We start from the raw sequence: 56,848 nt of genomic DNA, 5'->3' as shown, positions 1-56,848 counted from the left end.
GCCAGCGGCCTGTCGCGGGGTGCAAACCGCGGCAGGCCATTCCTCATGGAACAGGTCAAAGATAAACGATCGCGCTATTACAAGGGTGGGCAAAGCGAAGCGTGCCCACGACTTCTGTCGCAGTGCTGGATGGATGGTGGGCACGGCGCAAGTGCGCCTTTGCCCACCCTACGACACTTGCTTCGCATTCGCGACGAGCGAGACGCACATTGATGTGCCCTCGCCCCTTGTGGGAGAGGGCAGCGACGCCAGTAGACACAGGCTCGCTTGGGTGAGGGGTCTCTCTCCAAGGTCTCGAGAGGAGAGAGACCCCTCATCCGGCGCTTCGCGCCACCTTCTCCCACAAGGGGAGAAGAGAAAAGAGAAGCCTAGCTCGCCGCTTCTAGCCGCACTTCGGTCAGCAGCCGCATCGCGGCGTCCGCGTCCATCGGCTCGCCGAAGGCAAAGCCTTGCGCGTATTCGCAGCCCATCTGGTAGAGCTCGACCGCGTCGGAATCGGTCTCGGCGCCTTCGGCCACAACGTCCATGCCGAGGTCGTGCGCAAGCGCGATGATCGACTTCAGGATCACCGGCCGTGTGCCGCGGTTGGTGGTGCGCACGAAGGACTGGTCGATCTTGATGGTGTCGAACGGGAAGCGCTGGAGATAGGCCAGTGACGAATGACCGGTGCCGAAATCGTCGAGCGAGAGCCCGGTGCCGAGCTCGCGGATCCGCGTCAGCATCTGCGCTGCGTGCTCCGGATTCTCCATCACCAGCGATTCCGTCAATTCCAGCTTGAGCGTGCCGCGCGCCACCGAGGAGCGCGACAGCACGGTGCGGATGTCGTGGATCAGATCGTGGCGCAGCAACTGCCGCGAGGAGACGTTGACCGAGGCGAAGATCGGCTCGCGCGAGCGCATCGCGCGCTGCCAGATCGAGAGCTGCTTGGCGGTCTGGTCCAGCACGAACATGCCGAGGTCGACGATCAGGCCGGTCTCTTCGGCGATGGTGATGAATTCCGAGGGCGCCATGCGGCCGAGCTTCGGGTGATCCCAGCGCACCAGCGCTTCGAAGCCGGCGACCGAACGATCCTCCAGCCGCACGATCGGCTGGTACAGGATCGTGAGCTCCTGCCGCTCGATGGCGCGGCGCAGCTCGCTCTCCAGCGTCAGGCGATCGGTCTTCCGCGCGCGCATCGCGGACTTGTAGACGTCGATGCGGTCGCCGCCGATGCGCTTGGAGTGATACATCGCAAGCTCGGCGTCCTTGATGATCTCGTCCGTGAGCTGAACCTGCGGATCAGAAAGCGCGAGACCGATCGACGCCGTGAGAAAAATCTCGCGGTCGTTGAAGGCGATCGGCGCCCGGATGGTCTTGCGGATGGTCTCGGCGAAGGCGGTGATGCGGGCGGGGTCCTGCTCCGAGAGCAGGATCAGGCCGAACTGGTCGCCGGCAAGCCGCGCCAGCGTGTCCTGCGGCTTCAGGATGCGGGTGAGGCGGCGGGCCAGCGTCAACAGGATGGAATCGCCGACCGCGATACCGACGGAATCGTTCACCTGCTTGAAGCGGTCGAGGTCGATCACCATCAGCGTCGGCCGCAGCGTCGGCATGGTCTTGGCAAAATGCGCCACCGCACCCAGCCGGTCCATGAACAGTTTTCGATTGGGCAGGCCGGTGAGGTTGTCATGCACGGAATCGTGCAGCAGGCGTTCCTCGGCGTTGCGCAGCTCGGTGACGTCGGTGAGCGTGCCGACCACGCGCGAGACCTCGCCGTCCGAGCCGACCACCGGGCGTGCCTTCAGCGCGAACCACATGAAATGGCCGTCGGGGGTGCGCAGGCGGAAATCCTGCACCAGGCGGCCGCGGCGCTGGTCGAGCACGCTGTCGAGCGCGGCGCGGAAACGGTCCTGGTCCAGCGGGTGCAGCACCTCGAGCCACGAGGCGGCCGGGCCTTCGAGCGTGCCGCGCTTGAGGCCGAGCAGGGCTTCGGTCTCGGGGCTCGTAAAAACCTTGTCGGCGGAAACGTCCCAGTCCCAGATCAGATCGCCGGAGCCGGCCAGCGCCAGGGCGCGCCGCTCGATGTCGGAGACGACGCCGGTGGTGGCGCCGCCGCCGGCAAAGGCGTGCTGCATCACCGTGAAGCCGATCAGCATCACGATCAGCACGAGGCCGCCGAGTAGCGCCGGGCCGACGATGTCGTTGGTCACGGAACCCGCGACCGTCATGCCGGCCGCGACCACCCAGACCACCAGCAGGAACCAGGTCGGGATCAAAAGCACCGCGCGGTCGAAGCCGTGGGTGGAGAGATAGACAATCAGCGCGAAGCCCGCGAAGGCGATCAGCACCAGCGAAATGCGCGCGATGCCGGAGGCCACCGCTGGGTCGAACAGCGCGAGCGCCACCAGCGAGCCCAGGAACGCGAGCCAGCCCACCGTGATGTGCGAATAGCGCACGTGCCATCGGCTGAGATTGAGATAGGCGAACAGAAACACCAAGAGCGTTGCCGCCAGGATCGCTTCACCCGCCGCGCGCCAGATGCGCTCGGCGTTGTTCGACATGTCGAGCACCTTGCCCCAGAAGCCGAAATCGACGCCGATATAGACCAGCACCGCCCAGGCCAGCGCCGCGGCGGCCGGGAACATGATGCTGCCCTTCACCACGAACAGAATGGTCAGCACCAGCGCCAGCAGGCCCGAGATGCCGATCACGATGCCCTGGTACAGCGTGAACGAGTTGACCTTGTCCTTGTAGGCTTCCGGCTCCCACAGATAGAGCTGCGGCAGCTTGTCGGTGCGCAGCTCCGCGACGAAAGTGATGACAGCGCCGGGGTCGAGCGTGACGCGGAAGACGTCGGCGGTCGGGCTTTCCTGCCGCTCCGGCCGGTCGCCGGTCGAGGGCGTAATGGTCGCAATGCGCGACAGGCCGAGGTCGGGCCACAAGAGCCCCGAGGAAACGATACGGTAATGCGGCGCGACGATCAGGCGGTCGAGTTGGTCGTCGGTGTTGTTGGCGAGCGCGAACACCACCCAGTTCTGGCCGCCCTCGCGGGCGCGCACTTCGATGCGGCGGACGATGCCGTCGGTGCCGGGCGCGGTGGAGACCTGGATGCGGTCCGCATCGCTGCGCTGATGCTCGAGGACACCGGTGAGGTCGATCGCGGGCGCGTCACTGCGGACGCTGACGGCGTCGAGCGCGCGCGCGGGATACGCGGCGACAAGAATCATGAGGCCCAGCGCGATGGGCGCGAGGCACCTGATCAGACGCAAGGCCAGTTCTCCGCGTTCGACGCAAACTCTTCAGTGAAGACGATTTCAAACCGAACGGAAGTGGTTCGGTGCGTCGCGATAGATGCCACGAAAGCGAGGAAAATCAAAGGGTTTCCGGCGTCTCCCGTGGGCCGTTGGCCTAGACCTCCAACACAATTTTGCCAATATGTGCGCTCGTTTCCATGCGCCGGTGCGCATCGGCTGCCTTTTCCAGCGGGAAAGTGCTGTCCATCAGCGGTTTGACGCGGCCTTCGCGCAAAAGTGGCATCACTTTCTGCTCGATTGCGGCCACCATCGCGGCCTTGTCCGCATTACTACGGGGGCGCAGGGTCGAGCCGGTATGGGTGAGGCGCTTGACCATCACCTTGGCGATGTTGACGTTGACCTTGGGCCCGTTGAGCGTCGCGATCTGCACGATGCGGCCGTCGATCGCGGCGGCATCATAATTGCGGTCGACATACTCGCCAGCGACCATGTCGAGGATGAGGTTGACGCCTTCCTTGTTGGTCGCTTCCTTGACCACGGCGACGAAGTCCTCGGTCTTGTAGTTGATGGCGCGGTCGGCGCCTAACTTGAGGCAGGCGTCGATCTTGTCCTGCGATCCGACGGTGACGAACACTTTCGCACCGAACGCCTTCGCCAGCTGGATCGCCATGGTGCCGATGCCGGAGGAGCCGCCATGGATCAGCAGCGTCTCGCCTGCCTTCAGGCCACCGCGCTCGAACACGTTGTGCCAGACCGTCATCAGGGTTTCCGGCAGCGCGCCGGCTTCCTTCATGGACAGCGCCGGCGGCACGCTCATCGCCTGGGCGTCCTGGGCGATGCAGTACTGCGCATAGCCGCCGCCGGCGACCAGCGACATCACCTTGTCGCCGATCTTGTGCCGCTTGGCATTGCTGCCGACGGCAACCACTTCGCCCGCGATCTCGAGACCGGGCAGGTCGCTGGCGCCGGGCGGCGGCGGATAGGCTCCCGAGCGCTGCGCAACGTCGGGCCGGTTGACGCCGGCGGCCTCCACCTTGACCAGGATCTCGTCGGGACCGGGCTGCGGAATGCTGCGTTGTTCCGGCACCAGCACTTCCGGTCCGCCGGGCTTGGATATGGCGACCACGGTCATTTGCGCGGGCAGCTTGTCCATGATGTGTCCTTGGGTGAAGGTGCGGGATGAACGAGGCCCTTGCTTAGCCAGCGTGATCCAAGCTGGCAACCGCCTCAGCATTGGGTGCGCGAACTTTGGAGGAACGAGGATGGCGACGGAAGACGACGACCGCCCGCGCAAGAAGATCAGCCATGAAATCGGGCAGGACCTCTCGCTCTTGTCGGTCGAGGAACTGACCGAGCGCGTCACGCTGCTCAAGACCGAGATCGCAAGGCTGGAAGAAGCCGCTACGAAGAAGCGCGCCTCACGCGATGCGGCGAACAGCTTTTTCAAGTCGTAGGATTTTCACGCCTCTCGTGTCCCGGATGCGGTGCGGCACGCAGTGACGCTCCGCAGAGCCGGGACCCACGTCTCGCGCAGCCGCACCTTCGCGTCCATTCCGGGACGGCGCGCAGCGCCGAGCCCGGAATCCATAACCCCAGGACGTCAAAACGGCGGGCAGAGTTTGTTCCACCCCCGCTCGGTCACTGGCCGACATGGCTAACGAACCCTCAAAAAATTCGCTCGTTTACGGTCGATTAAGCTTTCGGGTTTATGACTGGAACTGTCCTCGTTTGGACACCGAGTGGCTCCTGTCCACTCTGTTTGACGCCTCCCTGTTATCAACTTTCAAAGCCGCCGGTCTCCGGCGGCTCTTTTTTTGCGCACGGCGTCTCGAGTGGCGTGGCTACCGCTTCGCGTCAAGAATCCGCATCAAAACAAGAGTCTCCGCCCAGTTGCATTCCGAGGAATGACCCGCGGAAACCATAACCGTGCTTGTCACTGGACTCCGCGTCCCGCCCGCGCAATGATTTGTTCATCATAAGCCGGCGCCAAAGCCGGGCAGTCAAACAGTTGCGTAAGAGGCGTTAACCATGGAACGTTTGCAGGCCGACGGCGCTCTCGTTCAACTCAGCGAGCGGTTCACCAATTCTGCGGCGTTCGGCGTCCTGTTCCGCGAGGGCATGGACCTCGTCGAAGAGACCGCCGCCTATCTCGACGGCGCCGGCCGCACCGAGGCCAAGGCGCTCGACCGTGCCGTCAGCCTCACCTACGCGACCGAGAGCATGCGTCTCACCACCCGCCTGATGCAGCTCGCCTCGTGGCTGCTGCTGCACCGCGCGGTGAAGGAAGGCGAGATGACGTTGAGCCAGGCCAATCGGGAGAAGACCAAGGTCAAGCTCAGCGCTGCCGATCCCGGCCCCACCGACACCATCGAGAAGCTGCCCTCGCAGCTCCAGGACCTGATCCATCGCTCGATGAGCCTGCAGACCCGCGTCCGCCGCCTCGACACCACCATCCACACCCCGCCGGCCGAACACATCGCGATCGGCAATCCGCTGGTGCCGCACCTCAACGCGCTGAAGGCGGCGTTCGAGCGGTAGGGTGCCGTAGTTCACAGGTGCCGTAGGGTGGGCAAAGGCGCGCAGCGCCGTGCCCACCATCTCTCATTTGGGACTACAGCAGGGGTTTGGTGGGCACGCTTCGCTTTGCCCACCCTACGAAATCTCGGCTTTGGTCAGGCCCCTCCTAAAACAAAAACGCCCCCGGCTCTCCGGGGGCGTTTTTCGTCTCCAGCCATTTCGGGCCGGATCAATCCTTTTTGAGAAAGCCCGAAAACTTCTTCTGGAAGCGCGAGACGCGGCCGCCGCGATCCATCAGCTGGGCATTGCCGCCGGTCCAGGCCGGGTGCGACTTCGGGTCGATGTCGAGGTTCAGCGTGTCACCTTCCTTGCCCCAGGTCGAGCGGGTCAGGTACTCGGTTCCGTCGGTCATCACGACCTTAATCGTATGATAGTTCGGGTGAATTTCGGCTTTCATGGCAATTCCTCGGCGCCCCGGCGCCTTCTTGGGTGGCTATCGAATGACGGATTTGGGCGGCTCTATACCTCACGAAACCCGCTAAAACAAGCCACTCCGGGGCGGTGAACCGGGTTTGCCCCTAAGGGACTTCCCGGATTTGCCACTACCCTTGCACCGGCCTATTGGGAGCAAACGAATGCAATGGGTTGGATCTCATGAGCGCAGTGGAACGGCTTGATGACCAGTATGTCGATCGGCCCGGAATGAATGCCGCGGACACCCCGTCGATCGAGGCCGAGCTGATCGAAGAGCCGGCCAAGGGTCGCGCCAAGCTGCGGCCGCTGCTCGCGCTGGCGCCCTATGTCAGCCGCTATCGCGGCCGGGCGGCGCTGGCCTTCGTCGCACTCACGGTCGCGGCGCTGACCACGCTGCTGGTGCCGGTCGCGGAGCGCCGGATGATCGATTTCGGCCTGACGCCCGAGGGCATCGAGCTGATCAACAGCTACTTCTCGGTGATGCTCGCGGTGGTCGGCGTGCTCGCGCTCGCCAGCGCCGCGCGCTACTACCTCGTGATGACGATCGGCGAGCGCATCGTCGCCGATCTCAGGCGCGACGTCTTCGCCCATCTGCTCTCGCTGTCTCCCGCCTTCTTCGATTCCGCACGCAGCGGCGAATTGATCTCGCGGCTCACCGCCGACACCACCCAGCTCAAATCGGCCGTCGGCGCCTCAGTGTCGATCGCGCTGCGCAATTTGATGATGTTCCTGGGCGCCGCGGCGATGATGGTGATCACGAGCCCGAAGCTGTCGGGCTTCGTGCTGCTGGCGATTCCCTTGATCGTGCTGCCGCTGGTCGCCTTCGGGCGCTGGGTGCGGCGTCTGTCGCGCAATGCGCAGGACACGCTTGCCGACGCGTCGGCTTATGCGGGCGAGCTGGTCGGCGCGATCCGCACCGTGCAGGCTTACACCAGCGAGCAATTCGCCGAGAAGCGCTTCGGCGGCGAGGTCGAGCAGGCCTATGAGGCCGCGCGCACCTCGACCCAGGCGCGCGCCGTGCTCACCGCCATCATCATCTTCATCGTGTTCGCAAGCGTGGTCGCGATCCTCTGGATCGGCTCGCATGACGTGCTCACCGGCGCGATTTCGCCGGGCCGGCTCGGTCAGTTCGTGCTTTATGCGGTGTTCGCCGCAGCCGGCCTCGGCCAGCTCAGCGAGGTCTGGGGCGAGGTCTCGGCGGCATCAGGCGCGGCCGAACGGCTGTTCGAGATCCTGCATGTGCAGCCCGACATCAAGGCGCCCGCGTCTCCCCGCGCGCTGCCGGTGCCGGCACGCGGCGAAGTCGGCTTCGACCGGGTCAGCTTCGCCTATCCGGTGCGGCGCGACGTCAATGTGCTCGATGCCGTGTCATTCACGGTGCGCCCCGGCGAGAAGGTCGCGATCGTCGGTCCGTCCGGCGCCGGCAAGAGCACCATCTTTCACCTGTTGCTGCGCTTCTACGATCCACGCAGCGGCGTGATCTCGCTCGACGGCGTGCCGGTCAAGTCCGCAGATCCCCGCGATTTCCGCGCGCGCATCGCACTGGTGCCGCAGGAATCGAACGTGTTCGCCGCCAGCGCCCGCGAGAACATCCGCTTCGGCCGGCCCGATGCAACCGACGCCGAGGTCGAGCGCGCCGCCGAGCTCGCGCATGCCGCCGAATTTATCCGCCGCCTGCCCGAAGGTTTCGACACCCCGCTCGGCGAGCGCGGTGTGACGCTGTCCGGCGGCCAGCGCCAGCGCATCGCAATCGCACGCGCCATTCTGCGCGATGCGCCGCTGCTGCTTCTCGATGAAGCCACCTCCGCGCTCGATGCCGAAAGCGAAACGCTGGTGCAGACCGCTCTGGAGGAGCTGATGCGCCACCGCACCACGCTGGTGATCGCGCATCGCCTCGCCACCGTGCTGTCCTGCGACCGCATCCTGGTGATGGACCAGGGCAAGATCGTCGAGCAGGGCACGCATGCCGAGCTCGTGGCCGCGAACGGGCTCTATGCGCGGCTGGCGAGGTTGCAGTTCGAGGGGGCTTGAGGCCCTCAGGGCCGGTTCGTAAGCTATTGACTTTGCTTGCGCCGTTTACTGTGCATGGGGTTGCTTTCGACGTTTTGTCTTGGGCAGGCGGGTTTACCGGCACTTCGGCGACAGCGCAGGCACGTTTGGCCACTGCCAGTTCTTCCAGCTGCCGTCCTCCCCGACGCAGGCCGAGGCTGAGGCCGACTCTGTCCGTTCGGAGACCTTGGGCGCGGCAAAACGCTGGTCGACATAGGTCGTCGATAAATATCCGGCGACGATGACGCCCAGAAACACCGAGGAACCCTTGGCAAGATCGCGCAGCCGCATCGATCGCCTCCATTCGCTTGTCATCGCTGACACAACGAATAACCGACCTCGCAGGATCCCTGCGTGACAGGCCTCACGCCCGCCAGAATTACGCCCGCCAGGCCATCTTCAGCACCGGCCGGCCCGAGGTCGGGTTCACATCGTCGCCGGCATGCGCAAAGCCGTTGCGCTCGTAGAAGCGGATGGCGCGGGAATTGTCCTTGTTGACGAGCAGCGTGATGCCTGATGGCGACAGGCGCTTGGCCTCTTCCACCAGCAGCCGGGCTGCGTCCGAGCCCCAGTGATCAGGGTCGACCACGAGCTGGTCGAGATAGCCGTCGCCGTCGATGGTGACGAAGCCGGTGAGGGCACCATTCTGCTCGGCGACGACAATGGACGCCTTCGGCACCAGATCCCTCAGCCAGCGCTCGCGCCACCATTCGAGCCGTGCCGCGAAGTCGATCTGCGGATAGGCCTGCTGCCAGGTGCGATGCCAGAGATCGATCGCGGCGGCTTCGTCGGAGGCCGCGTAGGGGCGGAGGTGGATCGCGCTCACTACCGCTCCGTCAGCTTCAGCTCGATGCGGCGGTTGCGCTTGTAGGCCTCTTCCGTGTTGCCGGGATCGAGCGGCTGGAATTCGCCGAAGCCGGCCGCGACGAGGCGCTGGGCGGGTACGCCGAGCGAGACCAGATATTGCACCACCGAGATCGAACGTGCCGCGGACAGATCCCAGTTCGACTTGAAGTTCGGACCGTTGACCGGACGCACATCGGTGTGGCCGTCGACGCGCAGCACCCAGGGGATGTCGCTCGGGATCTTCTTGTCGAGCTCGATCAGCGCGGCTGCCAAGGTGTCGAGCTCGGCGCGGCCCTCGGGCAGAAGCACCGCCTGGCCAGTGTCGAAGAACACCTCGGACTGGAACACGAAGCGGTCGCCGACGATGCGGATGTCGGGCCGGTTGCCGAGGATGGTGCGCAGGCGGCCGAAGAATTCCGAGCGGTAGCGCGACAATTCCTGCACGCGCTGCGCCAGCGCCACGTTGAGGCGGGACCCGAGATCAGCGATGCGGTTCTGCGATTCCTTGTCGCGCTTCTCGCTCGCGTCGAGCGCCTCTTCCAGCGCCGCCAATTGCCGCCTGAGCGCGCTGATCTGCTGGTTCAGCACTTCGATCTGGGCCAATGCCCGCGCCGAGACCGCCTTCTCCGAATCCAGCGCCTTGCCGAGCTCGGAGGTCTTGCCTTGCGCATCGCTGCCGGCGGCAGCGAGGCCATCATAGAGGCCCTTGATGCGATCGCGCTCGGTCTCGGCCGAGGCGAGGCCGGCTTTCAATTGCGAGACCTGGTCGTCGAGCGTGAGCTTGCCGAGCTTCTCCAGCGACAACAGCTCGTTGAGCTGGGCGATCTTGGCGTTGAGCAGCTCCAGCGCCTTGTCCTTGCCGGTGACTTCCTGCGACAGGAAGAACTGCACCACCAGGAACACCGACAGCAGGAACACGATCGACAGCACCAGCGTCGACAGCGCGTCGACGAAGCCGGGCCAGTAGTTGAAGGCGCCTTCGCTGCGGCGGCCGCGCGCTAGAGCCATGTTGTCCGTCTCCACTTTCGTGTCCCGGACGCGATGCAGCGTGCAACGCTGCTTCGCAGAGCCGGGACCATATTGTCCCCGACGCTGGGCCCCGGCTCAGCGACGCATCATTTCATGCTGCGTCGCGTCCGGGGCACGAGATCGTCTCAGCTCTTTTCCGGCTGGCGGGCGATGCGCTCCAGCAGACGCCGGATCTCGCGGTTCTGCTCGCCCTGGCCGTCGGCCCATTCGCGGATCATCTGCTGCTCGGTGCGCATGTGCGAGACCAGCGCCTGGATGGCTTCGGCAAGGCTCGCCATCGCCGCCGTGGTGCCGCGGCTGGCGCTGCCTTCCTCCAGCACGGAGCGTAAGCGTTCGACCGCGGCCTGGAGCTCGCCACTGGCGACCCCGCCGCCGCTGCCGGAAGCGACCGCGACCTCGCCGCTGCCATATTCGCGCACCGTGGTGGCGAGCCAGTCTTCCAGGTCGGTGTAAAAACGGTTCTGCGCCTGGCTCGATTGCAAATCGAGGAAGCCGAGGATCAGCGATCCGGCGAGGCCGAACAGCGAGCTGGAGAACGAGATGCCCATGCCGCCGAGCGGGGCTGCGAGGCCCTCCTTCAGCGTGTCGAACAGCGCGCCGGAATCGCCGCCGACCTTGAGCCCGTCGATCACCTTGCCGACCGAGCCGACCGTCTCGATCAGGCCCCAGAAGGTGCCGAGCAGGCCGAGGAACACCAGGAGGCCGGTCATGTAGCGCGAGATGTCGCGGGCTTCATCCAGGCGCGTCGCGATCGAATCGAGCAAATGCCGCATGGTGGTCTGGGTGATCGACATTCGCCCGGAGCGCTCGCCGCCGAGGATCGCCGCCATCGGCGCCAGCAGTTTCGGGTGCCGGGCCGGCGCCAGGCCAGGATCGGCGATGCGGAAATTGTTGACCCAGGAGACCTCAGGGTAGAGTCGGATGACCTGGCGGAAGGCCAGGATGATGCCGATGAACAGCACGCCGCCGATCAGGGCATTGAGGCCGGGATTGGCGAAGAAGGCCTGGATGATCTGCTTGTAGAGCACCACGCTGACCAGCGTGCACAGCACCAGGAAGACCAGCATCCTCACCAGGAAGACGCTGGGTGAGGACAGCTTTGTGTACTCGATATCCATGGTGGAGCGGGGCGAGGCGCCTGACGGCATGGCCGGTATCATCCATTCCAAAAGCTTGCTTGCGGCGCGCACTATGGCACAGCGCCGGCCCAAAAAAAGCGCCGGATGCGCCGATTTCGGGGACAGCTCGGGGAACCCGGACCGGAAGCGGGGCTTTGATAAGCAGCTATCTGCAGAGATTCGCCATTCGGGGGGCGCATGAGTGTCGTTTCCGCGATCATCGGGACTGCCGAACGCGTGCCGCTGCCGGACGTCGTGATCCGCGCCGCGATCCAGCGCCTGTGCTCCCGCAGCGCAACCCGCCTCGCCGCGCATGACGCGGCCGCCGACGCCGCATTCGCCGGCCGGATGATGCTGCGGCCGATCGCCGAAAACGCTGAGGCCGGGCGTGAGGAGGTGCCCGCGGCGTTCTTCGCCGAAATGCTCGGCCCCAGCCGCAAATATTCCTGCTGCTTCTACAAGACCGATGCGACCACCTTGCAGGAGGCGGAGGAGGAGGCGCTGCGCCAGACGGTCGAGCATGCCGGCCTCGCCGACGGCCAGACCATCCTCGAGCTCGGCTGCGGCTGGGGCTCGCTGTCGCTGTGGATGGCACGGCAGTTTCCACACGCCAAGGTGACGGCGGTGTCGACCTCGCAGGCGCAGCGCGCTCACGTCGAGGAGGAGGCGCGGCGGCGCGGCTTGCTGAACCTGCGGGTGGTCACTGCGGACATGAACGTGTTCGCGCCCGACGGCCAGTTCGATCGCATCGTCTCGGTCGAGATGTTCGAGCAGATGATGAATTGGCGCAAGCTGATGTCGCGGCTGCGGGCATGGCTCGCGCCGGATGGGCGCTTCTTCATGCAGATCGTCACCCATCGCTCCGGCTCGCAGCTGTTCGACCGGCTCGATCGCGAGGACTGGATCGCGCAGCACGTCTTCACCGGCGGGCTGATGCCGAGCCATCACCTCGTCAGGCAATTCCACGACATCTTCACGGTCGAGAAGGAATGGTGCTGGAGCGGCACGCATTATCAGCGCACCACTAATGACTGGCTCGACAATTTCGACACGCATCGGGATGCGATCGAGGCGTCCCTGCGCCAGGTCTATGGCGAACAGACCTGTCTGTGGATGCGGCGCTGGCGCTGGTTCTTGCTCGCAACTTCGGGCCTGTTCGGCTATGCCGATGGAACCGAATGGGGGGTCAGTCACTACCGGATGAAGGCCGCCGAGTAATTGCGATGTTCCGCCGCACACGCGCCGGTGGAACCCCGACTCACAATCAAGTGACACGGCAAAAGCCTTCTTATTTCAATTACGTAAGCTGTGTGACAATGAGCCGCCCGCGCCATGCGTTGCATCGCAGCAGATGCATTCTATTTTGGCGATATCAGCCGCGTGTAAAGGGCCCAGAACGGGCCTCGCGCGAGCATGATTAGTTTCAACAATATCGGGGCACCCCATTTCATGTCAGGACTTCGCGCGCGATCGGCATGCGTTGCAATACTGCTCGCGGCCCTGGCGCCGCTGCTTGGTGCTTGCGACGAATCCAGCTCCGCCGTGTCTGCCGCCCCGCCCACCTATCCGGACGTCAGCATCGTCATTGTTAAGCCGCAGCCGCGCGCAGTGGTCCGGGAATTGCCGGGACGCATCGCGCCGACGCGTGTCTCGGACGTGCGGCCGCGCGTCTCCGGCATCGTGGTCGAGCGCCTGTTCCGCCAGGGCAGCGAGGTGAAGGCAGGCGATCCGCTCTACCGCATCGATCCGCGCCCGTTCGAGGTCGAGGTGCTGGCCAACGAGGCGGCGCTCGCCAAGGCCGAGGCCGCTGCGATGCAGGCGCACCAGCAGGCACGCCGCGTCGCTGCGCTTACCAAGGACCGCGCCGCCCCGGAAGCCGAGAACGAAAAGGCGATCGCGGCCGAGCGTCAGGCCCACGCCGAGGTCGAGGGACGCAAGGCCGAGCTCGCGCGGGCAAAGCTCAATCTCGATTATGCCACCGTGCGCGCGCCGATCGACGGCGTCGTCGGTGCGGCCCTCGTCAGCGAAGGCGCGCTCGCCGTGCAGAACGAGACCAATCTCGCCACCATCCAGCAGCTCGATCCGATCTATGCCGACTTCACCCAGTCGGTGACCGAGCTCAACCAGCTCCGCCGCGCCTTCGAGACCGGCGATCTCGAGCGTATCGCGTCCGACGCCGCCAAGGTGCGCCTCGTGCTCGACGACAACACGCTTTATTCGCTCGACGGCAAGCTGCTGTTCTCCGACGCCAAGGTCGACGCCCACACCGGGCAGGTGACGTTGCGCGGCGAGTTCCCCAATCCCAAGCGCGAGCTGCTGCCGGGCATGTATGTCCGCGTCCGCATCGACCAGGGTCTCGACAGCGACGCGATCGCGGTGCCGCAGCAGGCGATCCAGCGCAATGGCGGCGGCGGCAGCGAAGTGTTCGTCGTCAAGGACGACAACCACATCGCGGTGCAGCCGGTGCGCACGGGGTCGGTGCAGGACGGAATCTGGTTCGTCACCGAAGGCCTGAAGGCCGGCGACAAGGTCGTGGTTGAAGGCTTCCAGAAGTTCGCCGCCGGCGACAAGGTCAAGCCGCAATCCTGGTCGGAGGCGGACGCGACCGCGGACAACCGGCACGCCCTGAAGCTCACGCGGTAACGCGCCATGGCGAGTTTCTTTATCGACAGGCCAATCTTTGCCTGGGTGGTCGCGCTGTTCATCTGCTTGATCGGCGCAATTGCCGTGCCGCTGCTGCCGATCGCGCAATATCCGATCATCGCGCCGCCCTCGATCTCGATCTCGACCAGCTATCCTGGCGCCTCGCCCGAAAACCTCTACAACAGCGTCACGCGACTGATCGAGGAGGAGCTCAACGGCGCCTCCGGCATCCTCAATTTCGAATCGACCAGCGACTCGCTCGGCCAGGTCGAGATCATCGCCAATTTCGTGCCCGGCACCGATACCAGCGCGGCCTCGGTCGAGGTGCAGAACCGCATCAAGCGGGTCGAGGCGCGCCTGCCGCGCGCGGTGATTCAGCAGGGTATCCTGATCGAGGAAGCCTCGAGCGCGGTGCTCCAGATCATCACGCTGAATTCGACCGACGGCAGCCTCGACGAGGTCGGGCTCGGCGACTTCATGATCCGCAACGTGCTCGGTGAAGTCCGCCGCATCCCCGGCGTCGGCCGCGCCACGCTCTATTCGACCGAGCGCTCGCTTCGCGTCTGGGTCGATCCGGCCAAGCTCGTCGGCTATGGGCTCACCGCCGACGACGTCAACAAGGCCATTGCCGCGCAGAACGCGCAGGTTGCCTCGGGCAGCATCGGCGCCGAGCCGTCGACCTCGAGCCAGCGCACCTCCTCGCTGGTGCTGGTCAAGGGCCAGCTGTCTTCCCCGGATGAATTCGGCGCCATCATCCTGCGCGCCAATGCCGACGGCTCGACCGTGCGCCTGCGCGACGTTGCGCGCATCGAGGTCGGCGGCCTCAGCTACCAGTTCAACACGCGCCTGAATGGCAAGCCGACCGCCGGTCTCTCGGTGTTGATGTCGCCGACCGGCAATGCGTTGGCGACCGCGAGCGCGGTCGAAGAGAAGATGAAGGAGCTGTCGCGCTTCTTTCCGGCCAATATCACTTACGAGATTCCCTACAACATCACGCCGGTGGTCGAGGCTTCGATCAAGAAGGTGCTGACGACGCTGGTCGAAGCCGTGGTGCTGGTGTTCGTGGTGATGTTCCTGTTCCTGCAGAACATCCGCTACACCATCATCCCGACCATCGTTGTGCCGGTGGCGCTTCTGGGCGCCTGCACCACGCTGCTGCTCGCCGGCTATTCCATCAACATGCTCTCGATGTTCGGCATGGTGCTCGCGGTCGGCATCCTCGTCGACGACGCCATTGTCGTGGTCGAGAACGTCGAGCGCATCATGAGCGAGGAGGGGCTGCCGCCGAAGGAGGCGACGCGCAAGGCGATGTCGCAGATATCGGGCGCCATCATCGGCATCACGCTGGTGCTGATGGCGGTGTTCGTGCCGATGGCGTTCTTCCCGGGATCGGTCGGCATCATCTACCGCCAGTTCTCGGTCACCATGGTCGCGGCGATCGGCTTCTCCGCATTCCTCGCGCTGTCGCTGACGCCGGCGCTGTGCGCGACCTTGCTCAAGCCGGTTGCGGCCGGCCACGGTCATGCGAAGCGGGGCGTGTTCGGCTGGTTCAACCGCGTGCTCGAAGGCGGCAAGGAAGGCTATTCCCGCACCGTCGGCTTCTCGCTGAAGCGGACCGGCCGCCTGATGCTGGTCTATGTCGCGCTGCTCGTCGGCCTGTCCTGGGCCTTCGTCAGCCTGCCGGGCGGCTTCCTGCCGATCGACGACCAGGGCTTCGTCACCACCGACGTGCAAACGCCGTCGGATTCTTCTTATCCCCGCACCGAGGCCGTGATCGAGAAGGTCGAGAAATATCTCGCTGAACGGCCGGGCGTGAAGGATGTCACCTTCCTCACCGGCTTCAGCTTCTCCGGTCAGGGCATGAATACCGCGCAGGCCTTCATCACGCTGAAGGACTGGTCGGAGCGTGGACCGAAGGATTCGGCCGCGGCGATCGTCAACGACATCAACCGCGATCTGGGGGCGTCGATCCGCGACGCCAAAATCTCCGCGCTGCAGCCGCCTCCGATCGACAATCTCGGCAACTCGTCGGGCTTCTCGTTCCGCCTCCAGGACCGCGGACAGAAGGGCTATCCGGCCTTGATGCGCGCCGCCGATCAGTTGATCGCGGAAGCCAACGCCAGTCCCGTGCTTCAGAAGGTCTATGTCGAAGGCCTGCCCGAGGCCGGGGTGGTCAATCTCATGATCGACCGCGAGAAGGCCGGTGCCTTCGGCGTCACCTTCGAGGACATCAACAACACGATTTCGACCAATCTCGGGTCGAACTACATCAACGACTTCCCGAACCGCGGCCGCATGCAGCGCGTCGTGGTGCAGGCCGACGCCCGCGACCGCATGCGGACCGAGGACATCCTCAACTACAACGTCAAGAACAGCCGCGGCCAGCTGGTGCCGTTCTCGTCCTTTGCCACGGTGGAATGGGCGCGAGGCCCGACCCAGATCGCAGGCTTCAACTATTATCCGGCGGTGCGCATCTCCGGCGAGGCCAAGCCCGGCTTCACCTCGGGTGACGCGATCGCCGAGATGGAGCGTCTTGCCGGCCGTCTGCCGCGCGGCTTCGGCTACGAATGGACCGGGCAGTCGCTCCAGGAGAAGCTGTCGGGCTCGCAGGCGCCGTTCCTGCTCGGTCTGTCGGTGTTCGTGGTGTTCCTGTGCCTCGCGGCGCTCTACGAGAGCTGGACCATTCCGCTCGCGGTGCTGCTCACGGTGCCGCTCGGCATCGTCGGCGCGGTGATCGCGGCCATGCTGCGCGGCCTGCCCAACGACGTCTATTTCACCGTCGGCCTGATCACCATCATCGGCCTTGCGGCAAAGGACGCGATCCTGATCATCGAATTCGCGAAGGATCTGCGGAAAGAAGGCAAGCCGCTCGTCGAAGCCACCATCGAGGCCTGCCGCCTGCGCTTCCGCCCGATCCTGATGACGGGCCTCGCCTTCATCTGCGGCGTGCTGCCGATGGCCATCGCCCACGGCGCCGGCGGCGCCAGCCAGCAGGCGCTCGGCAGCATCGTGATGGGCGGCATGATCGCGGTGGTGATCCTGGCGCTCTTGATGGTGCCGGTATTCTTCGTCTCGGTGCAGCGCGTGCTGGCTGGGGACAGGGAGCCGCGGGCGGCGAGGGAGGGCGAAGCTTACGGCCCGCCGGCGCCGGTGCATACCGGCCACTGAACGCCGGATCGGTCCTTATTGCTTTAGGTTTGGATGTCTGCCGCGCGACAATGGGCGTTCGGCTTGCTTTCGCGCGAGCGCCGATCCAGACTACATCCCTGGATTGTGCATTCGCACGGCATCTCAAATGCACACGGCCCGCCGATTGAAAGTACGTGATGCGTCTGACAGACATCGCGATCTTGAACTATCGCTCGATCCGACGGCTCTCCATCCCAATCCATCCCCTGTCCGTCTTTGTGGGCGAGAATGGTGTCGGCAAATCCAACCTCTACAAGTCCTTGTCGCTGTTGCGCGACGCGGCGACCGGGGTGATCACGCGGACGATCGCCGACGAAGGCGGATTGAACTCGGTCTGCTGGTCGGGCATCCGCAAACGCGGGGAGGATGGACGACTAAGATTGTCGGCCAGATTCGATCGTCTGAAATATTCCATTGAGATCGGATTTCCCAGCCCGGTGGCGGCGGCGTTCGCCGGCGAGCCGATGATCAAGGCCGAGAGCATCGAGGCGACGGAGGGCAGGCGCACGGTTCTGTTGATGGAGCGGAAGAATTCGCTCGTCAGCGTCCGCGGCGAGACCGGCGCTTGGAGCAGCCACAAGGATGCGGTGCTGCCGTCGGAGCCGGCGCTCGCGGGCTTTTCTGACGGCAAGGAATGTCCCGAAATCGATCTGATCAGAAACGCGATGCTGGGTTGGCGTTTCTATCACGACTTTCGCACCGATCCGGCGTCACCGATACGAAAGCCCTGTCTGGCGATCACGACGCCCTCGCTGAGCGCTGATGGCAGCGACCTCGCGGCTGCCCTGGCGACCCTCTATACCATTCGAGGCGACGCGACCGACCTGCATGAAGCCATTCAGGACGCATTCCCGGGCGCTGAGCTCCGCGCATGGGAGCAGGGCGGCTTGTGCGAATTCGATCTGCAGCTCGAGGATATGCCCCGGCCGTTCAGGGCTCATGAACTGTCCGATGGGACGCTGAAATACATCTGCCTGCTCGCGGTATTCATGGGCTACCGGCTTCCGCCGTTCATCGCGCTGAACGAACCCGAGACCAGCCTGCATCCATCTTTGCTGGCACCATTGGCCCGTCTGATCGCCAAGGCATCGCGCCGCGCCGACATCTGGATCGTCACCCATTCGGAGCAGCTGATGGAGGCCTTGCGAAGCGAGAGCTCTGTCCCGCTTCGCCGTGTCATCAAGGCGAAAGGCGCCACGGCGATCGAGGGCCTGACGCTCGGTGGCGAATATCGCGACGCTGAATCGGAAGACGACGAGTCGGAAGACGACGATTCCTAACCGCGGCAGATCGAGGCGTCGACTGCTACGCCGGCTTCCGCAAAATCTTCACCAATTCCCCGTGCACGTACTCATTCCCGCACACCACATCCCCGGTCACCAGCGCATCGCCGGGCGTGTTGATGTCACTCACCGTGCCGCCCGCTTCGCGCACCATCAGCATGCCGGCGGCGATGTCCCAGGATTGCAGATTGCGCTCCCAATAGCCGTCGAGGCGGCCGGCGGCGACGAAGGCGAGGTCGAGGGAGGCGGCGCCGAAACGGCGCAGGCCTGCGACGCGGTCCTGGATCGCGGTCATCTCGCGGCGGAATTCCTCGTGATCGCCGCGGCCGATGTGGGGCAGGCCGCAGGCCACCACGCATTCGTTGAGCTGGCGGCGGCCGGCGACGCGCAGGCGCTGGTCGTTGAGGAAGACGCCCTTGCCGCGCTCGGCGATGTAGAGCTCGTCATTGGCGGGATTGTAGATCACGCCCGCGATGATCGTGCCCTCGCGCACGAGGCCGATCGAGATCGCGAATTGCGGGATGCCGTGCAGGAAGTTGGTGGTGCCGTCGAGCGGGTCGACGATCCAGGTGTGGCTCTTGTCGGAGCCCTCGCGCGTGCCGCCCTCCTCGCCGATGAAGCCGTAGCCGGGCCGCGCCTTGGCGAGGTCCTGGTAGAGGATCTCCTCGGCGCGCTTGTCGGCGAGCGAAACGAAATTGGCTGGCCCCTTCAGCGAGACCTGGAGATGCTCGATCTCGCCGAGATCGCGCTTGAGGCTGCGGCCGGCGCGGCGCGCGGCTTTGACCATGACGTTGATAGTGGCGGAATACAGCATGAGCTCTGGTCTTGATCGGGGGAAATGGCGGGAAATCACGCCTGTTTGGGGGACTGGGTGCCCTGCAAGGGCCCTCAGGTCAAGTCATTGCGTCAAGTCATTTGGTCCCGAGCCATTTTCTGGCGGCGGCCTCCGCCTTGGCCCGGTCCTCGGCCGGCAGGTCGGATAATTGCTTGTCGAGCTCCGGGTCTCCTTTGCCGGCGGTTTTGGCCACCAGGTGCCATTTGAAGCCCTCGACCTTGTCTACGGACGTGCCCACGCCGTTGATCAGCACCCACGCCAGCCGGTTCTGCGCGATCGCGCTGCCCTGGCGGGAGGCCTTGCGGAGCAGGGCGACGGCAGCCGGCTGGTTCTTCGGCGTGCCGGTGCCGTTGAACATGGCGATGGCATATTCGACCTCGGCGTCGACATTGTCGGCGAGGGAGGCGGCCTGGAGCAGCCGCACCGAGCGTTCCGGGTCCTTCGGCACGCCGGTGCCTTCCTTGTAGAAGGTCGCCAGCGCGTATTGCGCCTCGGGCAGGCCTGCATCGGCGGCCTGGCGCAGCAGCTCGGCGGAGCGCTTCACGTCCTGCGGCAGGGTCTGGCCGTCGAGATAGAGCAGAGCGAGGTTATAGGCCGCCCTGGGCTCGCCGAGCTTGGCGGCGGACGCCATCAGCTTGACCGCCTCGCTCTTGTCGATCGGGCCGCCGCGGCCCGAAATGCGCAGCATGGAGAGCGCGAACATCGCCTCGCGGTCGCCGGCATCGGCCGCGCGCTTGTACCATTCGGCTGCCTTGGCGTAGTCGCGCCGCATGCCCATGGCATTGGAATAGAGCTCGCCGAGCATGGTCATCGCCTTGGGATCGCCGGCTTGCGCGCGGGCAGTGGCGAGGTCGAAGGCGGTCTTGTACTGGCCGCGCTGATAGGCGCCGAACACCAGATCGACGTTGGAATTTTCGGTCGGCGGCGCCGGGATCACGGTGGCGGCCGGCTTGGGGGAAGGGGACGGCTTGGGTGAGGCGGAAGGCTTGGGCGCCGGCGCGGCCTCTTTCTTCTTGGTGAGCGCGTGCGGCTTGGACTTTTGCTTCTCAGGCGCCGCGCTCGGCGTTGTCGCCGGCGGGGTAATCTGGAGCTGCGCGGCCGCGGGCACTGTGAGCAGCAGCGTAGCCAGCAAGGTGATGCAGGGGAGCTTCATGTCGGGCGCTAGCCGTGCTCCTGGCCCGCAGGATCTTGGCCCGCAAGCGCCATCGCATGGGCCTTCTTGATCGCAGCATCGACCTCAATCAGCGCAGCCTTGGGCTCGCGCGGATCGGCCCAGATGAAGTCGCCGACCAGCACGAAATCGGCGCCGCTGGCAGCGAAATCGTGGGCTTCCTGCAGCGACATGGCAAAGCCGACGCAGGGTGGCTCGAATAGCTCCGCCCACCAGTCCAGCCGCTCCGCGATGGCTTGCGCCGAAGGACGCTGGCCTTTCGCATCGGGCTCACCGAACAGCACGTAATCCGCGCCCATCTCGCCCGCATCCATGGAATGGTGCCGCGTCGTCAGCCCGCCAACACCGGCGATGCGATCGGGCTTGAGCGATGGCAGCGCCTCTTTCAGTGCGGCGATGCCGGGCAGGTGCGCACCATCGGCGCCGCCGCGCGCGACCAGCTCGGCATGGCCCTCGACGAGTAGCGCGGCGCCTGCTTTCTGCGCCGGCGGCGCAAGCGCCTTGATGCGCGAGATCATGGTGCGCTGGTCGGTCTCCTTCAGCCGCAGCAGCACGGCCGCGACGTCGGCGGCGGCCAGCAGGCCCGGCAGCTCGGCCACAAGCGAAGCGGGATCATCGACGACAGGCGTCGCGAGATAGAGGCGCGGCGCCGGGCGCGGCGGAGGCGGTTTGTTCGACAAGATCTAGGCTGCCTTCTTTTCCAGGCTACTTTGCCATTCGCCCTTGGAGGCGAGGCCGTTCATTCGCGCGCGATGGCTGAAGGCGGTTTGGCCGGCCGCGACGTTCTCGGCCTTGCCGGACCAGGCTTTCTGCGGCGCGGCCTGCAGGGCGCGGCCGTAGGAGAAGGTCAGGCCCCAGGGCAGCGGGCCGAGCTTGTGCACGGCGTTGAGATGCGCGGTCGCCTCCTCGTCGGACTGGCCGCCGGAGAGGAAGGCGATGCCGGGCACGGCCGCGGGCACGCAGGCCCTGAGCAGCCGGATCGTCTTCTCGGCGACCTCCTCGACGGAGGCCTGCTTTGCGCATTTCTTGCCTGATATCGCCATGTTGGGTTTCAGCACCATGCCTTCGAGAGCGACGCGCTGCACGCGCAATTCCTGGAACGTCTTGTTGAGCACGCGGGTCGTTACCTCATAGCAGCGGTCGATGTCGTGATCGCCGTCCATCAGCACCTCGGGCTCGACGATCGGCACGATCTGCGCGGCCTGGCACAGCGCGGCATAGCGCGCGAGTGCATGGGCGTTGACGCTGATCGCGGTCATCGAGGGGATGCCGCTGCCAATGTCGATCACAGCGCGCCATTTGGCAAAGCGCGCGCCGCGCTCATAATATTTCTTCAGCCGTTCGGCGAGCTTGTCGAGCCCGACGGTGACCAGTTCGCCCGGGCACATCGGCAGGGCTTGCGTCCCCTCGTCGACCTTGATGCCGGGAATGGCACCACTCTGCTCGATCAGCCTGATCAGCGGCGTGCCGTCCTTGGCATCCTGCCAGATCGTCTCGTCATAGAGGATCACGCCGGAAATATACTGGCTCATGGCCTCCCTGGAGCGGAACAGCATCTCGCGATAGTCGCGGCGGTTGTCTTCGGTCGAGTCCACGCCGATCGCGTCAAAGCGCTTCTTGATGGTGCCGGAGGATTCGTCGGCGGCGAGGATACCCTTGCCTGATACGACCATGGCGGTCGCGATCCTGTTGAGCTCAGTCAGATTCATCGAGAGGTCCTCCCAAAACGATTCTGCCCTTGCCCGTGAAAATAGACCGTTCTCGGGCAATTGCCGAGTTAACGTTCGTCGCAGGGTAAAGGGGGGAGGCTGGGTTCTTCGCCTCTCCCCGCTTGCGGGGAGAGGCCGACGCGCACCAGCGCGGCGGGTGAGGGGGACTCTCGGCGAGTCCATTTGTCACCAATTACGCGGAAACAGCCCCTCACCCCGCCCTCTCCCCGCAAGAGCGGGGCGAGGGGGACGAGAGAGCGTTTGCGGCCCTTACGCTACCTTCGGGTCCAGCTCGCCCTTGGCGTAGCGCTTGGCCATCTCGGCGGTGGTCAGGACCTTCTTGATCTTGGAGGCCTGGCCTGCGGTGTTGAACTCCTGGAGGCGCTGCTTGCACAGCTTGGTCATCGCCTCCATCGCGGGCTTCAGGTACTTGCGCGGATCGAATTCTTCCGGATTGTCCTTGAGCACTTTCCGGATCTGGCCGGTCATGGCCATGCGGTTGTCGGTGTCGATGTTGATCTTGCGCACGCCGTTCTTGATGCCGCGCTGGATCTCGGACACAGGCACGCCCCAGGTCGGCTTCATCTTGCCGCCATTGGCGTTGATGATCTCCTGCAGGTCCTGCGGCACCGAGGAGGAGCCGTGCATCACCAGATGCGTGTTCGGCAGCTTGCGGTGGATCTCCTCGATCACGTTCATGGCGAGAATGTCGCCGTCCGGCTTGCGGGTGAACTTGTAGGCGCCGTGCGAGGTCCCCATCGCGATCGCGAGCGCGTCGACCCTGGTCTCTTGGACGAACTTCACGGCCTCGTCCGGATTGGTCAGGAGCTGGTCGTGGCTGAGCTTGCCCTCGGCGCCGTGGCCGTCTTCCTTGTCGCCCATGCCGGTTTCGAGCGAGCCGAGCACGCCGAGTTCGCCTTCCACCGAGATGCCGCCGAGATGGGCCATGTCGGTCACGGTCTTGGTGACGCCGACATTGTAGCCCCAATCGCCGGGGGTCTTGCCGTCGGCCTTGAGCGAGCCGTCCATCATCACCGAGGTAAAGCCGGCCTGGATCGCGGTCATGCAGGTCGCCGGCTCGTTGCCGTGGTCGAGATGCACGCAGACCGGGATGTGCGGATAGATCTCGGTCACCGCGTCCATCATGTGCTTGAGCATGACGTCGTTGGCGTAGGAGCGCGCACCGCGCGAGGCCTGGATGATGACGGGCGCGTCGACCTGGTTGGCCGCGTCCATGATCGCCAGCGCCTGCTCCATATTGTTGATGTTGAAGGCCGGTACGCCGTAATCGTTCTCCGCCGCGTGGTCGAGCAATTGACGTAACGTGATCCGAGCCATCTGTCTTTTTCTCCCGTTGGGGCCTTGCGGGGCCGCTGATTACTCGCCGATCTGGCTTACTTGACGCGCAAAACCTCGACGCCGGGCAGGGGCTTGCCTTCCATCCATTCGAGGAACGCGCCACCGGCGGTCGAGACATAGGTGAAGTCACCGGCCACATGGGCCTGGTTGAGCGCCGCGACGGTGTCGCCGCCGCCTGCGATCGAGATCAGCTTCTTGGCCTTGGTGCGCTCGGCGGCGTGCCTGGCGGCCGCGACCGTGCCGCGGTCGAACGGCTGCATCTCGAAGGCGCCGAGCGGTCCGTTCCAGACCAAGGTTGCCGCATCGTCGATCGCGGCGTGGACGCGGGCGATCGATTGCGGGCCGACGTCGAGGATCATGCCGTCGGCCGGGATCGCATCGAGCCCATAGGCGTGCGAGGGCGCGTTGGCAGCGAAATGATAGGCAACGGTGGCGTCGACGGGGAGGATGATGGCGCAGTTGGCCGCTTCCGCCTTCTCCATGATGCGCAGCGCGGTGGCGCTAAGATCCTTCTCGGCCAGCGACTTGCCGACCGCGACGCCCTGGGCGTGCAGGAAGGTGTTGGCCATGCCGCCGCCGATCACGAGCGCATCGACCTTGCTGACGAGGTTTTCGAGCAGGTCGATCTTGGTCGAGACTTTTGCGCCGCCGATGATCGCGATGACAGGCTTGGTCGGCGAGCCCAGTGCCTTCTCCAGCGCATCGAGCTCGGCCTGCATGGTGCGGCCGGCATAGGCCGGCAGCTTGTGGCCGAGGCCTTCGGTCGTGGCGTGGGCGCGGTGCGCCGCCGAGAACGCGTCATTGACCCAGATGTCGCCGAGCTTTGCCAGCTCCGCGACGAAGGCCGGATCGTTCTTTTCCTCTTCCTTGTGGAAGCGGGTATTTTCCAGACAGAGGATGTCGCCGTCGTTCAGGCTGGCGACGGCCTTGGCCGCGGGCTCGCCGATGCAGTCGTCGGCGAAGGCGACCGGCTTTTTCACCACCTTCGACACCGCTTCAGCGACGGGCTTGAGCGAGTCCTTGGCGTCTCGCCCCTTCGGCCGGCCGAAATGCGCGAGCAGGATGACCTTGCCGCCCTTGTCCGAGATTTCGGTGATGGTCGGCGCGACGCGCTCGATCCGGGTCGTGTCGCTGACGCGGCCATTGTCCATGGGCACGTTGAGATCGACGCGCAGCAGCACGCGCTTGCCCTTCACGTCGACGTCGTCGAGGGTACGGAATTTGGCGGACATCGGGACACTCTCTTGTCCCGGGCGCTGCGCTGGCCGCGGAGCGGTGCGCTGCAGAACCGGGACCTACGCTGGAGGGACATGGGTCCCGGATCTACGATGCAGCGTTTCACGCTGCACCGCGCCCGGGACACGAGAGCGGAGTTAGATCACCTTCGCGATCGCAGCGGCGGTGTCCGCCATGCGGTTCGAGAAGCCCCACTCATTGTCGTACCAGGACATCACGCGCACCAGCGTGCCGTTCTGCACCTTGGTCTGGTCCTCGTGGAAGGTCGAGGAATGCGGGTCGTGGTTGAAGTCGATCGAGACGTTCGGCGCATTGGTGTAGCCGAGGATGCCCTTGAGCTGCTGCTCGCTGGCGCGCTTCATCGCCGCGTTGATCTCCTTGGCGTCGGTGGCGCGCTTGGCGACGATCTTGAGGTCGACGACCGAGACGTTCGGGGTCGGCACGCGGATCGCGACGCCGTCGAGCTTGCCCTTGAGCTCCGGCAGCACGAGGCCGATCGCCTTCGCAGCACCGGTCGAGGTCGGGATCATCGACATCGCAGCCGCGCGGCCGCGATAGAGATCCTTATGCATCGTATCGAGCGTCGGCTGGTCGCCGGTATAGGCGTGGATCGTGGTCATGAAGCCGGTCTCGATGCCGACGAGATCGTTCAGCACCTTGGCAACCGGCGCCAGGCAGTTGGTGGTGCAGGAGCCGTTGGAGATGACCAGGTGCTCCTTGGTCAGCGTCTCATGGTTGACGCCGTAGACGATGGTGGCGTCGGCGCCGTCGGCGGGCGCGGAGACCAGCACGCGCTTGGCGCCGGCGGTCAGATGCGCGGACGCCTTGTCCTTCGAGGTGAAGATGCCGGTGCATTCCATCGCGATGTCGACGCCGAGATCCTTCCACGGCAGCTTCGAGGGATCGCGCTCGGCGGTCACCTTGATCTTGCCGCTGCCGAGATTGATCGTATCGCCGTCGACGGTGACGGTGCCGGGGAAACGGCCATGGACGCTGTCGAAGCGGAGCAGATGGGCGTTGGTCTCGACCGGACCGAGATCATTGATGCCGACGACCTCGATGTCCTTGCGGCCGGACTCGGCGATAGCCCGCAGGATGTTGCGGCCGATGCGGCCAAAACCGTTAATTCCAACGCGGACTGCCATGTTTCGTCTCCTTCAATGACCGTTGTCATCCCGCACAACGCGCTTTGCGCGCCTGCGAGGGTTTTTTAGGGGCGGGCGCCCGGTTCGGCCGGGCGGTGCTTGATCATATGGAAGACTAGGTAGTCCTTTTTTGCGGCAAGCTCAACTCTCAGCTAACGCGCTTCAGCACAGCGTTAACTGCAGCCTCGGCGGTAATGCCGAAATGCTTGTAAAGCTCCTTTGCAGGGCCGCTTTCGCCGAACGAATGCATGCCGATAAATTCGCCATCCTGGCCGATCACGGCATCCCAGCCCCAGCGCACGGCGGCCTCGATCGCAATCTTGACCGGCGCATTGCCGATGATCGCGGCGCGCTTGGCCTCTGGTTGCGCTAACAACAGCTCGAGCGAGGGAACGGAGACAACGCGCGACGCGATGCCGCGTTCCGCGAGCTGCTTCTGGGCGGCGACCGCGATCTCGACCTCGGAGCCGGAGGCGAACAGCGTCACCTTGGCTTCGCCCTGGGCGGCGACCAGCTCGTAGGCACCCTGTGCGCAGGGATTGTCGTTCGGCGCGGTGGTCCGGAGCTGCGGCAGATTCTGGCGCGTCAGCGCCAACACTGTCGGTCCGTCCACGCGATTGAGCGCGAGCTCCCAGCACTCGGCGACCTCCATGGCGTCGCACGGGCGGAACACGCGCATGTTCGGAATGGCGCGAAGTGCGGCGAGATGCTCGACCGGCTGATGGGTCGGGCCGTCTTCGCCGAGGCCGATGGAATCGTGCGTCATCACATAGACGACGCCGGAGCCCATCAGCGCGGCAAGGCGCATCGCAGGACGAGCGTAGTCGGTGAACACCAGGAAGGTCGCGCCGTTCGGCGCGAAGCCGCCGTGCAGGAAGATGCCGTTCATCGCCGCGGCCATGCCGTGCTCGCGGATGCCGTAATGGATGAAGCGGCCCTTCGGCGTCTTGGCCGAGAACGCGGTCGCCGACTTCGCCTTGTTGTTGTTGGAGCCGGTGAGGTCGGCCGAGCCGGCGAGGAATTCCATCGGCATCGCGCCGGCGATGACTTCGATCACGGCTTCCGAGGATTTGCGGGTCGCCGCGGTCATCGGCTTTTCCAGCAATTCCTTCTTGTATGCGCGCACGGCCTTTGCGAGCGCGGCGGGACGCTCGTGGCGCAGGCGGCGCTCGAATTCTGCGCGCTTGCGGCTGCCGAGCTCACCGAGCCGGCCCTCCCATTCCCGGCGCGCCGCAGCGCCGCGGCTGCCGGCTGCACGCCACGCCTTCAGCGCGTCGTCGGCGACCGCGAACGGCTCGAGCGAGATGCCGAGATTTTCCTTGGCGGCCTTGAGCTCCTCAGCCCCCAACGCCTCGCCATGCACCTTCGACGTCCCGGCCTTGTGCGGGGCGCCGAAACCGATGGTGGTGCGGCAGGCGATCAGCGTCGGCTTGTTGGATTTCTTCGCGCGCGTGATGGCGTCGGCAATCGCCGCCTGATCGTGGCCGTCGATCTTCTCGGCGGCCCAGCCCGCCGACTTGAAGCGCTTCACCTGGTCGACGGAATCGGAGATCGAGGTCGGGCCGTCGATCGAGATGCCGTTGTCGTCGTAGAGCACGATCATCTTGTTGAGCTTCCAGTGCCCGGCCATCGCGATCGCTTCCTGCGACACGCCTTCCATCAGGTCGCCGTCGGAGGCGAGCACATAGGTATGGTGATCGACGATCTTCTTGCCGAATTCGGCGGCAAGCATCTTCTCGGCGAGCGCCATGCCGACCGCGGTCGAGATGCCCTGGCCGAGCGGGCCGGTCGTGGTCTCGATGCCGTTGGTACGGAAGTTCTCGGGGTGTCCCGGGGTGAGCGAGTCGACCTGGCGGAACTGCTTGATCTGGTCCAGCGTCATCTCGGAGTTGCCGGTCAAATAAAGCAGCGAATAGAGCAGCATCGAACCGTGGCCGGCCGAGAGCACGAAGCGGTCGCGGTCGGGCCAGGTGGGCGCGGTGGCGTCGAATTTCAGGAATTGCGTGAACAGCACCGTGGCGATGTCGGCGGCACCCATCGGCAGGCCGGGATGACCCGATTTCGCCTTCTCGACGGCGTCCATCGAAAGGCCGCGGATCGCGTTGGCCATACGGGTGTGATCGACCTGCGTCATGTCTGAAATCCGTCTGAAATGAGGCGCTTGGAGGCGGTGTACGCCCGCGCGGGAGGAGCCTGGCGGCCACTGAAGGTCGGGGCTGGGATAGCACCTCGGTTCCGGGAGTCCAAGGCAGTCAAACGCCGATTCGGCCGTAAAAATTGCCTGCGGCACGCTTCGAAGGGGGGCTCCGTTTCGGAGCTGATCGCGCCGGCAGGAACCCATGGATCGGGATGATCGCTCCTGATCTAGCAGTGCATAGTTTCGCGGCGGCGTTGCGCTTGGCTAGCTTGCCACGTAAATTTCTGCTTCTAACCGCTTGCCGAACCGAGTCTTTTGCCGGACGGCACGCCCCAGGAAAAGGCCACTGGGCAAAGGCCACAGGTTCCGCCGCTGACTACATGAACGATCGCGTGTCCAACAGTGCCGCCATGACGGAGTCCTCCGCGGTCGAGATCGAGATCGCGACCCGCAGGCTGATGGCGGCGCTCGACGCGCTCGAAAGCGCGGTCGAGCGGCGGCGCGATGCTGATCGCGACGAGAACGAGCTTGCGGCACGAATCCAGGCACTGGGCGCGGATCGCTCGCGGCTCGCCGACGAGCTCGACGGCGCGCTGGTGAAGGCGCGCAAGCTCGAGCGCACCAATCGCGAGATTTCCGACCGGCTGGATTCCGCGATCGTCACGATACGCTCGGTGCTCGATACCGGAGAGGACGGATGAGCCACATCAACGTCACCATCAATGGCCGGCAATACCGCATGGCCTGCGAGGAGGGCCAGGAGGTGCGGCTGCTCAAGCTCGCGGAAAGCTTGGAGACGCGGATCCAGTCGCTGCGCGGAAAATTCGGCGAGATCGGCGATGCGCGCCTCACCGTGATGGCGGCGCTGACCGTCTGCGACGAGCTTGTCGATGCCGGCAACCGTGTCCGCACCATGGAGCAGGAGCTGACCGAGCTCAGGGACTTCCGCAACGCCGCCGTCGAGCGCGCCCGGATGACGCAGACCGCCGTGGTGAATGCCCTGAACGCTGCGGCCGAACGCATCGAGAAGTCGACCCAGGTCCTGAACCGGACCGTCGGCAATGGGATTGCGATCGGGTAGCGTCCGCGGATCGCAGCTGGTTCGCTCAATGTGTTCGCGCGCGTACCCTCCCCTGGAGGGTCCGGGACGAGCGAAGCTCGCCCGTGGGTCGATCGCGCGCAGCGCGAGCGGGGTGGGGTGATCTCTCCACACGAACACTGTTGGAGGGTGGAGGGACCGTCACCCCACCCCGTCTCACATTTCGCTGCGCTCAATGTGAGCCGACCTCCCCCTCCAGGGAGGGTAAGAAGCGCGCGGCGGAAGCGAGGCTGCTCGTCGGGCTGGCGATTCGTCAGTATCGTTGTTACATTGCGCGGGCGAGGCTGCGACGCGCGTCAGGAGCCATATATCCCCGGGGCCTTATCGATCCTTTAGGGAACTGTCCCTGGCCGGGCCCGTGGGCCCGGACATATGGTGCCCACCTACTTTCGTAGGGAACTCCGGGATCGAGTGCTTCAACGGCGTACGCGGCTTCGCACTTTTGTTTGCTTGGTTTGTGCTTGTTGAAACGATTGCGGCCCAGTTCAACAGGTGTCATGCCCTGCCCAGTGCGCAATTGTGCATGGGGACCGGAGCATCCAGTACGCCGCGGCCTTTGTGTGAATCACCACCGCCTCTGGAATACTGGATCGTCCGCATTCGCGGGTGATGACGTGGGGGACCAAAGCGCATGCCCAACTCCAAAGCCGAACTCCGTGCCAAGGCCCTGGCGGCACGCGACGCGCTCAGCGAGAAGAAGCGCAGCGCCGCCGCCGCAAAGCTCGCCAAGCGCGGACTGCCGTTCCAGCTTCTGCCCGGCAGCATCGTCTCCGGCTATTCGCCGATCCGCAGCGAGATCGATCCGATGCCGCTGCTGAAGAAGCTCGCCGAAGAGGGCGCAAAGCTGGCGCTGCCTTGCGTCACCGCGCGCGGCCAGTCGCTGATCTTCCGCATCTTCCACCCGAACGATCGCCTGATGCTCGGCCCGCTCGGCATTCCCGAGCCGTCGCCAGCCGCAAGCGAAGTCATTCCGGATATCATGCTGACGCCGCTGGCGGCGTTCGACCGTCTCGGCCATCGCATCGGCTATGGCGCGGGGCATTACGACTTCACCTTCGCGCATTTGCGCAAGGCCAAGAATATCGTCGGCATCGGGCTCGCTTTTGCAGCGCAGGAGATCAAGGCGGTTCCGGCACTATCCCACGACGTCGCGCTGGATTATGTGCTAACGGAATCGGACGTGTTCGATTTCCGGAGTTCTGAAGTTGCGCATTCTCTTCGTGGGTGACGTCGTCGGCCGTGCAGGACGCACGGCCATCGCCGGCTATCTGCCCGGCATGGTCAAGGACTGGTCGCTCGATTTCGTCGTCGTCAACGGCGAGAATTCCGCCGGCGGCTTCGGCATCACGGAAGCGATCTATCAGGAGTTTCTCGATGCCGGCGCCGACGCGGTGACGCTCGGCAACCATTCCTGGGACCAGCGTGAAGCGCTTGTGTTCATCGAGCGTGCCGAGCGCCTGGTGCGTCCGGCGAACTATCCGCGCGGCACGCCCGGCCGCGGCGCAGCCCTGGTCGAGACCAAGAATGGCAAGCATGCGCTCGTCGTCAACGCTTTGGGCCGCGTCTTCATGACCCCGTTCGATGATCCCTTCGCCGCGCTGGAGCGCGAGTTAGGGGCCTGTCCGCTCGGCGTTGCCGCCGATGCCGTCGTCGTCGACTTCCATTGCGAGGCGAGCAGCGAGAAGCAGGGCATCGGCTTCTTCTGCGACGGCCGCGCCAGCCTCGTCGTCGGCACGCACACCCATGTGCCGACTGCCGACCATCAGATCTTGTCGGGCGGCACCGCCTACATGACCGATGCCGGCATGACCGGCGATTACGATTCCATCATCGGCATGCAGAAGGAAGAGCCGCTGCGCAGGTTCACCTTGGGGATTCCGTCGGGGAGATTCGAGCCGGCCGCGGGCGCTGCAACGCTGAGCGGTGTCGCGGTGGAGACGGATGATGCAACGGGCCTCGCGCTCAAGATCGCACCGGTGCGCGTCGGCGGAAGGCTGGAGCCGACGACGCCGAAGTTCTGGTTGAGTTAGCAGAGCCGCGTCAACCTCGGTGTCGTCCCCGCGAACGCGGGGACCCATAACCCCAGGGAGTAATATGGGGCAAAGCTCCCAGCCGAGTCATCGTCAAACTACTCCCTGTGGGTATGGGTCCCGGATCTGCGCTTCGCTTGTCCGGGACGACGGCCGAGATTGACGCGCGCGATTGCGCATCAATCTCGCCGCAAGTAACGCCGGCTGCCTACTCCGCCGTCTGCCCCCGCAGCTCCGCGATATCCTTTGCCGTCAGCTTCGAGCCCTTCGTCCCGAACCGCGCCGTGACGTAGTTCGCCACCGCCGCGATCTCGTCGTCGGTATACGCATTGCCGAACGCCGGCATCGAAAGTGCGCCATCCGGCGTGTGCCGCTTCGTACCTGACAGCACGATCTGCGCGACGTTGGTGGCGGCGGGGTCGTTGACGGCCCAGGTGCCGGTGAGCGTTGCCATCGGGGACACCGGGCTCTCGCCGCTCCAGCCGTGACAGCTGGCGCAGGCGCTGGCGAACACCTTCTTGCCGCGTGCGTCCGCCGTGACGCCGTCCTTGTGCGAGGCGGGCGCGACCGGCGCCGTGGTCGCGGGCAGATCGGGCGAGGGCTGCGGCGGCACGCTGCGCAGATAAGCAACGATGGAGCGGATGTCTTCGGGGGCGAACTGGCTAAAACTATGGTCGACCGCTTCACCCATCGGCCCCGAGGCCGAGCCGTGGCCCGGCGCATGGCCGAGCGACAGATAGGAGATCAGATCCTGGTCGCTCCAATTGCCAAGACCCGTCGCCTTGTCGGAGGAGATGTTGAAGGCGCGCCAGCCCGCCGTGATCGCGCCGGCGAACTTCCTGCGGTTATCCAGCGCAAAACCGAGATTGCGCGGGGTGTGGCATTCGCCGCAATGCGCCAGCGCTTCGACAAGATACGCGCCTCTGTTCCAATCCGGGCTCTTCGAAGTATCGGGTGCAAAGCGCGTGTCCGGATTGAACACGGCAGACCAGGCAATCATCGCCCAACGCTGGTTGAACGGGAACGACAGCGTATTGTCCGGCGCCTTCGCGCGCACCGGCGGCAGGCTGAACAGATAGGCCTTCACCGCCAGCACGTCCTCATCCGTCATGAACGTGTAGGACGTGTACGGCATCGCCGGATAGAGCCGCGCGCCGTCGCGACGCTTGCCGTGCTGGACCGCGTTCAGAAATTCCTGGTCGCTGTAATTGCCGATGCCGGTGTCCTTGTCCGGCGTGATGTTGGTGGAATAGAGCGTGCCGAACGGCAGCTTGAACGCGAGCCCGCCGGAATAGTCCTTCTCGCCCGGCTTGGTGTGGCAGACCATGCAGTCCGCCGCCTTGGCGAGATATTCGCCGCGCTCGACCAGGCTTGCCTTCTCCAGCTTGGCGGGCACGCCGGTCGGCTTGCCGGCGCGATAATCCGCCAGCGCCACCTTCGTGCCGCCGGCGAAGTCGAGCGGACCGGGCCCGCGAATGATCCAGACGCCGAGCCCTGCTGCGACGATGGCGATCGCAGCGACGCTTGTGAGGATACGCATCTTGCCGCTCATGCCTTCTTCCCCGCAGCCAGCAGTTTTCGGTCAATGGGCAGGCGCCGCAGCGCCACGCCGGTTGCGGCAAGAATCGCGTTGCGCAGCGCCGGCGGCCCGGCGTTGACGCCGGCCTCGCCGATGCCGCCGGGCGCCTCGCCGCTCTTGACGACGATCACGTCGATCTTCGGCGTCTCGTTGATGCGCATCATGCGGTAGTCATGGAAGTTCGATTGCTGCACGCGGCCCTTGTCGATGGTGATCTCGCCATAGAGCGCGGCGGTGAGGCCGAAGATCAGCCCGCCCTCGATCTGCGCCTTCACCGTGTCGGGGTTTACTGCAATGCCGGTGTCGACCACCGAGGTGATGCGGCGGAGCACGATCTCGCCGATATCGTCGATCTCGGCCTCCACCACGGTCGCGATGAAGCTCGCGAATGACGGCTGCACGCAGACGCCGCGGCCGACGCGCGGAGGCAGCGGCTCGCCCCAGTCGGATTCCTCCGCGACCTGGCCCAGCACCGCGAGCATGCGCGGGTTCTTGGTCAGCATGGACTTTCGGAACTCGATCGGGTCCTTGCCCGCCTTGCGCGCGAGCTCGTCCATCGCGCATTCGACCGCGAACACGTTGTTGTTGGGGCCGACGCCGCGCCAGAAGCCTGTCGGCACCGACAGCGGTTCGGCGCGGACATATTCGACGTGGAAATTGGCGAAGTCGTAGGGCGCATCGACCGCGGCATCGATCGCGTCGATGTCGATGCCCTTCTGGAACGCCGGCGGCAACCAGCGCGCCAGAACCGCGGAGCCGGCGACCTTGTACTTCCACCCCGCGACCTTGCCGTCGACCAGCGACGCCGTGATCTGGTCGCGATAGACCGGACGATAGACATCGTGCTGGATGTCCTCCTCGCGGGTCCACACCACCTTCACGGGGTAGTCGACCTGTTTTGCGATCTTCACCGCCGCGATCACCATGTCGGGCTCGAGCTTGCGGCCGAAACCGCCGCCGAGCAGATGATTGTTGACGATGACCTTGTCGACCGGAAGCCCAGCGGCCTTCGCCGCCTCCGACTGCACGCGCGTCATGATCTGCGTGCCGGTCCAGATCTCGCAGGAATCGGGTTTGACATGGACGGTGGCGTTGATCGGCTCCATCGAGGCATGCGCCAGGAACGGCAGCTCGTAAGCCGCCTCGAACTTGTCGCCGCTCGCCAGCGCCTTGGCGATGTCGCCGTCGGATTTGGCGACCGCGCCGTCCTTCTGGCTGGCCTTGCGCAGATCGTCCCAGACATCCTTCGTGGTGATCGCAGCGTTGGGTCCCTCGTTCCACTCGATCTTGAGCGCTTCGAGGCCCTTCTTGGCCGCCCACATGTGATCGCCGATCACGGCGACCATGTCGTCGAGCACCACGACCTTGCGCACGCCGGGGAGCTTCACCGCGGCGCTGTCGTCGACCTTGCCGACCTTGCCGCCGAACACGGGGCAGGCGGCGACGGTCGCGAACTTCATGCCGGGCAGGATCGCGTCGATGCCGTAGACGGCCTTGCCGTTGACCTTGTCGGGCGTGTCGAGCCGCTTCAGCGGCTGGCCGATGATGACGAAGTCCTTGGGGTCCTTCAGCGCAACATCCTTCGGCGGGGTCTGGCCTTGCGCAGCGAGCGCCAGCGCGCCGTAAGCGAGCTTGCGGCCGCTCGCTTCATGCGCGACCTCGCCCTTCGATGCCGTGCAGCTCGCGGGCTCGACGCCCCATTGGGCGGCCGCGGCCTGCACCAGCATCGCGCGGGCGGTGGCACCAGCCTTGCGCAGCGGCAGCCACCAAGCCCGGATCGAGTTGGAGTTGCCGGTGACCTGCAGGCCGAAGGTCGGATTGCCGTAGAGCTTGTCGTTCGGCGGAGCATGTTGCACCTCGACCCTGCTCCAGTCGGCATCAAGCTCCTCGGCGAGCACGGCGGAGATCGAGGTGTAGGTGCCCTGGCCCATCTCGACCTGCGGCATCATCAGCACGGTGTGGCCGGTCTCGTCGATGCGGATGAAGGCATTGGGCGCGAACTTGCCCTCGGTCGCATCGCGCGGCTGCACCGGTTCGTTGACGGCGGCGCGCAGCGGCAGATGGAAGGCGAGCAGGAAACCGGTGGCGAGACCGCCGGTCAGCAGCGCGCGGCGGGAGACGCTGTCATGTGCATTCATGGCGAACCTCAGGACTGGCGGCCGTTGGCGGCCTGCTTGACGGCCTCGCGGATGCGGACATAGGTGCCGCAGCGGCAGATGTTGCCGGCCATCGCGGCGTCGATATCGGAATCGTCAGGATTGGGCGTAGCTGCCAGCAATGCGGCGGCCGACATGATCTGGCCGGACTGGCAATAGCCGCACTGGATCACTTCGAGGTCGAGCCAGGCCTTCTGCACCTTCGCGCCCGCAGGCGTGCTGCCGACATGTTCGATCGTGGTGATGGCGCGGTTCTCGACCGCGCTGACCGGCAGGACGCAGGAGCGCACCGCCTTGCCGTCGACATGCACCGTGCAGGCGCCGCATTGCGCGATGCCGCAGCCGAACTTGGTGCCGGTCATTCCGAGGATGTCGCGCAGCACCCACAGCAGCGGCATTTCAGGCGGCGCATCGAACGATTTCGTTTCGCCGTTGATGGTGAGAACAGTTGCCATATGCATCCCCTTGCTCGCTCGATCGCTTGCGGCGATCTAGTCAGCGAATTCGCGCGCGACAATAATCATACCGATACGAAACGATGAAGCGTCGCAATCTCCGGCAATGCATATTTGCGCTGCTGACGCGTCAGCCCATGACGTTCACGAATTTGTGCGGCGCTCGCTGCCAGCGTTTTGGGCTAATTGATATGATAATCGTCATGTTTTGACGCATTTTCGGCGCGCGCGATCGTCGATCGCCGCAGATTGTCGTGCGGATGCGCAAAATCATGCGATGACGAAAGTCGTGCGATTGGGAAAGTCGGGTGATTGGGAGAGCCGTGCGGCGGCGCGCACGGGATCAATCGCAACGGCTGGCGGCCGGAGAGTTGCGCGATGACGACATTATTCTCCTGTTTTGCCCGACGGAGCGTCGGCGTCATCAGGCGTGTGGAGCAGAATGACTGTTTGTTGAATCGGTCGAGCCGCGGGCTCGCTTAACCTCTCCCGCTTGCGGGAGAGGTCGGCGCGAAGCGCCGGGGGAGGGCTTTCTCCACATTGGGAGTGTTCGTTGTGGAGACACCCCCAACCCCAGCCCTCCCCCGCAAGCGGGAGAGGGAGCGCACCTTTTCCATGGCAACCAGCCAGCTCAATTTCAGCCGACTGTAAGCCATTGATTTCGCACGCCCCGGCTACTGTGCATGGGGTTGTTTTCGAGTTTTTTGTTTTGGGGAGCCCCGGAACGCCGTCGCGACGCGCGTCAGCTCTGCCGGAAACCCATCCGGAAGGCGCCCCAGTGCTTGCCGCGGATCACGATCGGCGAGGACAGGTCCTTCATCAGCACGAACTGTCCGCCGCCCATGTCACGGCGATAGGTCTGGAGCAGGAACGGCTTGGTGTTCGCCGCGACCTTCTTCACTGCGCGATCGGTGAACAGGCGGCGGTTGCGGCAATTGGCGTTGTTCCAGACCGAGTCCTTGCCCTGCGGCAGGCGGTAGTTGGGGTTGTGGGTCGGCAGATAGCCGCCCTTGGCCCAGGCGACGCAGAACACGATGCGGGGATCGGATTTCTGGATCGGATCCTGGATCGCCGGCAGCAGGCGGTCGGTGAAGTCGACGTAGTTGGTGAGGTACTGCTTTGGATCGGTGCCGGGAATTTCGCGATACGTCTCGTCCATGAGCTGGTCGAGCGTGATGTCGCCGCGATCGATCGCGGCCTCGAATTCGGTCGAGATCCGCTTCGCGGTCTCGACGACGACCCGGATCAGCGGTGCGTCGGATGTTTCCACGCCGCTGTCGGCGATCAGCGCGATCAGGCCTTCGGAGGTGTCGAGCAGCTTGGTCACGCGCTGGTCGGCGCTCTTGAGATCGCGCGAGGAGAGGTCGACGCCCTTGGCGAGTTCGTTCAGCTCGCTGATGACGGTGTCGCAATGTCCGAGATTGGAGGTCGCCGCGCGCGTGACGCTGCCGATCTCCGCCTCCACGGAGGCGAAGCCCTGCTGGACCCGCGAGATGATGCCGGAGATCTGCTGGGCGCCTTCGCCTGCGGTCTTCGCGCGCTGCGAAGCGTCGCTGCTCTCGCCGATCAGGCCTTCGATCTGGCCGTCGAGATCGCGCACGGTGTCGGAGATCTGGTGCGTGGCCTGGCGGGTGGCTTCCGCGAGGTTCTTCACCTCGCTTGCGACCACCGCAAAGCCGCGGCCGGCGTTGCCGGCGCGGGCGGCTTCGATGGTTGCGTTCAGCGCCAGCAGATTGGTCTGCTTCGCGATCGCCTCGATCGAGCCGGAGACTTTCGCGACCTGCGCCAGCGCCGAGCCGACGGCACTGAGGCGCGCCTCGATGCGCTCCACCGCTGCGACGAGCTCGGAGATGTGGCTGACCGCGGTGTCGACGGCGCTGCGTGATTGCGCGATCTCACCGACCGCCGCGGACGTGGTGGTTTGCACGGCCTGCGAGGCGTTGGCGATATCGTGGTTGGCCGAGACCATCGTCTCGGCGGTCTTCTGAAGATGGTGGAACCGTTCCGACTGGTTGGCGACGCGGTTTGCGACTTCCTGGACGTTGCCGGCGATATCGGCGAGTTCCACGCCGAGGCCGCCAATGCGATCGGCAAGCTGATCGATCAGCCGCTCGGCCAGCGTGCGATTGGAGCCGGTGTCCATGACTGCAAGTTGTACGACGGACATATTCGATGAGTCCTCCAGTCAGAGCCGCAACCCGGCTCACGGCGGCATTCCCATTCCAATTCAGTTTAAAAGGATGATTCGCGGCCGGCGTCTTGCCTGAGCGTGCACTCAGGCGCAATTCGCGCCCTGTTTCTCGATTCCGCTCGAAAGACTGCGGGACATTTTTTCGGGCCAGGCTCTAGAGCTTGTAGGCCGTGCGGAATCCACCCCAGTGCCGGCCCTGCACGCGGATCGGAACGTCGATCTCGCGCATCATCACCGTATTCCCGTTGCCCATGTCGCGCGCATAGCTCTGCACCAGGTACGAGCGCAGGTTGCGTGCGGCCGCCAACCCCGCCGGATCGTTGAATATCCTGCGGTTGCGACTATTGGCTGTGTTCCAGGCGACGTCGCCCGGTCGCTGCGGGTGCGAATAGATCTTGTTGTGCACCGGCAGGAAGCCGTTGCGGTCGACCATGGCGCAGAACGCCATGCGCTGGTCCTTGGCCAGAAAGACCTCCTGGAACGGCGGCAGCGCGCGGTCGGCCCAGTCGAGATATTTCGTGCGGTATTGCTGCGGATTGGTTCCGGCGATTTCGGCGTAGTCGGTGTCGAAGAGATCGTCGATCCCCACTTCGCCGCGGGCAAGGGCCTGCTCGAAGATCTTGGTCAGCGCGTTGCCCGCTTCCATGGCGCGGGTGACGAACTCCGTGTTCTCTTCGTGGATCGCCCAGAGCCTGTCCTCGATCTTTTCGCTGAGCTCGGCATTGGGACCGACGAATTGCGCGCGGGCCCCGGCCTTGGATTGCTCGATCACGCGCAGGCGGCAGGCGCCGACGGCTTCGAGGGTGCCTTCGATCATCGCTTGCGGTGCAAGCCGGCCCGCATCCGCGCCACCGATCAGCACGCCCTCCATCGAGATTTCATAGACCGGCATCACGCCGCGCGCGGTTTCGAGCTTCAGATGGCAGGGCAGCCGTTCGGTCTTGCGGCGGTCGTCATGCTCGCTCTGGCGGAGCAGCACGGCGCAGCGCGATTTCAGCTTCTGTGCGAAGGTGGTGACGGCCTTGCCGGCACTGGCGACGTTCTCGCCATGGCTCTCGGCCGCCTTGGTCGCGGCATCGATCTCGGCTGCGCTCTCGCCGACCGAGACGATGAACTCCGAGGCGCTGGCGGCGTTGCCGGAGACTTCGCTGGTCGTGGCGTTCTGTTCGGCGACCGCGCCGTTGACGGTCTCGAAGACCGGGCGGATCGCCTCGATCGCCTGCGAAATGCGGTGCACGGCATCGGCGGAGCCGGCGGCGTCGCGCTGCAGCGCGTCGATCTTCTTCGTAATCTCTTCCGTCGCCCCTTGCGTCTGCACCGCGAGGGCCTTGACCTCGGTTGCGACGACCGCAAAGCCTTTTCCCGCAGCGCCCGCGCGTGCGGCCTCGATCGTCGAGTTGAGCGCGAGCAGCGTCGTCTGCCGCGCGATCTGTGCGATCAGGTTGACGACATTGCCGATGGCGGCGGAGGATTCGCGCAGGCGATCGACATTGGCACGGGCTTCCTGCGCCGCGGCGCTGGCCTCGTCGGCGAGCTTGCCGGCCTCGCGAACCTGCGCCCCGATCCCTAGCGCGGACTGGGTGAACTTGTCCGCGGCATGGGCGAAGGTGGAGGCGGTCGATTGCGCGGCATTGGTCCGGCCGGTCAGGGCGTCGGTGCGGTCGCGGATGGCGGCAAGCGTCGATGCGGTCGCTTCGGCGCCGCCCGCCACCGAATTGGCGGCGCGCTCGAGCTGGCGGATCATCGCGCCGAGCTCGAGTTCCAGCAATTCCAGGATTTCCCGCGCCGAATCACCTTCGGCCGGGGCGGGCTCGGACTGGGCCACCGGCGGTGCGGCCTCTGCGGCTGCCACGGGCGCGGCCATATCCGGCAGACGCTTCCGAAATAGTCCGAATGCCATCAGGTCTCTCTTGTCGGGGGACGCTCGGAGGTTATTTTCGCAGGCTGGAATGAAGTCAGGGTTAACGATGCCTCACCTCTGGGCAGGGGCCTGTACGGTGTTACCTTAAAGTATCCGAGACCCTTTCATTCCGGTGGGTTGGCGGCCTATAAGGCCGCGTTTCCCACCCTCATTGGCGTACGATTCCAAGAGATCCCCGAGAGACCACGCATGGCCGGACATTCCCAATTCAAGAACATCATGCACCGCAAGGGGCGGCAGGATGCCCAGAAGTCGAAGCTGTTCGGCAAGCTGGCGCGGGAAATCACCGTCGCGGCCAAGCTGGGCACGCCCGACCCCAACATGAACCCCCGCCTCCGCGCCGCCGTAATCGCCGCGCGGCAGGAGAACATGCCGAAGGACAATATCGAGCGCGCCATCAAGAAGGCACTCGGCAGCGACGGCGAGAACTATGACGAGATCCGCTACGAGGGTTATGGCCCCGGCGGCGTTGCCGTCATCGTCGAGGCGCTGACCGACAACCGTAACCGCGCCGCCTCCGACATCCGCTCCTTCTTCACCAAATCGGGCGGCAATCTCGGCGAAACCGGCTCGGTGTCCTTCATGTTCGATCGCACCGGAATCATCGAATACGACCGCAGCGTCGCCTCCGACGACGCCGTGCTCGATGCCGCGATCGAGGCCGGCGCCGACGACGTCGTCTCCGGCGAAGCCGGTCACGAGATCTACGCCTCGACCGAAGGCTATCGCGACGTCGCCAAGGCGCTGGAAGCCAAGTTCGGCGAGCCGCGCAGGGCCGCGCTGATCTGGAAGCCGCAAAACACGGTCGCGGTCGACGACGAGACCGGCGAGAAGCTGCTCAAGCTGATGGACCTGCTCAACGAGCACGACGATGTCCAGCACGTCTACGCCAATTTCGAGGTGTCGGACGCGCTGGTGGCGAAGATGGGCGGGTAGAGCCTCACCTCACCCTCCGCTGTCGTCGTCCGGCTTGACCGGGCGACCCAGTATTCCAGAGACAGCAATGGGAATACGGAGAAGCCGCGGCGTACTGGATACCCCGCCTTCGCGGGGTATGACGCCCGGAGTCTGTGGTGGGCGGTGCGGCTCACTAACGCCCCCACTTCCCCTGTTACTTCCGTTCTGTTTCTGTTTCCCCCACGGCAGCCAGCCGCTATCACTGGCCCATGACTGCGCTCCCGATTCGTGGCCCCGTTCGCATCATCGGCATCGACCCCGGCCTGCGCCGCACCGGCTGGGGCGTGATCGAGGCTGAGGGCAATCGCCTGATCTACGTCGCCTGCGGTTCGGTGGAACCGCCGGACGATTTGCCGCTGGCGCGCCGGCTGCTCGCGATCCATGAAGGGCTCGCGGCCGTGCTCTCGAACCATCAGCCGATGGAAGCCGCGGTCGAGCAGACCTTCGTCAACAAGGACGGCGTTGCGACACTGAAGCTCGGCCAGGCCCGAGGCGTCGCCATGCTGGCGCCCGCAATGTTCGGCATCTCGGTCGCCGAATACGCGCCGAACCAGGTCAAGAAAACCGTGGTCGGCGCCGGCCATGCCGACAAGCAACAGATCGCGATGATGCTGAAGATATTGCTGCCCAAGGCCGAGCCGCCGTCCGCCGACGCCGCCGACGCGCTCGCCATCGCCATCACCCACGCCCATCACCGCCAGAGCACCGCGCTGCGGCTGAAGGTGGCGGGGTTATGATCGGCAAACTCAAGGGCCTGATCGATTCCTACGGCGAGGATTTCGTGATTCTTGACGTCGGCGGCGTCGGCTATCAGGTGCATTGCTCGACGCGCACGTTGCAGCATCTGCCCAAGCCGGGCGAAGCTGCCGTGCTGTCGATCGAGACCTATGTCCGCGAGGACCAGATCAAACTGTTCGGCTTCCGCACCGACCAGGAGCGCGAATGGTTTCGCCTGCTCCAGACCGTGCAGGGCGTCGGCGCCAAGGTCGCGCTCGCCGTGCTCGGCACGCTGGCGCCGGCCGATCTCGCCAATGCCATTGCGCTCCGCGACAAGGCCGCGGTGGCGCGCACGCCCGGCGTTGGTCCCAAGGTCGCCGAACGCATCGTCACCGAGTTGAAGGACAAGGCGCCGGCTTTCGCCAATGTCGATCCGGCCGTCGTGCATCTTGCCGGTGCGGTCGACGACCAGCGCGCGCCGCGGCCCGTCGCCGATGCGATCTCCGCGCTGGTCAATCTCGGCTACGGCCAGCCGCAGGCCGCCGCCGCGATTGCGTCGGCCTCGCGCAGTGCGGGTGAGAACGCCGAGACGGCGCAGCTCATTCGCCTCGGCCTGAAGGAACTGGCGAAGTGAGCGCGGCAATGGTCAGTCTCGTAGGGTGGGCAAAGCGCAGCGTGCCCACCACTCTTAGGGCGATCGGAGAGATATCGTGGGCACGGCGCGAAGAGTGCCTTTGCCCACCCTACGGGGAGTTCGCCAAGTGAGCGATCCCAAGGCCTCCCGCATGGTCTCGCCCGAGCGCCGCAGCGACGATGTCGGCGACACCGCGCTGCGCCCGCAGTCGCTGTCCGATTTCGTCGGCCAGCAGCAGGCGCGCAAGAACCTCTCGATCTTCATCGAGGCGGCGCGCAAGCGCGGCGAGGCGCTGGATCACGTGCTGTTCGTAGGTCCCCCCGGCCTCGGCAAGACCACGCTGGCGCAGATCGTGGCCAAGGAATTGGGCGTCGGCTTTCGCGCGACATCGGGTCCCGTGATCGCCAAGGCCGGCGATCTCGCAGCTCTCCTCACCAATCTCGAAGAGCGCGACGTACTCTTCATCGACGAGATCCATCGTCTTAGCCCGGCGGTGGAAGAGGTGCTCTATCCCGCGATGGAGGACTTTCAGCTCGACCTCATCATCGGCGAGGGCCCGGCGGCGCGCTCGGTGAAGATCGAGCTGTCGAAATTCACCCTCGTCGGCGCCACCACGCGTGCCGGCCTGCTCACCAATCCCTTGCGCGATCGTTTCGGCATTCCGGTCCGGCTCAATTTCTACACGATCGAGGAGCTCGAAAGCATCGTCAGCCGCGGCGCGCGCGTGCTCAATGTCGGCATGAGCGCGGATGGCGCCAACGAAATCGCCCGCCGCGCCCGCGGCACGCCGCGTATCGCCGGCCGCCTGCTCCGCCGCGTGCGCGATTTCGCCTCGGCGGCCGATGCCGACAAGATCGACCGCAAGATCGCCGACCACGCCCTGAGCGCGCTCGAGGTCGATGCCGCGGGCCTCGACGCGATGGACCGTCGCTACCTCACGACCATCGCGATGAACTATGGCGGCGGCCCGGTTGGCGTCGAGACCATGGCCGCCGCGTTGTCCGAGCCGCGCGATGCGATCGAGGACATCATCGAGCCCTATCTGATCCAGTGCGGCTATCTCCAGCGCACCCCGCGCGGCCGTCTGCTCACCTCGCACGCCTTCCGTCATCTCGGCATCGCCGAGCCCTCGCGCGATGCGGCGGCACAATTCGGCCTGTTCGGCACGGACGAGAGCGACGACTGAGCTGCGCCAATGCAGCGCGCTCCTTCTGTCATGAATTTCTGGTAATCTCGTGCAGACGGTCTGCATGAACGCACCCCAATTCCGCTCCAATCAGACCGCATCAACAAGGCGCATCTCGATCGGGCTTCCATGATTACGCGCCGTCATTTCATCCGTTCCATCGGCGGTCTGTCCGCCCTCGGCATCTCGACCGCCGCCTACGGCGTCGGCGTCGAGCCGGTGCTGCGGCTTCGCGTCACCCGCTATCATCCGAAGCCGCGGCAATGGCCGGCGGATTTTTCGCTGAAGATCGCGGCCATCGCCGACATCCACGCCTGCGATCCCTGGATGTCGCTGGAGCGGATCGAGGGCATCGTCGACCGTGCCAATGCGCTGAAGCCTGATATCATCGTGCTGCTCGGCGACTATGTCGCCGGCCTTCACCACGTCACGCGCCTCATCCCGTCGCGCGAATGGGCGAGGGTGCTGGCCGGACTCAAGGCACCGCTCGGCGTCCATGCCGTCATGGGCAATCACGATTATTGGGACGACAGGACCGTGCAGCAGGCGGGGCACGGACCGACCATCGCGCATCGGGCGCTGGAGGCGGCCGGCATCCCCGTCTACGAGAACGACGTCGTGCGCCTCACCAAGGACGGCCGTCCGTTCTGGCTCGCCGGGCTCGGCGATCAGCTGGCCTACTACCCCTCAAAGCGCTATGGCCGCGCGCATCGGCTCGGCGCCGACGATCTCGCCGGCACGCTGGCGAAGGTCACCGACGATGCGCCGGTCATCCTGCTCGCGCACGAGCCCAACATCGCGCCGCTCGTACCCGGGCGCGTCGCGCTGCAACTGTCCGGCCATACCCATGGCGGCCAGGTTCGTCTGCTCGGCTGGTCACCGGCGGTTTCGCCCAAGAACGGCGTGCGCCTCGCTTATGGCCACTTCCGCCTCAAATGCGACCTCATTGTCTCCGGCGGCCTCGGTTGCAGCATCATGCCGGTCCGTGTCGGTGTGCCGCCCGAGATCGTCGAGGTGACGCTGGGAAGGACAGGGCTCGCTGTGTCCTAGCAACGCTTGCGCGTCCGGCCGTTTTTGCGCAAAACGGACCTATAGCGACAAGCGAAGAGGCTCGCGACGTGACAGCTCATCTCGACGGCGAGATCCGCGACGGCCGCCACCACATGCAGGTCCGCGTCTATTACGAGGACACGGACTTCTCCGGCATCGTCTATCACGCCAATTATCTGCGCTACATGGAGCGCGGCCGCACCAATCACCTCCGGCTGATGGGTGCCGAGCAGCAGGCGCTGTTCGATCAGGTGGAGACGGAAGGCGCGGGCTTCGCCTTCGTCGTGCGCTCGATGCATCTGGATTTCCTGAAACCCGCGCGGATGGACGACGTGCTCGATGTCGTGACCTGGCCGGTCGCGGTGAAGGGAGCCTCGATCATGCTGGCGCAGGAAGTGCGTCGCGGCGGGGAAGTTCTGGTGAAGGCCGAGGTCCGCGTCGCCTTCATCAGCGGCGGCCGCGCGCAGCCGATCCCGAAATCGATCCGCGCGTTGATGAAGGCCGATCTGATTTCGTGATCGCCCGATAAGTGATCGCCCGATTTGTGATGGCCTATCGACTCCAGCAGTTGGGGCGATAGATTGCGGCCCCGACCAACCGATGAGGCCATCATGTCGCGCCCGCCGCTTCCGCCCTTCACCCGTGAGACCGCCGTGCAAAAGGCCCGCATGGCCGAGGACGCCTGGAATTCACGCGACCCGGTGCGCGTCTCGCTCGCCTATACCGAGGACAGCCGCTGGCGCAATCGCTCCGAGGTCTTTCAGGGCCGCGAGGCCATCGTCGCCTTCCTCACCCGCAAATGGGAGAAGGAGCTGGACTACCGCCTGATCAAGGACCTCTGGGCCTTCGACGAGAACCGCATTGCCGTGCGCTTCCAGTACGAATGGCACGACGCGGGCGGACAGTGGTATCGCTCCTACGGCAACGAGCAGTGGGAGTTCGACGAGCACGGCTTGATGAAGCGGCGCGAGGCGTCGATCAATGATATCGCGATTGCGGAGAAGGATCGCCGGTTTCACTGGACCGCGCCCGGGCCGCGACCCGCGGATGTGCCGGGGCTGGGGACGGATCCCTTCTGATGTTCGCGAGATAGCGCGGCGGGCGCGCTGCACCCTCTCCCCTATGGGAGACGGTGGCTCGCCGCATGGCGGCGATACGGTGAGGGGTCTTTCTCAGCGAGTCCGGAATCGTAGGGTGGGCAAAGGCGCACTTGCGCCGTGCCCACGTCGTCTCGCCAAACAGGCAGGACGTGGGCACGCTTCGCTTTGCCCACCCTACCGCACTGAGTTTATCGAAGCCGGTGCTGCTTCACCCTCTCCCCTTGTGGGAGAGGGTGGCTCGCCGCGCAGCGGCGAGACGGGTGAGGGGTATCTCTCCGCTCGTGAACATCTTGCTTGTGGAGAGATACCCCTCATCCGGCGCTTCGCGCCACCTTCTCCCACAAGGGGAGAAGGGAAGAATCTACGTGGCGACGATTGCGAACTACGTGCGCCTTGCCAGAAACCGCGTAATCGCCCCACCGAGCTTCGCATTGTCCATCGGCTCGGCCAGCGATGCTCTTGCCGTCGCCACCACGTCATCCGGCGCCTTGCCGTCGCGCAGATCGCAGCACACTTGCGCAAACGCCACGTCGAACTCCGGGTGCGGCTGCACGGTCAGCGTGGTGCCATTGGCGTAGAGCAGGCCGGCATGCGGGGTGAACTCCGACGACAGGATCGTGAGCGCGTCGTTGGGTGGCTCGATCACCTGGTCCTGGTGCGAGGCGGCGATGGCGACGGCTTCGCCCTCGACGACGCCGTTCTCCGGCAGCACCCGATAGACATGCCGGCCGATGCCCCAGCCCTTCTCGGATTTGCGCACGGTGCCGCCGAGCGCCTGCGCGATCAGCTGATGGCCGAAGCAGATGCCGACCATCGGCGTCTTGTTGGCGTAAGCGGTGCGGACGAAATCTTCCAGCGGCGCGATCCAGTCGAGCCCGTCATAGACGCCGGCCGCCGCGCCGGTGATCAGCACGGCCTCGAGCTTGCCCGGATCAGGAAGCGCGTCGCCATTCGGGATGCTGACGACGTCCACCGTAGCCGTCGGGTCCTCGGTGCGGACCATGCGTTCGAACATGTCCGGGAACGAGCCGTGCTGCTCCCGATATTTTTGCGGGACCTGTCCGGTCTCGATGATGGTGATGCGTGCCATGTGCCCCCGGAAGGTTGCGAAGCTCAGTCGCTTTCTGCCCGATATTGCTGGTGTGACGCTGTACGCTCCAGCAGTGCGCTTTCCTTGCGGACCTCGTTGAGAAAGGCCTTGGCGAGGCGCGACAGCGGCTCGGCCTCCGACCATAGCATAGAGGCGACCGCGTGCGTCGTCGGCGTGAACGGGCGGACGACGAGGCCGCTGCCGCCGTTCTGCCGCGGCGAGTAGGGATCGACCACGGCGGCGCCGACGCCGGCGGCAGCCAGCACGCAGGCCGTGTTGCAGTAGCGCACCTCGACGGTCGGCTGAAACGGCGCGCCGGCGCGGGCAAAACTGTCGCGCACGGCTTCACCCAGCCGCGTGCCGCGTTCGAGCCCGATGAAAGGCAGGCCGGACAGATCCGAAGCCGAGATCACGGGTCTGTCGGCGAGCGGGTGCTGCGGCGGCAATACGCATACCATCTCGCCGGTATGCACCACCTCATGCGCGATGCCGGGATGATGCGTCAGCCCGAGCGCGAAGCCGAGCTCGGCGACGCGGCTGAGCACGCCCTCGATGATGCCCTCGTAGCGGCGCACGTCGAAGAACACGCGCGTTTCCGGGCGTCGTCGCAGGAATCCCGACAGCGCTGAGGGAATGATGCTGTAGGCGAGCGGCGGCGTCGCCACGATGGCAAGATGCCCGGAGCGGTTCTCGCGCAGATCGCGCACGCGGTTCTCGAGTTTCGCGTGCAGCGCGAAGATCGCCTCGCTCTCCTTGTACAGCGCCATCGCTTCCGCGGTCGGAAACAGCCGGTTGTTGACACGCTCGAACAAGGCGAAGCCCGCCTGCGCCTCCATCGTCTTGAGCGCATTACTGACTGCGGGTTGCGACAGCGCCAGCTCGTCCGCGGCGGCGACCGTGGTGCGATGGCGGATGACGGCGCGCAGGATTTCGAGCTGACGCAGGTTCATATCACTGCCGATTATACTCAGGGCCAAAACATCATAGCAGAACGAATTGATTTTGCAGCCCCGCTCGCCCGTAATGGCAGCGGATTTGCACGTCGCATCAAAGGGTTCATTCGCCCATTGAGGCAGCACTGCGCACAGATTGGAGGCAAACTTGGTTCGTGTCCTTCGCGCCGCCGCAGCTCAAATGGGGCCGACGCAAAAAGCCGATACGCGCGAGCATACGCTGTCGCGGATGCTTGCATTGCTGGAGGAGGCGGCCGGCCGCGGCGCGAGCCTCGTGGTGTTCCCCGAGCTTGCCTTCACCACCTTCTTCCCGCGCTGGCTGCTCGAAGGCGAGGCGCTCGACCGCTATTTCGAGCGCGGAATGCCGAACCCTGCGGTGGCAAAATTGTTCGATCGTGCGCGGGCGCTGCGCGTCGGCTTCTATGTCGGTTATGCCGAGCAAACCGCGGACGGCCGCCGCTACAATTGCGCGATCCTGGTCGATCGCGACGGCGAGATCTTGGGCCGCTATCGCAAGGTTCACCTGCCGGGTTCGGTGGAGCCGCGGCCGGGCGCACGCTACCAGCAGCTCGAGAAACGTTATTTCGAATATGGCGATCTCGGCTTTCCCGCTTTCCGCGCCGGATCGGCCTGGGCCCACGCCATCATGGGCATGATGATCTGCAACGATCGGCGCTGGCCGGAATCCTGGCGCGTGCTCGGTCTGCAGGGCGTCGAACTCGTCTGCATCGGCTACAATTCGGCGGCCTACGATCCCAATGGCGGCACCACCGAAGACGGCGCCTTGCGCACCTTCCACTCGACTTTGGTGACGCAGGCCAACGCCTACATGAACGCGACCTGGGCGATCTCGGTGGCGAAGGCGGGCGAGGAGGACGGCTCCGGGCTGATCGGCGGCTCCTGCATCGTCGATCCCAATGGGCGTATCGTCGCGCAGACGCAGACGCTCGCCGATGAAGTGATCGTCGCCGACATCGATCTCGATCTGTGCCGCCAGGGCAAGGACAAGATGTTCAACTTCGCCGCTCACCGGCGGCCGGAGCAATACAGGGTGATCACTGAACGTGCCGGCGTCATCGAGCCGGCCGTTCTCGACGCGGATTGATTTCAAACGGCCGGTCGCGGCGCCAGCCAAAGGAGCTGACATGACACGCCTTTCGCATTTCCTCGCCCTTGCAACCCTGGTTGCCGCGACGTCGGCACAGGCGGCCGAGCTTCCGGCGGAGATCAAGCAGGCGGGCACGCTGAAGCTCACGGTCAACTCCACCTACGCGCCGATGGAATACCGCGATCCCGCGACCAATGAGCTCGTCGGGCTCGACATCGATCTGGCCAACGAGCTCGCCAAGCGGCTCGGCGGCCTCAAGATCGTCTGGAGCGAGACGCCGTTCGCCGAGCTGATCCCTTCGCTCCAAACCAAGCGTGCCGATTTCATCATCTCCGGCATCTCGGACCGCGCCTCGCGGCGCGAGACCGCCGATTTCGTCGATTACCTCCAGACCGGCCCGCAGTTCTTCGTGATGGCGGACAATGCGGCCAAGGACGCGACCGATCTCTGCGGCAAGAAGGTCGGCACCACCCGGAGCACCAGCTTCCCGGTCGAGATCGAGAAGTGGAGCAAGCAGAATTGCGAGCCGGCCGGCAAACCTGCCATCCAGTATGTCCCCGGCGAGAACTCGATCGACGTCCGCAACCAGCTCAAGCAAGGCCGCATCGACGCCGCCGTGCAGGGCAGCGAGACGCTGCCTTACGCGCAAACGCAGGAGCCCGGAAAATACCGCGTCGTCGGCGAGCCCTTCGCCAAAGGTTACCAAGGCATCATGTTCCGCAAGGACGATGCCGCCCTGCGCGAAGTCGTGACGGAGAAGCTCGCCGCCATGATCGCCGATGGCGCCTACAAGGCGGTTCTCGATAAATGGGGCTTGGGTGCGAACGCTGTCGCCCAGCCCATGCTCAACGCGGCGCCGCAATGAAGCCGGCGCCGGCACTCGCGGAAGGTTTCCCCGATCTGTCGGGGATGAGGATCGCGCGCGAGCCGCACTGGTTTCGCTGGCTCAGCGCCGCGCTGATCATTCTGGTGCTCGCGGCCATTGCGCGCGCGTTTGCGAACGGGCAGATCGAATGGTCCTATGTCAGCCGCTTCCTGACCGCAAAAGTCATCCTCGAAGGCATCGTCAACACCATGGTGATGGCGGTGCTGGCGATGGCGCTCGGCATCGTGCTCGGCATCGTCGTCGCGATCATGCGGCTGTCGCCCAATCCGGTGCTGAAGACGGTCGCCGCCGGCTACACCTGGCTGTTCCGCGGCACGCCGCTGATCCTGCAACTCTTGCTGTGGTTCAACCTCGCGCTGGTGTTTCCAACCATCGGCATTCCCGGCCTGTGGAGCGCGCGCGCCGTCGACGTCATGACGCCCTTCCTTGCCGCGCTGCTCGGGCTCGGCATCAACCAGGGCGCCTACACGTCCGAGGTGATGCGCGCGGGAATGTTGTCGGTCGACATCGGGCAGTATGAGGCGGCGCAGGCGATCGGCATGGGACGGCTGCGCGCGCTGCGCCGGATCGTGCTGCCGCAGGCGATGCGCGTGGTGATCCCGCCGCTTGGCAACGAGTTCATCGGCATGGTGAAGGCGACCTCGCTTGCGAGCGTCATCCAGTATCCGGAACTGCTGCACAACGCCGAGAACATCTATTACGCCAATTCCCGCGTGATCGAGCTCTTGATTGTCGCCGGGCTCTGGTACCTGCTCGTGGTCTCGATCCTGACGCCGCTCCAGATGCTGCTCGAACGCCGTTTTGCGCGCGGCACATTGCGGCTCGCGCGATGACAAAGCCCCTCGTCGCGATCCGCTCCGTCGCCAAGAATTTTGGCGAATTCCAGGCTCTCAAAAGCGTCTCGCTCGACGTCTGGCCCGGCGAGGTGATGTGCCTGATCGGCGCCTCCGGCTCGGGCAAGACCACGCTGCTCCGCTGCATCAACCAGCTGGCCACGATCGATGCCGGCGGCATCTGGCTCGACGGCGAACTGCTCGGGGTGCGCCAGCAAAGCGGACGGCTGCATCGGCTCACCGAGCGCGAGATCGGGCGGCAGCGGCTGAAGACCGGCATGGTGTTCCAGCGCTTCAATTTGTTTCCGCACAAGACGGCGCTGGAGAACATCACCGAAGGCCCGCTCCAGGTGCAGGGCCGCAAGCTAGATGAGGTACGCACTGAAGCGCTCGAGCTGCTGCGCCGCGTCGGATTGTCTGCGAAGGCGGACTGGTATCCCGCCCAGCTTTCGGGCGGCCAGCAGCAGCGCGTCGCCATTGCCCGCGCGCTGGCGATGAAGCCGATGCTGATGCTGTTCGACGAGCCGACCAGCGCGCTCGATCCCGAGCTTGTCGGCGAGGTGCTTGCCGTCATGAAGGAGCTGGCGCGGAGCGGCATGACCATGATGGTGGTGACGCACGAGCTCGGCTTCGCGCGCGAGGTCGCCGACCGCGTCGTCTACATGGACCAGGGCGCGATCGTCGAACAGGGCCGCGCATCGGACGTGTTGGGCGCCCCGCGCGAGGAGCGCACCAAGGCATTTCTTTCGGCTGTGATCTGAACGGGAGCGTGTTGATGAAAAGATTTTTGGTTGCGGCGGTGTTCCTCGGCGCCATCAGTGTGCCCGCGATGGCGATCGATCTGCCCGCGGAGATCGCCAAGCGGGGCAGCATCAAGGTGGCGCTGGTGCCGAACTATCCGCCGATGGAGTTCCGCGATCCCGCGACCAACGCGCTGTCCGGCTTCGACATCGATCTCGGCGAAGCCATCGGCCGCAAGCTCGGCGTCAAGATCGAATGGACCGAGACGAGCTTTGCCGAGTTCATGCCGTCGATCTCGACCGGGCGCGTGGACGCCATCCTGTCCGGCTTCACCGACTATGCCAGCCGGCACGAGATCGCGTCCTTCGTCGATTATCTGCGCAGCGGTCCGCAGTTCTTCGTGCAGCAGTCGCGCAAGGCGGAGTTCAAGGACGCCGCAGCGCTCTGCGGCAAGAAGGTCGGCGCCAGCCGTCGCACCATGTTCCCGGCGCAGATCGCGGCGTGGAGCGAGAAAAATTGCGGCAGCAGTCCGATTCAGTTCGTCGGCACCGACGGCTCGGCCGACGCCCGCACCCAACTGAGGCAAGGCCGCATCGATGCCGCGGCCCAGGGCAACGAGACGCTGCCCTACATCATGGACCTCGAGCCCGGCACCTATGCAACGGTGGGCGAGCCCATCGCACAGCAATTCACCGGCATCGCCCTGCCGGTCAAGGAAAAGGCCTTGCAGCAGGCGATGCTGGAGGCGGTCGAGGCGCTGATCGCGGACGGCACCTATCGTACCTTGCTTGCCAAGTGGAAACTCACCGACAACGGATTAGAGAAGGCGACCATCAATGCTGGACAGTAAGGCACTCCAGAGCATCCCCCTTGTCCCGGCCAACACCGCAGATCCCGCGCCGGACTATCCCTGGCCAAAGCCGTACACCTCGGCGATGTTCCTGTCGTTCGACGTAGACGCCGAGAGCGCGTGGACCAGCAAGGACGCAGTGCACGCCCAGCGGCTCATCACCATGAGCTATGGCGGCTATGAGGCCCGCGTCGGCACGCCAAAACTGCTGGAGCTGCTCGACCAGCTCGATCTGAAAGCGACCTTCTTTGTCACGGGATGGTCGGTCGATGCGCATCCCGCGATGGCCGAGTCCATCCTTAAGGCCGGTCACGAGATCGGACATCACGGCTATCATCATCTCCTGCCCGATCCCGGCGATCCCTGGATCGAGGAGGAGCTGGAGCGCGGTTTCGAGGCGCTCAAGCGCCGGCTCGGCGTCAAGCCAACCGGCTATCGCGCGCCGTACGGCGAGTTCACCGAGGAGCTGCGCGTCGCGCTGGTGCGCCACGGCATCGTCTACACCTCCTCGTTCCGCGACGACGTCAGGCCCTATCGCCATCGTCTCGCCGACGGCAAGCCCGGCACGATCGAGCTGCCGGTCACCGCGAGCTATGACGACTGGATGCACGGCCTCTCCGCCCGCTTCAGCCCGCGCTCGATCTTCCCCAAGGAACATGTGCTCTCGATCTGGAAGGACGAGCTCGACGAGGTCCGCGACTGGGGCGCGATGGTGACGACGGTGCTGCATCCGCAATGCAGCGGCCGTCCGATGCGGCTGCGGCTGCTGCGCGAGTTCCTGACTTACGCAAAGTCGTGCCCGGACGTCTGGATCACCACCGGCGAGAAGATCGCGGAGAACTTCCTGCGCCACGAGGCCGGTAACCGCTAGGGAGCGCCATGACCCGCATCCTCGTCATCAACCCGAACTCCTCGGCGTCGGTAACGGCGGCGATCGACGAGGCGGTCGCGCCGCTGCGGATCGCCGGCGGGCCTGACATCGAGGTGGTCGGCCTCGCCGAGGGGCCGCCGGGCATCAGCTCGCAGCGCGATGCCGACAGCGTCGTCATGCCGCTGGTGAATCGCGTCGCGCGCGAGGATGCCGATGCCTTCGTGCTCGCCTGCTTCAGCGATCCCGGCCTGCATGCGGTGCGCGAGGCGGCCGGCGGTCGTCCCGTGATGGGCATCGCCGAATGCGGCATCTTTCGCGCGCTGATGCTGGGTGAACGTTTTGGCATCATCGCGCTGTCGCCCTCGAGCATCCGGCGCCAGCAACGGATGGTGCGGCTGATGGGCGTCGACGGCCGCTATGCCGGAAGCTGGTCGGTCGGCGCGAGCGCAGCCGAGACCGCAGCTGCAGATATCCGGGGACGGTTGATCGACGCCGGCCGCGCCCTGGTCACGCAATGCCGCGCCGATGTCGTGGTGATGGGCTGCGCCGGCATGGCCTCGCACCGCACGGCAATTGCGGAGGCGATTGGCGTGCCCGTGGTCGAGCCGACGCAGCACGCGGTCGCCGCTGCGATCGGTGCGGTCTTGCTCAACACGTAGAGCGCAATTATGGGACCCCGCTTTGTGACATCGCTCTGGCCGCGCGCTCGCTGCAACCTCTCCCGCTTGCGGGGGAGGTCGACGCGCGAAGCGCGGCGGGTGGGGGCTCTTTCCTCTCGGGGTCATCGCCTGCGGAGACACCCCCACCCCAGCCCTCCCCCGCAAGCGGGAGAGGGAGCACACCGCGGCCGCGGCTGCATGTCACCGCACTCAGGAGCCTCTCGTAATGTCTATCTCCCGCCGTTCGCTCCTTAGGGCTGCCGCAGCCATGCCGGCGCTGTCGCTGCCGGGTATCGTTCGTGCCGAATCCCAATCCACGCTGCGCTTCATCCCCGTGATCGACCTCGCCTTCGTCGATCCCATCTACTCGACTGCGCAGGTGTCACGGAACCATGGCTTCATGGTCTACGACACACTCTATGGCATGAGCGCCTCGCTCCAGGTTTCGCCGCAGATGCTGTCGGGCCACATCATCTCCGGTGATGGGCTGCAATGGGACCTCAGCTTGCGCGACGGCCTGTTCTGGCACGATGGCGAACGCGTGCTCGCGCGCGACTGCGTGGCGAGCATCCGCCGCTGGGCTGCACGCGATGGTTTTGGCGGTGAGCTGATGGAGGCGACCGACGAGCTGTCCGCCGCCGACGACCGCATCATTCGCTTCCGTCTCAAGCGTCCGTTCCCGCTGCTGCCGCAGGCGCTCGGCAAGGCCGCAATCAATGCCTGCTTCATGATGCCGGAGCGGCTGGCGAGCCAGGATCCGTTCAAGCCGCTGACCGAGGTGATCGGCAGCGGCCCGTTCCGCTATCTCGCCGACGAGCGCGTGCAGGGCGCGCGCAACGCCTACGCCAAATTCGAGCGCTACCAGCCGCGCACCGACGGCAAGCCGGATTGGACCGCGGGTCCGAAGATCGTGCACTATGATCGCGTGGTCTGGACCACCACGCCCGATGCCGGCACCGGCGTTGCCGCGCTGCAGACCGGCGAGCAGGACTGGCAGGAGACCACGCCGCACGATCTGTTGCCGGTGATCAAGGCCGCCGGTGACATCGAGACGCGCGTTCTCGATCCCAGGGGTTACGCCTGCATGCTGCGCCTCAATCACCTGCAGCCTCCGTTCGACAATCCAGCCATCCGCCGCGCACTGCTGGGTGCGATCGACCAGTCCGCGTTCATGACGGCAGTGGCCGGCGTCGATCCCGCCTTCCAAGTCTCGCCGATCGGCTACTTCGCGCCTGGTACCCCGATGGCGAGCGAGGTCGGGCTCGATGTGTTCCGCGGGCCCCGCGACTACGCCAAGGTGAAGGCCGATCTGAAGGCGGCCGGTTATAATGGCGAGAAGATCGTGGTACTCGTGCCCACCAACTCGCTGGCGCAGAAGCCGCTCGGCGAGATCGCGGTCGACAGCTTGCGCAAGGCCGGCATGAACGTCGAATATGCCGGGCTCGACTTCGCCGTCGTGTTGCAGCGCCAGCTCAAGAAGGACCCGATCGGGCAGGGCGGCTGGAGTGCGGCGGTCGGCAATTGGCAGGGCATCGACTGGCTCAACCCGGCCGGCAACACCAACATCCGCGGCGAAGGCAAGGTCGCCGGCTGGTATGCGAGCGAGAAGATGGGGCCCTTGCGCAGCCAATGGCTGGCGGCGTCCGAGCTCGCCGAGCAGCAGCGCATCTGCCGCCAGGTCCAGGCGGTCGCGTTCGAGGAGATTCCCTACATCCCAATCGGCCTGTACAAGCAGCCGACCGCCTATCGCAAGGCCATCACCGGCATTCTCGACGGCACCGCCGTGTTCTGGAACGTACGCCCCGCATGAGCACCATCGCAATCTTCGGCAGCTATGTGCTGTCACGGAAAGACGGCGCGCAGGATGTGCTGCGCGACCATTGGGTCCTGATCGAAGGCAAGAAGATCGCCGCGGTCACGCGCGACAAGCCGCGCGCGGATGAGGTCTACGACCGCCCGGGCCGCTTCGTGCTGCCGGGCCTGCTCAATCTGCACAATCACTGTTTTAGCGAGGCGGTAGCGCGCAGCCACACCGAGGACGGCAACGGCCGCAAGAACAACCAGAGCATCGTCTACACGGTGCTGTTGCCGCTGACCAAGCGTGGCGCCGATATCCTGTCGGCGGAAGAACGTATGGCGGTGGCGCGGCTCGGCATCCTCCAGCTGCTCAAGGGTGGCGCCACCACGGTGATGGAGCCGTTCCGCAATTCGATCCCTGAAATGTTCGACGCCGCCGAGGAGATGGGCATCCGCTTCTACGGCGCGCCCTATCTGTTCTCGACGTCCGATGCCAAGGCTGGCCCGGACGGTGTGGTCCAGTATTCCGGCGATGACGGCGCCGCGGACATGGCGACGTGGGATGCGCTCTACCAGCGCTGGAACAAGCGCGGCGACGGTCGCATCGGCCTCGCCATGAGCCCGCACGCCACCGACACCTGCGGCCCCGATCTCCTGAAAGCCTGCGCCGCGCGAGCGCGCGAGCTCGGCGTGCCCATCACGACGCATATGGCGCAGAGCCGCGCCGAGGTCGAGACCATCGGCACGCGCTATGGCGGCCGCACGCCGGCGGAGTATCTGGATTGGCTCGGCCTGCTCGCGCCCGACCTGATGGCCGCGCATTGCATGCTCAGCAGCGACGACGATCTCAAGTTGATGGCCGCGCGCGGCATGACCGTGCTGAACTGCCCGCGCGTGTTCGCGCGCGCCGGCGTCACCGCGGCCTTCAGCCGGTTCGCCGAGCATGGCGTGCGCACCGTGGTCGGCACCGACGGCTACAACATGGATCTGCTCGGCGAGCTCAATGCGGCGTCACTGATCTCCAAGATCACGTCGCAGCGCGCCGATGTCGCCAATTCGCCCGAGTTGATCGAAGCGAACACGACTGTCGCCGCCGACGTCATCAGGCGGCCTGATCTCGGCCGGATCGAGCCGGGCGCGACCGCCGATCTCACCGTCGTCGATCTCACCCATCCGCATCTCCAGCCGCTGTTCGATCCCCGCCGCGCGCTGATCGCGCTCGCCAACCGCGCCAATATCGATCAGGTCGTGGTCGATGGCCGCGTGCTGATCGATGCCGGCCGCTATCTCGGCGCCGACGAAGCAGCGATCACCGCAGCAGGCAGCGCCGCGATCGGCAAGATCTGGGATCTGCCGGAAGCGCAGGCGGCATTCAACGGCTGACGGCCGCTTCCAGAGCCACAAAAAAGGTGCGTTCCCTCTCCCGCTTGCGGGGGAGGGCCGGGGTGGGGGCTCTCTCCATGCGGGGACACTCCCGATGAGGAGGGAGTCCCCACCCGGCCTTCGCCTCGGCGTCTCCTAAGAGACGGCCGCCATAGGCGGCCTACGCCTCCCCCGCAAGCGGGAGAGGTTGCCAGCGAGTCTGTGGCTGCATCGTTCCGACCCATGCCCTAGCCCTCGAACTCCATCAATTTCTTGCGCATGGTCTCCACCAGATCCAGCGCCACCGGCGACGGACTGCGCTGTGCGGGAAATACCGCCGAGAATTCGAAGTCGATGCGCGGCAGGAAGCGCCGCACGACGACGCCGCGCGTGGCAAATTCCTGCGCGGTGAAGGGATCGCAGATCGAGACCCCGAGCCCGGATGACACCATCCCGCACATGATCTCCGACAGCGTGGTCTCCACCCGCAGCACGCGGCGGACGTCGCTGCGGTGAAAGACCTGGTCGACGAGGTGTCGGCTCGACGATCCCGCCGACAGCGAGATGAACGTCTCACCCTCGAAATCGCGTGGCTCCAGCACTTCTTTCTCCGCGAGGCGATGTCCGGTCGGCAGCACCGCGACGCGCGCCAG

51 protein-coding genes and 1 other RNA gene (1 of these 52 only partly in view) are annotated in these 56,848 nt (G+C 65.4%); 28 read left to right on the top strand and 24 right to left on the bottom strand.

Annotation, left to right across the window (positions count from 1 at the left end; translation table 11 throughout):
* Nucleotides 1-368 precede the first annotated feature (368 nt).
* The gene (locus GGD61_RS29230) at nt 369-3,245 is read right to left on the bottom strand and encodes an EAL domain-containing protein (RefSeq protein ID WP_183231698.1); all 2,877 of its coding nucleotides are present in this window, start codon (nt 3,243-3,245) and stop codon (nt 369-371) included.
* A 139-nt stretch (nt 3,246-3,384) separates the two neighbouring features.
* Nucleotides 3,385-4,383 carry an NAD(P)H-quinone oxidoreductase gene (locus GGD61_RS29225; RefSeq protein ID WP_183231697.1) on the bottom strand — a complete coding sequence of 333 codons (999 nt, stop codon included), beginning with the start codon at nt 4,381-4,383 and terminating at the stop codon, nt 3,385-3,387.
* A gap of 109 nt (nt 4,384-4,492) precedes the next feature.
* Here GGD61_RS29225 and GGD61_RS29220 point away from each other — a divergent pair, with 109 nt between their 5' ends.
* Together GGD61_RS29220 and GGD61_RS29215 are read left to right on the top strand one after the other, a co-directional pair.
* Entirely contained in the window at nt 4,493-4,684 is a 192-nt protein-coding gene (locus GGD61_RS29220) for a DUF1192 domain-containing protein (RefSeq protein WP_018318721.1), read from the top strand.
* A gap of 574 nt (nt 4,685-5,258) precedes the next feature.
* Nucleotides 5,259-5,768, top strand: coding sequence for a DUF1465 family protein (locus tag GGD61_RS29215; protein WP_018318720.1), 510 nt, complete (start codon nt 5,259-5,261; stop codon nt 5,766-5,768).
* 208 nt (nt 5,769-5,976) lie between these two features.
* Here the strand turns inward: GGD61_RS29215 and rpmE are convergent, their stop codons facing one another.
* The gene (rpmE, locus tag GGD61_RS29210) at nt 5,977-6,204 is read right to left on the bottom strand and encodes a 50S ribosomal protein L31 (RefSeq protein ID WP_007599895.1); all 228 of its coding nucleotides are present in this window, start codon (nt 6,202-6,204) and stop codon (nt 5,977-5,979) included.
* A 197-nt stretch (nt 6,205-6,401) separates the two neighbouring features.
* On the opposite strand from rpmE, the gene GGD61_RS29205 reads away from it, so the two are divergent.
* Nucleotides 6,402-8,252: an ABC transporter ATP-binding protein/permease gene (locus GGD61_RS29205; RefSeq protein ID WP_183231696.1), complete on the top strand. Its 1,851-nt coding sequence runs from the start codon at nt 6,402-6,404 to the stop codon at nt 8,250-8,252.
* A 93-nt stretch (nt 8,253-8,345) separates the two neighbouring features.
* Here GGD61_RS29205 and GGD61_RS29200 read toward each other — a convergent pair whose 3' ends face one another.
* The 4 genes from GGD61_RS29200 to GGD61_RS29185 form a co-directional block, all read right to left on the bottom strand.
* Complete coding sequence (locus GGD61_RS29200) at nt 8,346-8,561, bottom strand: hypothetical protein (protein ID WP_020508691.1); 216 nt, start codon at nt 8,559-8,561, stop codon at nt 8,346-8,348.
* An 88-nt stretch (nt 8,562-8,649) separates the two neighbouring features.
* Nucleotides 8,650-9,096, bottom strand: coding sequence for a GNAT family N-acetyltransferase (locus GGD61_RS29195; RefSeq protein WP_018318717.1), 447 nt, complete (start codon nt 9,094-9,096; stop codon nt 8,650-8,652).
* On the bottom strand, nt 9,096-10,124 hold the full coding sequence (locus tag GGD61_RS29190; protein WP_092254910.1) for a peptidoglycan -binding protein: 1,029 nt from the start codon (nt 10,122-10,124) through the stop codon (nt 9,096-9,098). Before GGD61_RS29190 ends, GGD61_RS29195 begins: the two co-directional genes overlap by 1 nt.
* Nucleotides 10,125-10,270: 146 nt before the next feature.
* Nucleotides 10,271-11,293, bottom strand: coding sequence for a flagellar motor protein MotA (locus tag GGD61_RS29185; protein WP_177237037.1), 1,023 nt, complete (start codon nt 11,291-11,293; stop codon nt 10,271-10,273).
* Between the two features lie 168 nt (nt 11,294-11,461).
* Here GGD61_RS29185 and GGD61_RS29180 point away from each other — a divergent pair, with 168 nt between their 5' ends.
* From GGD61_RS29180 to GGD61_RS29165, 4 genes are all read left to right on the top strand, one after another.
* Nucleotides 11,462-12,481 (top strand): cyclopropane-fatty-acyl-phospholipid synthase family protein, encoded by a 1,020-nt coding sequence (locus tag GGD61_RS29180; RefSeq protein WP_092254475.1) that lies wholly within the window; start codon nt 11,462-11,464, stop codon nt 12,479-12,481.
* Nucleotides 12,482-12,712: 231 nt separating this feature from the next.
* Nucleotides 12,713-13,906 (top strand): efflux RND transporter periplasmic adaptor subunit, encoded by a 1,194-nt coding sequence (locus tag GGD61_RS29175; RefSeq protein WP_018318713.1) that lies wholly within the window; start codon nt 12,713-12,715, stop codon nt 13,904-13,906.
* A gap of 6 nt (nt 13,907-13,912) precedes the next feature.
* The gene (locus GGD61_RS29170; protein WP_092254478.1) at nt 13,913-17,074 is read left to right on the top strand and encodes a multidrug efflux RND transporter permease subunit; all 3,162 of its coding nucleotides are present in this window, start codon (nt 13,913-13,915) and stop codon (nt 17,072-17,074) included.
* Between the two features lie 158 nt (nt 17,075-17,232).
* Nucleotides 17,233-18,375: an AAA family ATPase gene (locus tag GGD61_RS29165; RefSeq protein WP_092254481.1), complete on the top strand. Its 1,143-nt coding sequence runs from the start codon at nt 17,233-17,235 to the stop codon at nt 18,373-18,375.
* A 25-nt stretch (nt 18,376-18,400) separates the two neighbouring features.
* Here the strand turns inward: GGD61_RS29165 and GGD61_RS29160 are convergent, their stop codons facing one another.
* From GGD61_RS29160 to tkt, 8 genes are all read right to left on the bottom strand, one after another.
* A complete protein-coding gene (locus tag GGD61_RS29160) occupies nt 18,401-19,192 on the bottom strand; it encodes an inositol monophosphatase family protein (protein ID WP_092254484.1) in 792 nt (263 codons plus the stop codon).
* 97 nt (nt 19,193-19,289) lie between these two features.
* Nucleotides 19,290-20,366, bottom strand: coding sequence for a tetratricopeptide repeat protein (locus tag GGD61_RS29155; protein ID WP_092254487.1), 1,077 nt, complete (start codon nt 20,364-20,366; stop codon nt 19,290-19,292).
* 8 nt (nt 20,367-20,374) lie between these two features.
* Nucleotides 20,375-21,064, bottom strand: coding sequence for a thiamine phosphate synthase (locus GGD61_RS29150; RefSeq protein WP_092254490.1), 690 nt, complete (start codon nt 21,062-21,064; stop codon nt 20,375-20,377).
* Between the two features lie 3 nt (nt 21,065-21,067).
* On the bottom strand, nt 21,068-22,093 hold the full coding sequence (locus GGD61_RS29145; protein WP_183231695.1) for a class I fructose-bisphosphate aldolase: 1,026 nt from the start codon (nt 22,091-22,093) through the stop codon (nt 21,068-21,070).
* A gap of 270 nt (nt 22,094-22,363) precedes the next feature.
* Entirely contained in the window at nt 22,364-23,431 is a 1,068-nt protein-coding gene (fba, locus tag GGD61_RS29140) for a class II fructose-bisphosphate aldolase (RefSeq protein ID WP_018318707.1), read from the bottom strand.
* Nucleotides 23,432-23,487: 56 nt separating this feature from the next.
* A complete protein-coding gene (locus tag GGD61_RS29135) occupies nt 23,488-24,684 on the bottom strand; it encodes a phosphoglycerate kinase (protein ID WP_092254497.1) in 1,197 nt (398 codons plus the stop codon).
* A 141-nt stretch (nt 24,685-24,825) separates the two neighbouring features.
* Entirely contained in the window at nt 24,826-25,833 is a 1,008-nt protein-coding gene (gene gap, locus GGD61_RS29130) for a type I glyceraldehyde-3-phosphate dehydrogenase (RefSeq protein ID WP_092254501.1), read from the bottom strand.
* A gap of 148 nt (nt 25,834-25,981) precedes the next feature.
* Nucleotides 25,982-27,967, bottom strand: coding sequence for a transketolase (gene tkt / locus GGD61_RS29125; protein ID WP_092254504.1), 1,986 nt, complete (start codon nt 27,965-27,967; stop codon nt 25,982-25,984).
* 383 nt (nt 27,968-28,350) lie between these two features.
* Here tkt and GGD61_RS29120 point away from each other — a divergent pair, with 383 nt between their 5' ends.
* The 5 genes from GGD61_RS29120 (at nt 28,351) to GGD61_RS29100 (ending at nt 31,099) form a co-directional block, all read left to right on the top strand.
* Complete coding sequence (locus GGD61_RS29120; RefSeq protein ID WP_018318703.1) at nt 28,351-28,671, top strand: DUF4164 domain-containing protein; 321 nt, start codon at nt 28,351-28,353, stop codon at nt 28,669-28,671.
* Complete coding sequence (locus tag GGD61_RS29115; protein ID WP_018318702.1) at nt 28,668-29,051, top strand: cell division protein ZapA; 384 nt, start codon at nt 28,668-28,670, stop codon at nt 29,049-29,051. The genes GGD61_RS29120 and GGD61_RS29115 overlap by 4 nt, the downstream gene beginning before the upstream one ends.
* Nucleotides 29,052-29,347: 296 nt before the next feature.
* A non-coding RNA gene (ssrS, locus tag GGD61_RS29110) (6S RNA) lies at nt 29,348-29,508 on the top strand.
* A gap of 192 nt (nt 29,509-29,700) precedes the next feature.
* Nucleotides 29,701-30,297, top strand: coding sequence for a 5-formyltetrahydrofolate cyclo-ligase (locus GGD61_RS29105; RefSeq protein WP_018318701.1), 597 nt, complete (start codon nt 29,701-29,703; stop codon nt 30,295-30,297).
* Complete coding sequence (locus GGD61_RS29100; RefSeq protein WP_183231694.1) at nt 30,275-31,099, top strand: TIGR00282 family metallophosphoesterase; 825 nt, start codon at nt 30,275-30,277, stop codon at nt 31,097-31,099. The genes GGD61_RS29105 and GGD61_RS29100 overlap by 23 nt, the downstream gene beginning before the upstream one ends.
* 208 nt (nt 31,100-31,307) lie before the next feature.
* On the opposite strand, the gene GGD61_RS29095 is transcribed toward GGD61_RS29100, so the two are convergent.
* From GGD61_RS29095 to GGD61_RS29070, 6 genes are all read right to left on the bottom strand, one after another.
* The gene (locus GGD61_RS29095) at nt 31,308-32,651 is read right to left on the bottom strand and encodes a cytochrome c (protein ID WP_092254510.1); all 1,344 of its coding nucleotides are present in this window, start codon (nt 32,649-32,651) and stop codon (nt 31,308-31,310) included.
* Complete coding sequence (locus GGD61_RS29090; protein ID WP_177237039.1) at nt 32,648-34,816, bottom strand: xanthine dehydrogenase family protein molybdopterin-binding subunit; 2,169 nt, start codon at nt 34,814-34,816, stop codon at nt 32,648-32,650. Before GGD61_RS29090 ends, GGD61_RS29095 begins: the two co-directional genes overlap by 4 nt.
* Before the next feature lie 8 nt (nt 34,817-34,824).
* Nucleotides 34,825-35,289, bottom strand: a complete 465-nt coding sequence (locus GGD61_RS29085; RefSeq protein ID WP_028142020.1) for a (2Fe-2S)-binding protein — start codon at nt 35,287-35,289, stop codon at nt 34,825-34,827.
* 182 nt (nt 35,290-35,471) lie between these two features.
* Nucleotides 35,472-35,714 (bottom strand): hypothetical protein, encoded by a 243-nt coding sequence (locus GGD61_RS29080; RefSeq protein WP_092254516.1) that lies wholly within the window; start codon nt 35,712-35,714, stop codon nt 35,472-35,474.
* Nucleotides 35,715-36,031: 317 nt separating this feature from the next.
* Nucleotides 36,032-37,456, bottom strand: a complete 1,425-nt coding sequence (locus tag GGD61_RS29075; protein ID WP_092254519.1) for a methyl-accepting chemotaxis protein — start codon at nt 37,454-37,456, stop codon at nt 36,032-36,034.
* A gap of 178 nt (nt 37,457-37,634) precedes the next feature.
* Nucleotides 37,635-39,380, bottom strand: coding sequence for a methyl-accepting chemotaxis protein (locus GGD61_RS29070; RefSeq protein WP_177237040.1), 1,746 nt, complete (start codon nt 39,378-39,380; stop codon nt 37,635-37,637).
* Between the two features lie 210 nt (nt 39,381-39,590).
* Between GGD61_RS29070 and GGD61_RS29065 the strand changes: the two genes are divergently transcribed.
* The 7 genes from GGD61_RS29065 to GGD61_RS29035 all read left to right on the top strand — a co-directional run bounded on the left by GGD61_RS29065 (nt 39,591) and on the right by GGD61_RS29035 (nt 45,024).
* Entirely contained in the window at nt 39,591-40,337 is a 747-nt protein-coding gene (locus GGD61_RS29065; protein ID WP_092254526.1) for a YebC/PmpR family DNA-binding transcriptional regulator, read from the top strand.
* Nucleotides 40,338-40,567: 230 nt separating this feature from the next.
* Nucleotides 40,568-41,095 (top strand): crossover junction endodeoxyribonuclease RuvC, encoded by a 528-nt coding sequence (gene ruvC, locus GGD61_RS29060; protein ID WP_092254529.1) that lies wholly within the window; start codon nt 40,568-40,570, stop codon nt 41,093-41,095.
* On the top strand, nt 41,092-41,709 hold the full coding sequence (gene ruvA / locus GGD61_RS29055) for a Holliday junction branch migration protein RuvA (protein ID WP_092254532.1): 618 nt from the start codon (nt 41,092-41,094) through the stop codon (nt 41,707-41,709). The genes ruvC and ruvA overlap by 4 nt, the downstream gene beginning before the upstream one ends.
* Nucleotides 41,710-41,860: 151 nt before the next feature.
* Complete coding sequence (gene ruvB / locus GGD61_RS29050; RefSeq protein ID WP_177237050.1) at nt 41,861-42,895, top strand: Holliday junction branch migration DNA helicase RuvB; 1,035 nt, start codon at nt 41,861-41,863, stop codon at nt 42,893-42,895.
* A 129-nt stretch (nt 42,896-43,024) separates the two neighbouring features.
* The gene (locus GGD61_RS29045) at nt 43,025-43,945 is read left to right on the top strand and encodes a metallophosphoesterase (protein ID WP_183231693.1); all 921 of its coding nucleotides are present in this window, start codon (nt 43,025-43,027) and stop codon (nt 43,943-43,945) included.
* Nucleotides 43,946-44,013: 68 nt separating this feature from the next.
* Nucleotides 44,014-44,463, top strand: a complete 450-nt coding sequence (gene ybgC / locus GGD61_RS29040) for a tol-pal system-associated acyl-CoA thioesterase (protein WP_092254538.1) — start codon at nt 44,014-44,016, stop codon at nt 44,461-44,463.
* 93 nt (nt 44,464-44,556) lie between these two features.
* Nucleotides 44,557-45,024: a nuclear transport factor 2 family protein gene (locus GGD61_RS29035; protein WP_183231692.1), complete on the top strand. Its 468-nt coding sequence runs from the start codon at nt 44,557-44,559 to the stop codon at nt 45,022-45,024.
* 403 nt (nt 45,025-45,427) lie between these two features.
* Here GGD61_RS29035 and GGD61_RS29030 read toward each other — a convergent pair whose 3' ends face one another.
* Nucleotides 45,428-46,135 (bottom strand): type 1 glutamine amidotransferase, encoded by a 708-nt coding sequence (locus tag GGD61_RS29030; RefSeq protein WP_183231691.1) that lies wholly within the window; start codon nt 46,133-46,135, stop codon nt 45,428-45,430.
* A 23-nt stretch (nt 46,136-46,158) separates the two neighbouring features.
* Nucleotides 46,159-47,085, bottom strand: coding sequence for a LysR family transcriptional regulator (locus tag GGD61_RS29025; RefSeq protein WP_183231690.1), 927 nt, complete (start codon nt 47,083-47,085; stop codon nt 46,159-46,161).
* A 151-nt stretch (nt 47,086-47,236) separates the two neighbouring features.
* On the opposite strand from GGD61_RS29025, the gene GGD61_RS29020 reads away from it, so the two are divergent.
* The 9 genes from GGD61_RS29020 (at nt 47,237) to GGD61_RS28980 (ending at nt 56,216) form a co-directional block, all read left to right on the top strand.
* The gene (locus GGD61_RS29020; RefSeq protein ID WP_092254550.1) at nt 47,237-48,193 is read left to right on the top strand and encodes an N-carbamoyl-D-amino-acid hydrolase; all 957 of its coding nucleotides are present in this window, start codon (nt 47,237-47,239) and stop codon (nt 48,191-48,193) included.
* A gap of 40 nt (nt 48,194-48,233) precedes the next feature.
* Nucleotides 48,234-49,061 (top strand): ABC transporter substrate-binding protein, encoded by an 828-nt coding sequence (locus tag GGD61_RS29015; RefSeq protein WP_092254553.1) that lies wholly within the window; start codon nt 48,234-48,236, stop codon nt 49,059-49,061.
* Nucleotides 49,058-49,915, top strand: a complete 858-nt coding sequence (locus tag GGD61_RS29010; protein WP_177237041.1) for an amino acid ABC transporter permease — start codon at nt 49,058-49,060, stop codon at nt 49,913-49,915. Before GGD61_RS29015 ends, GGD61_RS29010 begins: the two co-directional genes overlap by 4 nt.
* A complete protein-coding gene (locus GGD61_RS29005; protein ID WP_092254559.1) occupies nt 49,912-50,676 on the top strand; it encodes an amino acid ABC transporter ATP-binding protein in 765 nt (254 codons plus the stop codon). Before GGD61_RS29010 ends, GGD61_RS29005 begins: the two co-directional genes overlap by 4 nt.
* Before the next feature lie 14 nt (nt 50,677-50,690).
* On the top strand, nt 50,691-51,506 hold the full coding sequence (locus GGD61_RS29000; RefSeq protein ID WP_177237042.1) for an ABC transporter substrate-binding protein: 816 nt from the start codon (nt 50,691-50,693) through the stop codon (nt 51,504-51,506).
* Complete coding sequence (locus tag GGD61_RS28995; protein WP_092254564.1) at nt 51,493-52,377, top strand: polysaccharide deacetylase; 885 nt, start codon at nt 51,493-51,495, stop codon at nt 52,375-52,377. Before GGD61_RS29000 ends, GGD61_RS28995 begins: the two co-directional genes overlap by 14 nt.
* Before the next feature lie 8 nt (nt 52,378-52,385).
* Nucleotides 52,386-53,036: an aspartate/glutamate racemase family protein gene (locus tag GGD61_RS28990; RefSeq protein ID WP_092254567.1), complete on the top strand. Its 651-nt coding sequence runs from the start codon at nt 52,386-52,388 to the stop codon at nt 53,034-53,036.
* 226 nt (nt 53,037-53,262) lie between these two features.
* Complete coding sequence (locus GGD61_RS28985; RefSeq protein ID WP_092254570.1) at nt 53,263-54,846, top strand: ABC transporter substrate-binding protein; 1,584 nt, start codon at nt 53,263-53,265, stop codon at nt 54,844-54,846.
* Nucleotides 54,843-56,216, top strand: coding sequence for an amidohydrolase family protein (locus GGD61_RS28980; RefSeq protein WP_092254573.1), 1,374 nt, complete (start codon nt 54,843-54,845; stop codon nt 56,214-56,216). Before GGD61_RS28985 ends, GGD61_RS28980 begins: the two co-directional genes overlap by 4 nt.
* 227 nt (nt 56,217-56,443) lie before the next feature.
* On the opposite strand, the gene GGD61_RS28975 is transcribed toward GGD61_RS28980, so the two are convergent.
* Nucleotides 56,444-56,848 carry the final stretch of a LysR substrate-binding domain-containing protein gene (locus GGD61_RS28975; protein WP_092254916.1) on the bottom strand. Its footprint extends 495 nt past the window's final position, so only the last 405 of its 900 coding nucleotides appear in the window; the start codon falls outside the window, past its right edge; the stop codon is at nt 56,444-56,446.

Source organism: Bradyrhizobium sp. SBR1B, assembly GCF_014198205.1.
Lineage (GTDB): Bacteria > Pseudomonadota > Alphaproteobacteria > Rhizobiales > Xanthobacteraceae > Bradyrhizobium.
The sequence above is the reverse complement of the archived record's forward strand: the minus strand, read 5'-3'. Positions and strand labels throughout refer to the sequence as shown.

Excerpts from the sequence above, each read along its gene's own strand:
- GGD61_RS29080 (WP_092254516.1), bottom strand. The coding sequence starts at position 35,714 with ATGACGCCGACGCTCCGTCGGGCAAAACAGGAGAATAATGTCGTCATC.
- ruvC (WP_092254529.1), top strand. The coding sequence starts at position 40,568 with ATGACTGCGCTCCCGATTCGTGGCCCCGTTCGCATCATCGGCATCGAC.
- GGD61_RS29045 (WP_183231693.1), top strand. The coding sequence starts at position 43,025 with ATGATTACGCGCCGTCATTTCATCCGTTCCATCGGCGGTCTGTCCGCC.
- GGD61_RS28985 (WP_092254570.1), top strand. The coding sequence starts at position 53,263 with ATGTCTATCTCCCGCCGTTCGCTCCTTAGGGCTGCCGCAGCCATGCCG.
- GGD61_RS29170 (WP_092254478.1), top strand. The coding sequence starts at position 13,913 with ATGGCGAGTTTCTTTATCGACAGGCCAATCTTTGCCTGGGTGGTCGCG.
- GGD61_RS29145 (WP_183231695.1), bottom strand. The coding sequence starts at position 22,093 with ATGAATCTGACTGAGCTCAACAGGATCGCGACCGCCATGGTCGTATCA.
- GGD61_RS29220 (WP_018318721.1), top strand. The coding sequence starts at position 4,493 with ATGGCGACGGAAGACGACGACCGCCCGCGCAAGAAGATCAGCCATGAA.
- GGD61_RS29000 (WP_177237042.1), top strand. The coding sequence starts at position 50,691 with ATGAAAAGATTTTTGGTTGCGGCGGTGTTCCTCGGCGCCATCAGTGTG.
- fba (WP_018318707.1), bottom strand. The coding sequence starts at position 23,431 with ATGGCTCGGATCACGTTACGTCAATTGCTCGACCACGCGGCGGAGAAC.
- GGD61_RS29115 (WP_018318702.1), top strand. The coding sequence starts at position 28,668 with ATGAGCCACATCAACGTCACCATCAATGGCCGGCAATACCGCATGGCC.
- tkt (WP_092254504.1), bottom strand. The coding sequence starts at position 27,967 with ATGACGCAGGTCGATCACACCCGTATGGCCAACGCGATCCGCGGCCTT.
- GGD61_RS29010 (WP_177237041.1), top strand. The coding sequence starts at position 49,058 with ATGAAGCCGGCGCCGGCACTCGCGGAAGGTTTCCCCGATCTGTCGGGG.
- ruvA (WP_092254532.1), top strand. The coding sequence starts at position 41,092 with ATGATCGGCAAACTCAAGGGCCTGATCGATTCCTACGGCGAGGATTTC.
- GGD61_RS29095 (WP_092254510.1), bottom strand. The coding sequence starts at position 32,651 with ATGAGCGGCAAGATGCGTATCCTCACAAGCGTCGCTGCGATCGCCATC.
- GGD61_RS29225 (WP_183231697.1), bottom strand. The coding sequence starts at position 4,383 with ATGGACAAGCTGCCCGCGCAAATGACCGTGGTCGCCATATCCAAGCCC.
- rpmE (WP_007599895.1), bottom strand. The coding sequence starts at position 6,204 with ATGAAAGCCGAAATTCACCCGAACTATCATACGATTAAGGTCGTGATG.
- GGD61_RS29065 (WP_092254526.1), top strand. The coding sequence starts at position 39,591 with ATGGCCGGACATTCCCAATTCAAGAACATCATGCACCGCAAGGGGCGG.
- GGD61_RS29120 (WP_018318703.1), top strand. The coding sequence starts at position 28,351 with ATGAACGATCGCGTGTCCAACAGTGCCGCCATGACGGAGTCCTCCGCG.
- GGD61_RS29185 (WP_177237037.1), bottom strand. The coding sequence starts at position 11,293 with ATGCCGTCAGGCGCCTCGCCCCGCTCCACCATGGATATCGAGTACACA.
- GGD61_RS29070 (WP_177237040.1), bottom strand. The coding sequence starts at position 39,380 with ATGGCATTCGGACTATTTCGGAAGCGTCTGCCGGATATGGCCGCGCCC.
- GGD61_RS29215 (WP_018318720.1), top strand. The coding sequence starts at position 5,259 with ATGGAACGTTTGCAGGCCGACGGCGCTCTCGTTCAACTCAGCGAGCGG.
- GGD61_RS29075 (WP_092254519.1), bottom strand. The coding sequence starts at position 37,456 with ATGTCCGTCGTACAACTTGCAGTCATGGACACCGGCTCCAATCGCACG.
- GGD61_RS29035 (WP_183231692.1), top strand. The coding sequence starts at position 44,557 with ATGTCGCGCCCGCCGCTTCCGCCCTTCACCCGTGAGACCGCCGTGCAA.
- GGD61_RS29165 (WP_092254481.1), top strand. The coding sequence starts at position 17,233 with ATGCGTCTGACAGACATCGCGATCTTGAACTATCGCTCGATCCGACGG.
- GGD61_RS29200 (WP_020508691.1), bottom strand. The coding sequence starts at position 8,561 with ATGCGGCTGCGCGATCTTGCCAAGGGTTCCTCGGTGTTTCTGGGCGTC.
- GGD61_RS29085 (WP_028142020.1), bottom strand. The coding sequence starts at position 35,289 with ATGGCAACTGTTCTCACCATCAACGGCGAAACGAAATCGTTCGATGCG.
- GGD61_RS28990 (WP_092254567.1), top strand. The coding sequence starts at position 52,386 with ATGACCCGCATCCTCGTCATCAACCCGAACTCCTCGGCGTCGGTAACG.
- GGD61_RS29155 (WP_092254487.1), bottom strand. The coding sequence starts at position 20,366 with ATGAAGCTCCCCTGCATCACCTTGCTGGCTACGCTGCTGCTCACAGTG.
- GGD61_RS29105 (WP_018318701.1), top strand. The coding sequence starts at position 29,701 with ATGCCCAACTCCAAAGCCGAACTCCGTGCCAAGGCCCTGGCGGCACGC.
- GGD61_RS29015 (WP_092254553.1), top strand. The coding sequence starts at position 48,234 with ATGACACGCCTTTCGCATTTCCTCGCCCTTGCAACCCTGGTTGCCGCG.
- GGD61_RS29190 (WP_092254910.1), bottom strand. The coding sequence starts at position 10,124 with ATGGCTCTAGCGCGCGGCCGCCGCAGCGAAGGCGCCTTCAACTACTGG.
- GGD61_RS29025 (WP_183231690.1), bottom strand. The coding sequence starts at position 47,085 with ATGAACCTGCGTCAGCTCGAAATCCTGCGCGCCGTCATCCGCCATCGC.
- gap (WP_092254501.1), bottom strand. The coding sequence starts at position 25,833 with ATGGCAGTCCGCGTTGGAATTAACGGTTTTGGCCGCATCGGCCGCAAC.
- ruvB (WP_177237050.1), top strand. The coding sequence starts at position 41,861 with ATGGTCTCGCCCGAGCGCCGCAGCGACGATGTCGGCGACACCGCGCTG.
- GGD61_RS29160 (WP_092254484.1), bottom strand. The coding sequence starts at position 19,192 with ATGCTGTATTCCGCCACTATCAACGTCATGGTCAAAGCCGCGCGCCGC.
- GGD61_RS28980 (WP_092254573.1), top strand. The coding sequence starts at position 54,843 with ATGAGCACCATCGCAATCTTCGGCAGCTATGTGCTGTCACGGAAAGAC.
- GGD61_RS29135 (WP_092254497.1), bottom strand. The coding sequence starts at position 24,684 with ATGTCCGCCAAATTCCGTACCCTCGACGACGTCGACGTGAAGGGCAAG.
- GGD61_RS29030 (WP_183231691.1), bottom strand. The coding sequence starts at position 46,135 with ATGGCACGCATCACCATCATCGAGACCGGACAGGTCCCGCAAAAATAT.
- GGD61_RS29175 (WP_018318713.1), top strand. The coding sequence starts at position 12,713 with ATGTCAGGACTTCGCGCGCGATCGGCATGCGTTGCAATACTGCTCGCG.
- GGD61_RS29005 (WP_092254559.1), top strand. The coding sequence starts at position 49,912 with ATGACAAAGCCCCTCGTCGCGATCCGCTCCGTCGCCAAGAATTTTGGC.
- GGD61_RS29090 (WP_177237039.1), bottom strand. The coding sequence starts at position 34,816 with ATGAATGCACATGACAGCGTCTCCCGCCGCGCGCTGCTGACCGGCGGT.
- GGD61_RS28995 (WP_092254564.1), top strand. The coding sequence starts at position 51,493 with ATGCTGGACAGTAAGGCACTCCAGAGCATCCCCCTTGTCCCGGCCAAC.
- GGD61_RS29180 (WP_092254475.1), top strand. The coding sequence starts at position 11,462 with ATGAGTGTCGTTTCCGCGATCATCGGGACTGCCGAACGCGTGCCGCTG.
- GGD61_RS29205 (WP_183231696.1), top strand. The coding sequence starts at position 6,402 with ATGAGCGCAGTGGAACGGCTTGATGACCAGTATGTCGATCGGCCCGGA.